Source organism: Sphingomonas lacusdianchii (assembly GCF_022664395.1).
Classification (GTDB): domain Bacteria; phylum Pseudomonadota; class Alphaproteobacteria; order Sphingomonadales; family Sphingomonadaceae; genus Sphingomonas; species Sphingomonas lacusdianchii.
Map to the genome: position 1 here is coordinate 1 of NZ_JAKRET010000016.1, position 57,671 is coordinate 57,671.

At 63.6% G+C, this 57,671-nt stretch carries 48 protein-coding genes and 1 other annotated feature (1 of these 49 running past the window's edge); of the genes, 23 read left to right on the forward strand and 25 right to left on the reverse strand.

Features of this window, described 5'->3' with window-relative positions:
* Positions 1-90 precede the first annotated feature (90 nt).
* From MF607_RS18055 to rfbC, 5 genes are all read right to left on the reverse strand, one after another.
* Complete coding sequence (locus MF607_RS18055) at positions 91-4,077, reverse strand: beta strand repeat-containing protein (protein WP_242121399.1); 3,987 nt, start codon at positions 4,075-4,077, stop codon at positions 91-93.
* Between the two features lie 422 nt (positions 4,078-4,499).
* On the reverse strand, positions 4,500-5,369 hold the full coding sequence (rfbA, locus tag MF607_RS18060) for a glucose-1-phosphate thymidylyltransferase RfbA (RefSeq protein WP_242121401.1): 870 nt from the start codon (positions 5,367-5,369) through the stop codon (positions 4,500-4,502).
* The gene (gene rfbD / locus MF607_RS18065) at positions 5,366-6,253 is read right to left on the reverse strand and encodes a dTDP-4-dehydrorhamnose reductase (RefSeq protein ID WP_242121403.1); all 888 of its coding nucleotides are present in this window, start codon (positions 6,251-6,253) and stop codon (positions 5,366-5,368) included. Before rfbD ends, rfbA begins: the two co-directional genes overlap by 4 nt.
* 34 nt (positions 6,254-6,287) lie before the next feature.
* Positions 6,288-7,337: a dTDP-glucose 4,6-dehydratase gene (rfbB, locus tag MF607_RS18070; protein ID WP_242121405.1), complete on the reverse strand. Its 1,050-nt coding sequence runs from the start codon at positions 7,335-7,337 to the stop codon at positions 6,288-6,290.
* 14 nt (positions 7,338-7,351) lie between these two features.
* Positions 7,352-7,915, reverse strand: a complete 564-nt coding sequence (gene rfbC / locus MF607_RS18075) for a dTDP-4-dehydrorhamnose 3,5-epimerase (protein WP_242121407.1) — start codon at positions 7,913-7,915, stop codon at positions 7,352-7,354.
* Positions 7,916-8,474: 559 nt separating this feature from the next.
* Here rfbC and MF607_RS23070 point away from each other — a divergent pair.
* The gene (locus tag MF607_RS23070) at positions 8,475-8,687 is read left to right on the forward strand and encodes an LbetaH domain-containing protein (RefSeq protein ID WP_431311977.1); all 213 of its coding nucleotides are present in this window, start codon (positions 8,475-8,477) and stop codon (positions 8,685-8,687) included.
* 15 nt (positions 8,688-8,702) lie between these two features.
* Positions 8,703-9,644 carry a glycosyltransferase gene (locus MF607_RS18080; RefSeq protein WP_242121409.1) on the forward strand — a complete coding sequence of 314 codons (942 nt, stop codon included), beginning with the start codon at positions 8,703-8,705 and terminating at the stop codon, positions 9,642-9,644.
* A gap of 9 nt (positions 9,645-9,653) precedes the next feature.
* Here the strand turns inward: MF607_RS18080 and MF607_RS18085 are convergent, their stop codons facing one another.
* The 9 genes from MF607_RS18085 to MF607_RS18125 all read right to left on the reverse strand — a co-directional run bounded on the left by MF607_RS18085 (position 9,654) and on the right by MF607_RS18125 (position 19,530).
* Positions 9,654-11,303 (reverse strand): glycosyl hydrolase family 28-related protein, encoded by a 1,650-nt coding sequence (locus MF607_RS18085; RefSeq protein WP_242121411.1) that lies wholly within the window; start codon positions 11,301-11,303, stop codon positions 9,654-9,656.
* 79 nt (positions 11,304-11,382) lie between these two features.
* The gene (locus tag MF607_RS18090; RefSeq protein ID WP_242121413.1) at positions 11,383-12,417 is read right to left on the reverse strand and encodes a glycosyltransferase family 2 protein; all 1,035 of its coding nucleotides are present in this window, start codon (positions 12,415-12,417) and stop codon (positions 11,383-11,385) included.
* Position 12,418: 1 nt separating this feature from the next.
* Positions 12,419-13,456, reverse strand: coding sequence for an EpsG family protein (locus MF607_RS18095; RefSeq protein WP_242121415.1), 1,038 nt, complete (start codon positions 13,454-13,456; stop codon positions 12,419-12,421).
* Positions 13,453-13,854, reverse strand: a complete 402-nt coding sequence (locus MF607_RS18100; protein ID WP_242121417.1) for a hypothetical protein — start codon at positions 13,852-13,854, stop codon at positions 13,453-13,455. The genes MF607_RS18095 and MF607_RS18100 overlap by 4 nt, the downstream gene beginning before the upstream one ends.
* A complete protein-coding gene (locus MF607_RS18105) occupies positions 13,854-14,867 on the reverse strand; it encodes a polysaccharide biosynthesis protein (RefSeq protein WP_242121419.1) in 1,014 nt (337 codons plus the stop codon). The genes MF607_RS18100 and MF607_RS18105 overlap by 1 nt, the downstream gene beginning before the upstream one ends.
* A gap of 17 nt (positions 14,868-14,884) precedes the next feature.
* Positions 14,885-15,763, reverse strand: a complete 879-nt coding sequence (locus MF607_RS18110; RefSeq protein ID WP_242121420.1) for a dTDP-4-dehydrorhamnose reductase family protein — start codon at positions 15,761-15,763, stop codon at positions 14,885-14,887.
* A 4-nt stretch (positions 15,764-15,767) separates the two neighbouring features.
* Complete coding sequence (locus MF607_RS18115) at positions 15,768-16,925, reverse strand: glycosyltransferase family 2 protein (RefSeq protein ID WP_242121422.1); 1,158 nt, start codon at positions 16,923-16,925, stop codon at positions 15,768-15,770.
* A complete protein-coding gene (locus MF607_RS18120; RefSeq protein ID WP_242121424.1) occupies positions 16,916-18,265 on the reverse strand; it encodes a flippase in 1,350 nt (449 codons plus the stop codon). Before MF607_RS18120 ends, MF607_RS18115 begins: the two co-directional genes overlap by 10 nt.
* Positions 18,262-19,530, reverse strand: coding sequence for a sugar transferase (locus MF607_RS18125; RefSeq protein ID WP_242121426.1), 1,269 nt, complete (start codon positions 19,528-19,530; stop codon positions 18,262-18,264). The genes MF607_RS18120 and MF607_RS18125 overlap by 4 nt, the downstream gene beginning before the upstream one ends.
* Positions 19,531-19,787: 257 nt before the next feature.
* Here MF607_RS18125 and MF607_RS18130 point away from each other — a divergent pair, with 257 nt between their 5' ends.
* The 8 genes from MF607_RS18130 to mqo all read left to right on the forward strand — a co-directional run bounded on the left by MF607_RS18130 (position 19,788) and on the right by mqo (position 30,010).
* Entirely contained in the window at positions 19,788-21,101 is a 1,314-nt protein-coding gene (locus tag MF607_RS18130; protein WP_242121428.1) for an O-antigen ligase family protein, read from the forward strand.
* A gap of 48 nt (positions 21,102-21,149) precedes the next feature.
* The gene (locus MF607_RS18135; RefSeq protein ID WP_242121430.1) at positions 21,150-21,863 is read left to right on the forward strand and encodes a polysaccharide biosynthesis/export family protein; all 714 of its coding nucleotides are present in this window, start codon (positions 21,150-21,152) and stop codon (positions 21,861-21,863) included.
* An 89-nt stretch (positions 21,864-21,952) separates the two neighbouring features.
* The gene (locus tag MF607_RS18140; protein ID WP_242121432.1) at positions 21,953-24,079 is read left to right on the forward strand and encodes a GumC family protein; all 2,127 of its coding nucleotides are present in this window, start codon (positions 21,953-21,955) and stop codon (positions 24,077-24,079) included.
* Positions 24,079-25,314 carry a hypothetical protein gene (locus MF607_RS18145; RefSeq protein ID WP_242121434.1) on the forward strand — a complete coding sequence of 412 codons (1,236 nt, stop codon included), beginning with the start codon at positions 24,079-24,081 and terminating at the stop codon, positions 25,312-25,314. Before MF607_RS18140 ends, MF607_RS18145 begins: the two co-directional genes overlap by 1 nt.
* A gap of 32 nt (positions 25,315-25,346) precedes the next feature.
* Positions 25,347-25,718, forward strand: coding sequence for a hypothetical protein (locus MF607_RS18150; protein ID WP_242121437.1), 372 nt, complete (start codon positions 25,347-25,349; stop codon positions 25,716-25,718).
* 135 nt (positions 25,719-25,853) lie between these two features.
* Positions 25,854-26,786 carry a replication initiator protein A gene (locus tag MF607_RS18155; protein WP_242121439.1) on the forward strand — a complete coding sequence of 311 codons (933 nt, stop codon included), beginning with the start codon at positions 25,854-25,856 and terminating at the stop codon, positions 26,784-26,786.
* 414 nt (positions 26,787-27,200) lie between these two features.
* The gene (locus MF607_RS18160) at positions 27,201-28,022 is read left to right on the forward strand and encodes a helix-turn-helix domain-containing protein (protein WP_242121442.1); all 822 of its coding nucleotides are present in this window, start codon (positions 27,201-27,203) and stop codon (positions 28,020-28,022) included.
* A 266-nt stretch (positions 28,023-28,288) separates the two neighbouring features.
* Positions 28,289-30,010, forward strand: a complete 1,722-nt coding sequence (gene mqo / locus MF607_RS18165; protein WP_242121444.1) for a malate dehydrogenase (quinone) — start codon at positions 28,289-28,291, stop codon at positions 30,008-30,010.
* Positions 30,011-30,161: 151 nt separating this feature from the next.
* On the opposite strand, the gene MF607_RS18170 is transcribed toward mqo, so the two are convergent.
* On the reverse strand, positions 30,162-31,649 hold the full coding sequence (locus MF607_RS18170; RefSeq protein WP_242121446.1) for a SulP family inorganic anion transporter: 1,488 nt from the start codon (positions 31,647-31,649) through the stop codon (positions 30,162-30,164).
* Positions 31,650-31,710: 61 nt separating this feature from the next.
* Positions 31,711-31,766 (reverse strand) — a sequence feature (sul1 is cis-regulatory element that is thought to sense ions involved in sulfur or methionine metabolism; They are found in Alphaproteobacteria).
* 663 nt (positions 31,767-32,429) lie between these two features.
* Here MF607_RS18170 and MF607_RS18175 point away from each other — a divergent pair.
* Positions 32,430-32,801, forward strand: a complete 372-nt coding sequence (locus MF607_RS18175; RefSeq protein ID WP_242121447.1) for a nuclear transport factor 2 family protein — start codon at positions 32,430-32,432, stop codon at positions 32,799-32,801.
* Positions 32,802-33,116: 315 nt separating this feature from the next.
* Here MF607_RS18175 and MF607_RS18180 read toward each other — a convergent pair whose 3' ends face one another.
* Entirely contained in the window at positions 33,117-33,539 is a 423-nt protein-coding gene (locus MF607_RS18180) for a hypothetical protein (protein WP_242121448.1), read from the reverse strand.
* A gap of 341 nt (positions 33,540-33,880) precedes the next feature.
* On the opposite strand from MF607_RS18180, the gene MF607_RS18185 reads away from it, so the two are divergent.
* The 5 genes from MF607_RS18185 to MF607_RS18205 all read left to right on the forward strand — a co-directional run bounded on the left by MF607_RS18185 (position 33,881) and on the right by MF607_RS18205 (position 39,009).
* Positions 33,881-35,674 carry an ABC transporter ATP-binding protein gene (locus MF607_RS18185; protein ID WP_242121449.1) on the forward strand — a complete coding sequence of 598 codons (1,794 nt, stop codon included), beginning with the start codon at positions 33,881-33,883 and terminating at the stop codon, positions 35,672-35,674.
* A 106-nt stretch (positions 35,675-35,780) separates the two neighbouring features.
* Positions 35,781-35,990: a hypothetical protein gene (locus tag MF607_RS18190; RefSeq protein WP_242121455.1), complete on the forward strand. Its 210-nt coding sequence runs from the start codon at positions 35,781-35,783 to the stop codon at positions 35,988-35,990.
* 125 nt (positions 35,991-36,115) lie between these two features.
* The gene (gene poxB, locus MF607_RS18195) at positions 36,116-37,834 is read left to right on the forward strand and encodes a ubiquinone-dependent pyruvate dehydrogenase (protein WP_242121476.1); all 1,719 of its coding nucleotides are present in this window, start codon (positions 36,116-36,118) and stop codon (positions 37,832-37,834) included.
* Entirely contained in the window at positions 37,834-38,346 is a 513-nt protein-coding gene (locus MF607_RS18200) for an FUSC family protein (RefSeq protein WP_242121478.1), read from the forward strand. Before poxB ends, MF607_RS18200 begins: the two co-directional genes overlap by 1 nt.
* Before the next feature lie 66 nt (positions 38,347-38,412).
* Positions 38,413-39,009, forward strand: coding sequence for a hypothetical protein (locus MF607_RS18205; protein WP_242121480.1), 597 nt, complete (start codon positions 38,413-38,415; stop codon positions 39,007-39,009).
* 33 nt (positions 39,010-39,042) lie between these two features.
* Here the strand turns inward: MF607_RS18205 and MF607_RS18210 are convergent, their stop codons facing one another.
* Together MF607_RS18210 and MF607_RS18215 are read right to left on the reverse strand one after the other, a co-directional pair.
* Positions 39,043-39,195 carry a hypothetical protein gene (locus MF607_RS18210; protein ID WP_242121482.1) on the reverse strand — a complete coding sequence of 51 codons (153 nt, stop codon included), beginning with the start codon at positions 39,193-39,195 and terminating at the stop codon, positions 39,043-39,045.
* A 119-nt stretch (positions 39,196-39,314) separates the two neighbouring features.
* Entirely contained in the window at positions 39,315-39,461 is a 147-nt protein-coding gene (locus MF607_RS18215; RefSeq protein WP_242121484.1) for a hypothetical protein, read from the reverse strand.
* A 98-nt stretch (positions 39,462-39,559) separates the two neighbouring features.
* Between MF607_RS18215 and parA the strand changes: the two genes are divergently transcribed.
* The 3 genes from parA to MF607_RS18230 all read left to right on the forward strand — a co-directional run bounded on the left by parA (position 39,560) and on the right by MF607_RS18230 (position 40,752).
* Positions 39,560-40,213, forward strand: coding sequence for a ParA family partition ATPase (gene parA / locus MF607_RS18220; protein ID WP_242121493.1), 654 nt, complete (start codon positions 39,560-39,562; stop codon positions 40,211-40,213).
* The gene (locus tag MF607_RS18225; RefSeq protein ID WP_242121495.1) at positions 40,210-40,488 is read left to right on the forward strand and encodes a ribbon-helix-helix domain-containing protein; all 279 of its coding nucleotides are present in this window, start codon (positions 40,210-40,212) and stop codon (positions 40,486-40,488) included. The genes parA and MF607_RS18225 overlap by 4 nt, the downstream gene beginning before the upstream one ends.
* 123 nt (positions 40,489-40,611) lie before the next feature.
* Positions 40,612-40,752: a hypothetical protein gene (locus MF607_RS18230; RefSeq protein ID WP_242121497.1), complete on the forward strand. Its 141-nt coding sequence runs from the start codon at positions 40,612-40,614 to the stop codon at positions 40,750-40,752.
* A 27-nt stretch (positions 40,753-40,779) separates the two neighbouring features.
* On the opposite strand, the gene MF607_RS18235 is transcribed toward MF607_RS18230, so the two are convergent.
* From MF607_RS18235 to MF607_RS18250, 4 genes are all read right to left on the reverse strand, one after another.
* Entirely contained in the window at positions 40,780-41,283 is a 504-nt protein-coding gene (locus MF607_RS18235; protein ID WP_242121499.1) for a GFA family protein, read from the reverse strand.
* A gap of 128 nt (positions 41,284-41,411) precedes the next feature.
* Positions 41,412-42,017 carry a class I SAM-dependent methyltransferase gene (locus tag MF607_RS18240; RefSeq protein WP_242121501.1) on the reverse strand — a complete coding sequence of 202 codons (606 nt, stop codon included), beginning with the start codon at positions 42,015-42,017 and terminating at the stop codon, positions 41,412-41,414.
* Positions 42,014-43,159: a sensor histidine kinase gene (locus MF607_RS22795; RefSeq protein ID WP_277925991.1), complete on the reverse strand. Its 1,146-nt coding sequence runs from the start codon at positions 43,157-43,159 to the stop codon at positions 42,014-42,016. Before MF607_RS22795 ends, MF607_RS18240 begins: the two co-directional genes overlap by 4 nt.
* A 180-nt stretch (positions 43,160-43,339) precedes the next feature.
* Complete coding sequence (locus MF607_RS18250) at positions 43,340-44,524, reverse strand: sigma-54-dependent transcriptional regulator (protein WP_242121503.1); 1,185 nt, start codon at positions 44,522-44,524, stop codon at positions 43,340-43,342.
* A gap of 144 nt (positions 44,525-44,668) precedes the next feature.
* On the opposite strand from MF607_RS18250, the gene MF607_RS18255 reads away from it, so the two are divergent.
* From MF607_RS18255 to MF607_RS18270, 4 genes are all read left to right on the forward strand, one after another.
* Positions 44,669-45,970 (forward strand): efflux RND transporter periplasmic adaptor subunit, encoded by a 1,302-nt coding sequence (locus MF607_RS18255; RefSeq protein WP_242121512.1) that lies wholly within the window; start codon positions 44,669-44,671, stop codon positions 45,968-45,970.
* Positions 45,971-45,980: 10 nt separating this feature from the next.
* Positions 45,981-46,658, forward strand: coding sequence for an ABC transporter ATP-binding protein (locus tag MF607_RS18260; RefSeq protein ID WP_242121515.1), 678 nt, complete (start codon positions 45,981-45,983; stop codon positions 46,656-46,658).
* Between the two features lie 167 nt (positions 46,659-46,825).
* Positions 46,826-47,575, forward strand: coding sequence for a GIN domain-containing protein (locus MF607_RS18265; RefSeq protein ID WP_242121518.1), 750 nt, complete (start codon positions 46,826-46,828; stop codon positions 47,573-47,575).
* Positions 47,576-47,592: 17 nt separating this feature from the next.
* The gene (locus MF607_RS18270) at positions 47,593-50,022 is read left to right on the forward strand and encodes an ABC transporter permease (RefSeq protein WP_242121528.1); all 2,430 of its coding nucleotides are present in this window, start codon (positions 47,593-47,595) and stop codon (positions 50,020-50,022) included.
* Positions 50,023-50,065: 43 nt separating this feature from the next.
* On the opposite strand, the gene MF607_RS18275 is transcribed toward MF607_RS18270, so the two are convergent.
* The 3 genes from MF607_RS18275 to MF607_RS18285 form a co-directional block, all read right to left on the reverse strand.
* A complete protein-coding gene (locus MF607_RS18275; RefSeq protein WP_242121530.1) occupies positions 50,066-56,239 on the reverse strand; it encodes an autotransporter outer membrane beta-barrel domain-containing protein in 6,174 nt (2,057 codons plus the stop codon).
* Between the two features lie 172 nt (positions 56,240-56,411).
* Positions 56,412-56,930, reverse strand: a complete 519-nt coding sequence (locus MF607_RS18280; protein ID WP_242121533.1) for a hypothetical protein — start codon at positions 56,928-56,930, stop codon at positions 56,412-56,414.
* Positions 56,931-57,201: 271 nt separating this feature from the next.
* Positions 57,202-57,671: the 3' portion of an anti-sigma factor gene (locus tag MF607_RS18285; protein ID WP_242121545.1), read on the reverse strand. 211 nt of this gene lie beyond the right edge of the window; only the last 470 of its 681 coding nucleotides appear in the window; its start codon lies off the right edge, out of view — the gene reads right to left on this strand; the stop codon is at positions 57,202-57,204.

Consider the following 57,671-nt stretch of genomic DNA (forward strand, 5'->3'; position numbering starts at 1 on the left):
CATGCTCATACATCACACGGCCTGTCAGGGCTGCATAGCCAGTTTCACGGGCGTCGCGAATGCCGCCTACCCCCAACCCAGTCAGTCCGCTTAGGGTGTCATTTCGCCCTCAGCCGGAACCGACCCCCTATAGTTGCCGACAAACAGGCCGACACTCGGCAGGATATAGGTGTAGCTCGGATCGAAAGTACCTTCCACGATCCGCTCGCCGGCATTGGCGCGGATCGTACCCGAATTGGTCGCCGTGATGGCAACGGTGCCCGGACCGGAGAAACCGCGCAGGGCGACGGCGTCACCGGACGAGCTGGTGATCTCGATCACGCCCTTGTTGTCGAAGGTGATCGTGGATCCGGCAGCGGTCGCATTGTCGGCGGAGAGCGCGAGCGTCTCGCCTTCATTGGTATCGGCCGAGGTCATGGTCCCGGTGTTGGTGAACGACAGCGACTGCGAACCTGAAATCGGTTCGTTCAGATAGTTGGTGCCGATGCGGACATCGGTGCCGCCGATGATCGTCCCGCTGTTGCTCGCGGTCAGCGTGCTGCCCTTTTCCACGGACAGGAACACCGCCCGCAAATCGACATTGCTGGTGGTGATGTTGCCACTGTTGGTGAAGTCGAGCGTGTCGTTCGATACCGCCTCTACGGTCCCGAAGCGGTTGGTGTCGATCGTTGCACCACCGATCGTGCCGGTGTTCGCAAACTGGCGCACCTTGCCCTCGACCGAAGCGCTGATCGTGCCCTGGTTCGAGAAGCTATTCAGCGGCGTTCCGTACACAAAGCCACGATTGGTATATTGATCGGGCGTGCCGAGCGTCGCGCTCTCGATCGTCGCGGTGTTCACGATCGCGCCGTCGCCGGTGAGCGCAACCGAACCGGTGATCGGTTCGATCGCGCGCAAGGTCACAACCGTGTCGGCGCCGATCGCGCTCACACCCTGCCGTTCGAAATTGGTAGCCGCGTTCAGGCTGAGCGTCACCGTATCGCTAGCGCGGCGGGCCTGGATCAGCGTGTCGATGCCGCCACCGCCGTCGATCGTGCCGTTGATGCTGAGCGGGGTGTAGGCGATCAGCGTATCGTTTGCGTTGCCGAAGAGCAGGTTGCCGTCGATCGTGCCGCCATCCTGAATATAGATACCAGTGCCCAATGCACGGCCGGACGCGGCATAGCCTAGATCGACGGTGCCGGTGATCGTACCGGCATTGGTCAGCCTGCCGCCCGTTGTGCGGATCGCCAGTCGTTCGGTCTGCCCTTCGACCAGACCGCCCGCGATCGTGCCGGTCGCGGCATTGTCGATCGTGCTAAAGCCACCTAGCGCGATGGCGAGACCGCCGAAGCTGCTGATGCGACCGCTATTGGCAATCGTCATCCCGCGGGTATCGGCCTGCACCGCGACCCCGCCGACGTTGATCGTACCCGAATTGGTCAGCGTCGTGGCATAGCTCGAGTTGCCGAGCACGCCGACCGACGTGCGGTTGCGCGTCAATTGCGAGATGGTGCCGGTGTTCACGATCGTACCGGTATCGCGGATGCCGATCGCGCCGCTCAGCGAAATCCGGCCGCTATTGGTGATCTGCGATGCCGAACCCGAACCGGTGTTGACGGCAGCACCCGAAATGGCGGCGACTTCGTTCGGGTTGAGATCCGCGCGATCGGTAACGCTGATCGTGCCGCTGTTGGTGAAGCGGTCGCCATTTTGCAGCATGACCGCCGCACCGGTGAAATTGCCTTCCTCGATCCGCAACAGGCTCAGGTCGCCGCTGCTGGTAATGTTCAGCGCGTTGGCGGCGGCGGTTTCGCCGGGGGCGAGCGTGGGCGCAATGCTCTGGATCGCCGCGCGCAACACGGTCGTGATGTTGCCGCTCAGGTCGACGCTGCCACGGCCGGCGACCAGCAGCGTCTGGTCCGATGTGCCGCTCACGGTCAGCTTCGCATCGTTCGACAGGTCATAGCCGAGGCTGGTGAAGCCGTCGCGTTCGGTCAGGGTGGTCGTGGCATCAGCGCGCACGCGCAGCCGCAGCGTCGAGCGGCTCGCGGAAACCTGTCCGTTGATCCCGGCGAACGCGCCGGTCCCGGTGTTGACGAAATCGGTCACCAGCACATCGCCGCGACCGAGCGTCAGATCGCCGTTCAGCACGCCGCCGGGCAGCGCGAAATAGCGGTTGCGGGTGCTGGTGGTGGTGACGGTATCGGTCAGATCGGCGAAGACGACGTTGCCGTTGATCGTGCCGGCATTGGTGACGATGTTGTTCGAGGTGTACACGCCACCAAGCCGCCCGGAGATTGCGGTCGGTCCCGACACGACACCGCCTGCCCGGTTGTCGAGCGTGGCGGTGCCGCCGAGCACCATGCCGGTCTGCGCGCCCTGGATCGTGCCGGTATTGACCAGCGAGGTGCTGGTCAGCCGGGCGCCGGTCTGCCCGTCGATCCGCCCGGCGTTGCTGCGTTCGGTACCGGTCGCCCCGCTGGTAAGCGCGAGGGCGATGCCGTTCGACGACTGAATGACGCCGGTCGCGCTGTTGGTGAAGCTGTCGCCGGTCACCCGCATGCCAGTGAAATAGGCATTGACGGTGCCATTGTTGACGATGACGCCGTTGTTGACGGCTCCGGTCGTCGCATCGCCGAGCGACACGGCGTTGCGCGCGCTGTCGATTGTGCCGTTATTCTCGAACCGGCTGAACCGGGTGAGGTCGATCGCATAGGGCGTGCCGCGCGTGGTCGTCAGCGCGATCGTGCCGTTATTGGTCAGGCCGGGGGCACCGGTCACCGACAGGTCGTTGGCGATGACCTGACCGAGCGTCGTCAGCACCGCATTGTTGACGATCGTCCCGCCACCACCGATCACCAGTGCTTCGGTTCCGGTAGCGCCGGCGGCTAGCGTCGTGGTGGTGCTCGCATCGGCGATCAACGAGAAGCGTTCGAATGCGGTGGGCAGCGTCAGCGGCGTCGCGATCGTCGTATCGGTCGTGAAGCGCAGCCGCACGGTGTCGGTGCCGACCCCGCCGTCGATCGCGCCGGTAACGCCGTAGCGCAGCTGCGTTCCGTCATAGGCGGCGATCAGGGTGTCGTTGCCGGCGCCGAAGAGCAGCGATCCGGTGATCTGTCCGGCGGTAGAATCTACCGTGCTTCCGGACGTCGTCGAGGTGCCGCCGGCCAGCACGTCGCCGACGATCGTGCCGGCATTGGTCAGGTTCAGCCTGTCGCGGACGGTGATCGCGGTCGTGCCCGCGCTGGTGATGCGTCCGGCGGCATTGTTGTTGATGGTAAGGATCAGAGCACTGATTGCGGCTTCCGCCCCCAGGTTCTCGATCGTGCCGTTATTGTTCAGCACGTTGAAAAAATCGATCGACACGGTCGTCGTGAAATCGTCGGTGGACCGGATCGTGCCGCTATTGTTGATGATGCCGGTCGACGGCGAATTACCGAACTGACTGATCGCATTGATGCCACGCTCGGCGCTGACGATCGTCCCGGCATTATCGAGCGTGCCGATCGGTGCTGAAATACTGTTAATGGTTCCGCCCGCACGATTGACGATCGACGTGAACGGCACATCGGAACTGTCGGAAGAGACGGCAACACCGAAAGCGGACGCGCCGATGACACCGCTATTATCGATGCTGGCACTAGCCGCGTTGGATTGCGCGGAGATCCGCTGAAGCGCGACGCCATCATTCAACTGCCCACCAGCACCGACGGTCAGTGCCAGAACATAGGCGTTGGTATCGCCGGCAATCGGATCGATGTTCAGGAACACGCCATCATTGATCAACCCGTTGACGGTCAGCGCGACCGGACCGCCATTGCTGGCCGACTGGATGCGGACGTCGATCCCCGGTCCACCGTTTGTGCCGCTGACCGTCGCATCCTGATTGACGACGACGGTCGTGCCGCGGGTCGAGACGATCAGGCCATCGGCATCGGTGCCGCTGCAGATGGTGGTCGTGCCGGAAACGGTCGGATCGGGCGTGCATTGGGCGAAGGCCGGGCCGGCCAGCATCAACGCCACCGTCATCGCACTCGACCCCAACGCACGAGCACGCACCTGCCGCGACTGCGACATATCGTTCCGACCGATCATGATGTTCCCCTGTTAACAGGAGAGCACTTACAATCTGATTGGAATGTTGTCGAGATTTCCGCGTGAAACCCTGTCCCTTATTCGATCAATTTCATCCAATTCGGGTATAATTTTTGTTTATTTAGAAAATGCGGGCGAGCTGTTATGTAAAGGGATGATAAAACTACAATTTATAAAGAGAATATGCGTCGCGATGACCAAACGTATTAACAAATCAGTTAAACGAAAATTATCGGATCGATTAACGAAGATGATTTGTTTGGTGGCCTGCCAACGACGATGCTGTCAAGCTGCGGCGCGTTGGAGTGGTTCACGATAACCGGTCATCGAACACACGCTGCTTGCCGACCAAATGGAAATCCGAACAGGCGTTCCGAGACGATACCATCTGGATAGGTATCAAACGGAGCGAGTGGCGCTCGCTACCGTCCGTCCACCGCGTTCAAGATCGCCCGACCATAGGCGGTCTTTTTGAACCGCTCACCCGCTTTGCGCGCCTGATCGGCCGAGATGAAACCCATCTCGAACGCGATTTCCTCCAGACAGGCGACCTGCACGCCCTGGCGATGCTGAAGGGTGCGTACGAACTCGCCCGCCTCCAGCAGGCTGTCATGGGTGCCGGTGTCGAGCCAAGCGTACCCACGCCCCATCTGTTCGACGTACAGGTCGCCGGCCTCCATATAGAGCCGGTTAAGGTCGGTAATCTCCAGCTCGCCGCGTGGGGACGGCTTCAGGTTGCCGGCATAGTCGACGACGCGGTTGTCGTAGAAATACAGCCCGGTGACCGCATGGTTCGACTTGGGCGCGGCGGGCTTTTCCTCGAGGCTGATTGCGCGGCCGCCTTCGCCAAATTCGACCACGCCGTAGCGTTCCGGGTCCTCGACGCGGTAGCTGAACACCGTTGCCCCGGTCGGCCGGGCGACGGCGCTAGCGAGCAGGTCGGTCAGGTGCGCGCCGAAGAAGATATTGTCGCCCAGCACCAGCGCGACGTTATCGTCGCCGATGAAGTCCGCGCCAATGGTGAACGCCTGCGCCAGCCCGTCGGGGCTAGGCTGTTCGGCATAGGACATGGTCAGGCCGAACGCTGATCCGTCACCGAACAGGCGCTGGTAATTGCCAAGGAATTCGGGCGACGAGATGATGAGGATGTCACGGATGCCCGCGAGCATTAGGACACTCAACGGATAATAGATCATCGGTTTGTCATAGACGGGCAGCAGCTGCTTGTTCACTGCCAGCGTCGCCGGGTGAAGCCGCGTGCCCGAGCCGCCGGCGAGGATGATGCCCTTCATGCTGTATGTCCGATCAATTCGTCGAGAATGTCGCTGAGTGCCGCCTGCCAGGGGCGCGGTTCGATGCCGTAAGCGGTACGGATGGCCTCGTGGCTCAGCAGTGAGTTGGCCGGGCGCTTCGTCGGGGTCGGATAGTCGCTGCTCGGGATCGGAGCGACTTCGGCCGATGCGCCTCCGCGCGCCGCCGATTGCGCGAAGATCTCGCGCGCGAAACCGGCCCAACTGACCGCGCCGGCGTTGCTGAAATGGAAGGTGCCGGTCGGGGCGTTGGCGTCCTCCGCCAGACGCACGGCAATGGTCAGCAGCGCGCTCGCCAGATCGGCGGCGCTGGTCGGGCTGCCGACTTGGTCGTTGACCACCGATAGCGTGGTCCGGGTGGCGGCGACGCGCAGCATCGTCTTCACGAAATTATGGCCGTGCGCCGACACGACCCAGGCGGTGCGGACGATCGCATGGCGCGCGCGACTGGTGCGGACCGCGAGTTCACCGCCGAGCTTCGACGCGCCATAGACACCGAGCGGCGCGACCGGATCGGTCACCTCCCATGCGCCTTGTCTGTCGCCGGCGAAGACGTAATCGGTCGATACCTGTATGATCGGAATGCCGGCGGCCGCACAGGCTTGCGCGAAGGCGGCGGGGGCCAGCGCATTGACTTGCCACGCGTTGACGACGTCGCTCTCGGCCTTGTCGACCGCGGTATAGGCGGCACCGTTGATGACCGCCGCCCATTCGCACTCGGCGACCACGCGCGCGATTGCCGCCGGATCGGTCAGGTCAAGCGCGGCACGGTCGGGCGCGACGACCTCATAGCCCGCGGGACAAGCGATGCGCGCCAGCTCGCGGCCCAATTGCCCATTGACACCGGTGACGAGGATCGACTTCATCGCCCACCCGACATGTCGACAGGTCGACGCGGCATCACGCAACCCCGCGCCGTTCGGCGGCCTTGGCGGCGACCAGCGGGCGCCACCACGCTTCGTTCGCCAGATACCATTCCACCGTCTTGCGGATGCCGGTCTCGAAGGTTTCGGCAGGGGTCCAGCCCAGTTCGGTGCCGACGCGCGAGGCGTCGATCGCATAGCGCTTGTCATGGCCGGGGCGGTCGGCCACCTCGGTCATCTGCTCGGCGTAAGCGCGGCCATCGGCACGCGGGCGCAGTTCGTCGAGGATCGCGCAGAGCGTCTTCACCACCTCGATATTCTGCCGCTCGTTATGGCCGCCGACATTGTACGTCCGGCCCGGCTCGCCGCGTTCGAACACCGCCTGCAACGCGCGGACATGATCCTCGACATACAACCAGTCGCGGACCTGATCGCCCTTGCCGTAGATAGGCAGCGGTTCGCCATCCAATGCCTTGGCGATCATCAGCGGGATCAGCTTTTCTGGGAAGTGATAGGGCCCGTAATTGTTCGAGCAGTTGGTGATCAGCACCGGCAGGCCGAAGGTATGGCCCCATGCGCTGACCAGATGGTCGCTGCCCGCCTTCGACGCCGAATAGGGCGAGCGCGGGTCATAGGGCGTGTCTTCGGTGAACAGGCCGGTGTCACCCAGCGTGCCATAGACCTCGTCGGTCGAGATATGGTGGAAACGGAACGCCTTGCGCGCTTCCTCGTCCAGGCTCAGCCAATAAGCGCGCGCCTCGGCCAGCATGGTGTAGGTGCCGACGACATTGGTCTGCACGAACGCGCCCGGGCCGTCGATCGAGCGGTCGACATGGCTTTCGGCGGCAAGGTGCGTGATGACGTCGGGTCGGAACGCGGAGATCGCAGCGCGGACAGCGTCGGCGTCGCAGATATCGCCCTGTACGAAGCTGTACCGGTCGCTGTACGCGACCCGCTCGACCGTCGATAGCGTGCCGGCATAGGTCAGCTTGTCGAAATTAAGGACGTCGTAGGCGGTGTTCTCGATCAGGTGGCGGACCAGCGCCGAGCCGATGAAGCCGGCCCCGCCGGTGACGAAGATGCGCATGGGATCGGTCCTTATCAGGAAAGTGGGGCCAGCGGACGCCCGTCATAGGCGAACGGGCTGTCGAAATCGGCCAGCGCCGGTTGGCGGCCGTCCTTGGGGCTCAGTTCGGGCATGACGCCGGCGGGGATCGGCCAGTCGATGCCAACACTGTCCCATGCAATTCCTCCGTCATGGTCAGGGGCATACGTATCCGAGCATTTGTAGGTGACTTCGCAATCTGGCTCGAGCGTGACGAAGCCGTGTGCGAAGCCGATGGGCACGAACAGCTGGTGGCCGTTTTTGGCGGATAGTTCCGCCCCGACCCACTGGCCGTAAGTGGGCGAACCCTTGCGGACATCAACCGCAACATCGAAAATCCGGCCACGGATACAGCGCACCAGCTTGTCCTGCCCGCGCGGCAGCGTCTGAAAATGCAGCCCACGCAGGGTGAAGGCGGGAGCCGAATAGGAGTGGTTGTCCTGCACGAAGGTGCAATCGATGCCGAGCGCGGCGAAGGTCGGTTCCGAATAATATTCAGTGAACCACCCACGGTCGTCGCCATGGCGCCTAGGGCGGATAAGCCGGATGGGAGAGGTCATAGCCGGCTGCCTATCGCTAAACTAAATTACCCGCAAACAAATGGTGGATCGAGAATGCTAAATTTATTCGTGGCAAGGCAGTTGTCGTACTCGGGCTATATCCTTGTCCGCTGCTGCAAGTCCGCTATGACGATCTTAAGTCGTAACGATGGCAAGCCCATGCGTTGCAGGATCCGATACGATAGTCAGCGGCACATTGATTGGTCGATTGCTGCGTATTCAGCCAGTTAAGCGAGGAGAAACATCGTGGCAGGCGCATATACGCCATCGGAGTTGGTCCAGCTGCATGGAAGTCGGTCTGACCCACGTGTTCCAGCTTGGTACCCGCTTGATCCGTTGGCCGCTCTATCAGCGCGGTACCCGTAACATCTTGCTCAGCACTCATGCCGAGATCAAGGGCTTTGTTCATATTGGGAGCATGCGCTAGGTCATCATTGACAGCTAGGATGATTGCGAGCCGGGTCTCTATAACCGATCACAGCCTCAGCACATACAGCGACCGGAATGTTGAAATGCGGTATCTGCATCCAACGAGAGGAGCGGCGATACGGATGATCGGTTGGCATCGTCATTTCCTTACGTCAAACGTCCTTTATCGATCGCGCCCGTTGCTATCGGCGATGACGTATGGCTGGGCGAAGGCGTGGCGGTACCGCCCAGTATCACGATTGATACCCGCAGCACCATTGGCGCAAACGCAGTGGTTACGCGGGACGTCCCCCCTTCGATATCGATCGCCGTCGACATCCCGGGACGGGTAGTTTGTTGCTAGAATCTGTAGTGTGGCTTGATCACCGTTGACTTTCCGCGATCGCTTCCACCCACCCGCTTTGTCGCGATGTCCGACCGAAATCAGAAAGATAGCGTTATGTCCTCAAAATACACCGGTATCACTCCTTCGCTTCCGCAGGAGGTAGATGTCTGCGTCTCGTTCGTGCTGTTCGGGACGTCGCGCGACGAAATCGAGCGAGCGATTGCACAGGTGCGCAGCGATACGGTCAAGGTGCATGTAGTTCTGGTCGATAACAGCCAGCCCCCACTTGATCTGGCATTCGCGCAGGCTCCCGGCGTCACCATCGTCACGACCAACGCCAATCTGGGTTATGGACGGGGACACAATATCGCGCTGGCGGCAAGCAAGGGGCGGTGTCGCTACAATCTGGTGATGAATACAGATCTGCAAATGGGACCGGAGGTCATCCCCGGCATGGTTGCGTTCATGGATACCAATGGCGATGTCGGCTTGACTATGCCCAAGGTCCGCTACCCCGACGGATCGTTGCAACGGCTATGCCGATTGCTACCCGACCCTGCCGACCTTATGGGCCGCCGTTTCTTCAGCAAAACGCAATGGGCTAAGGAGCGCAACACACGCTACGAATTCCATAACTGGAATTACGACACGGTTGCGGAATTCCCGTTCCTGTCGGGCTGCTTCATGCTGATCCGGCGGTCGGTGCTGGATGCTGTCGGCTATTTCGACGAACGCTATTTCCTCTATGCCGAAGATCTCGACCTGTCGCGCCGGCTGCATGCGGCGGCGCGGACGTTGTATGTCCCCGATTACAGCGTGGTACACGAATATCGCAGCCAGACACGACCGTCGTTCCGTCGACTACGCTATGCGATGGTGAGCCTTGCGCAATATTTCACCAAATGGGGCTGGATACGCGACGCCGACCGCGACCGAATCAACCGCAAGACATGCGCGCAGTTCGAAGCAGGCTGACCCCGGTCGTCAGGTGCAGATCTGGAGCGACCCGGTGATCGATGCCCCGCCCGATCGGTTGTCGATATCCCCCACGCGCAACCGGACCCGGCCCTGATATTGTTCCAGCAGGACCCGCTTGTCGCTGCGGTCCTGCCGAACCAGCTGGTCGCCGTAGATGTCACCGAACAACTTATGCGCACCGGCGTTATCCATAACCGCAAGGATGAATGTAGCGCGCAGTGAATTGGGCCGCCAGCTGATGGCGCTATCCACGGTCGCGACGGCGCCACCGCCGGTCGCTATGGTTATGCCCGAGCGGTCGATGGTCCCGGGGTAGGGATCGCCGACATCGCCTTCGCGCGACAGGGGGATCGGCGCGCCATAGTGAAGGCGCGACCGGGACCGCACGTCGGATAGCGACCGGCCGGTGAATGCCGTATCGCGCGCGGCCTGGATGCTGGGGCCGATCGTCCAGTTCGCCGGAGCCCCTGTCGGGGCATCGTTGGCAAAGGGAATTTCGTAGCGAATGAAATTGCGCGGACAGGACAGCAGCATCCGACCGCGATAGGTCCGGTCGTCGTGGGTAATGCCGATATTGGCGAGATAGTTGCTGGCGTCGAAGCTTCCGAACAAGGTGGCGGGTGATTGCGGGCCGCCATCATCGAGGATGGTATCGGCATAATTGACGTAATTGCCGCGGAACGAGACCGAACAGACACCGGCTGCCCGGAAGTCGAACACGGTTCCCGGTATGGCCTCCCAATAGCCTGAATCGATGAAAATGCCGAGGCAGTCGCCGCGAAAGGCGACGGCACTCCCGCCGCCGCCTTCGCACGAACAACCGATGAGGCTGACCGAGGCCGTGCCGCCCTCGAAAAGAAAACCGCTTTCCATCGTGGCACTGACACGCAACAATGTGATCAGGTTATTATGTCCGGTAAAGGCAAAGGCAGCCTTGCTTCGATCACTGGGTCCTCGTGCCGAGCAGTTGGTAAGTGACATGTAGAAGCATTGAAAGAACACGCCAAACTGTAATACGTCAAGCGTGGCTACGTCCGTGATGTGACAGCTAACGTTGAAGTTACGAAATTCGAACGCTATCGCACAGCGCTTGATTACGCCATTGCGAACGGAAGAATATAGAACTGCATCATTCTGTTGGAATGATTGATTGTTGCGGACCAGAATATCGTTGCGTACCGTGGCGGTTGCGAACATCACCCCTTCGTTGAAGCTGCGCCCGACAAGCGTCTGGCCGTTCAGATTGATGGCAACATTGGAGGGAAGCAGTATCGGGCCGACGACATGGTAGGGCGACGGGGAAGTTCCGAAGATGACCTCACCGCCGCCGGCGCGATGAACCTCGAGGATCGCGGCGTTGATGGCTGCGGTATCGTCCGTCCGTCCGTCGCCCAGCGCGCCCTTGTCGTTGACCGAATAGATGTCGAGCGCCTTCGCCTGCAGCGTCCGTGCCCGGCCGCCGGGGCGAGCGACCATGGTACCCGGGGCTATACCGGCGGCCACGGGATCACGCTGTCCCGCTATCGCCAAGGGGACCAGCGGTATCGTTCCCCCCACCGAAAGCATCAGGGCATCGCGGCGCGACAGTGACGTGGCGGCATCGCTACCCGGCTTCGCGCGACGCAGGAAGGCGAGCAACCGGCGGATAATCGACACGCTTCTTTCTCCTCGGACCGTGTGTTCCCTGCTGTCAAAGCACCTTGTCGGTTCGTGGCGTCGTTAGACAATCGGCAGGTTAGTACGGCACACGGTTGAACTGCCGCGCGGTCACCGCGAGCAGACGCTGGATCGCGGGAAGCCGCGCCAGCCAGATTTGGATGCGAGCCCGTGCCGGCAACAGCGCCATTGCCTTGGGATCGGTGGCGCAAGCGACAAATCCAGCCCTGTCTACGATGCAACGACACTCTCCACGTTCGGCCGGATCGTCGATCCGAAACGCCGCCAGCAGGAGTAGATGAGCGAAGAAACGGGCGACATGCGCATGGAAAGCGGCGATCCGTACGGGATCGGTTTCGTTTGCACGGAACATCTGTCGCTCGAGCTCGATCATCGTTGCGGCATGGCCGAAACTGGCCACGCTCAGGCCGCGCGAAGTGCTTCCTTGGCGGGTCAGCGCGACATACAGCCGGTCGGGGATGTAGCGTACCGAGCGAGTATACTGGGCGACATTACGGGAAAACACCGAATCCTCAAATGCCCGCAATTCAGGAAAGGTGATTGCGTTATCGTTCAGCAGCGTGCGTCGATAGACCTTGTTGCAGGCACTGGTGAGGAAATTACGGTCCAGCATTGCGTCGATGAATATTGTTTCGCCGGTTGAGGTGAACTCGCGATCCGGACCACGCGCAGCGACAAGCTTCCCCCGATCGTCGCGGAATTCGAGGCCGAAGGAGACGATGTCCAGTGCCGGATCGGCGGTAAAAAACGGTAGGACGCGGGCCAGCAGGTCGGAAGCGATCGTGTCATCGCTGTCGACGAAGGAAACATATCGGCCTCGCGCTTCGGCTAACCCAAAGTTGCGTGCCGACCCCTGTCCACCGTTGGCTTTCGTGAAAACACGCAACCGACCATCTTCCTGTGCAATAGTCCGCAGGATATCCAGACTGTTATCGGACGAACCATCATCGACCGCCACGACCTCAAGATTAGCAACACTTTGGCCAAGAATGCTGCGGATGCAGCCTTCGAGATGGGCGGCCATGTTGTAGACCGGCACGATGACGCTGAACGTCGGCGTCCCGGCGGAAGTCTGTACCAGTGGCAGGCCCATGTTAGCCTTTCAGTTCACGTTGAAAATAAAAAGGATTAAACGGCGAAAAGCCGTTAGTGTCGTCGCGGAAGTTGGTCAGGCGCGATACGGAACACAAAATCAGCGTTGCCAGCAAGGATCCGGTAAGCAGGCGTTCGCCGCACAGTTGTACCGTCGATCGCCGGACGGACATGGCGACGAACAGATATAGAAGAAACAGGAACAGGGTTTGGAAGCGTAATCCGGCATAGTAGAAGCGAGCGAGACCGAACGAGGCAAGCTGCATGCCCAGGATTGCGAACACAGGGAATCTGCTGGCAACGATCGGACGATCGGAGTAGCGGATCGCAACCACGACCACTACCGTGGCGAGCAGCGGAATGATACCGGATAGGCCGCCCAAACCCACGAGCTCGGTGTTCTGCGATACCTTGTCGCCAAGATAGCTGCCAAACACGACGAGGACCACGACCATTCCTAAAGCCGCGCCGATGAAGGTCTTGATCCGGGCTTCAAACAACGCCCACAGACCGACAGCGAGCAGCACCGACGATACCTGTATGCTTGCGGCGATGATCCCGCACAGGACGAATGCCCGCAGGCTGCCACGTGCGAAGGCGGCCGCGCCCAAGGCTATGATCGCGAAAGCCAGCCCGTAGCGTAGGCCGTTAATTGTCATGTCGATCAGGAAGAATGGCATGACGATCGTCAGGAACAGGAGCGGCGATCGTTCGAGCAGGAGGCCGGCGCACAGCATGATGAGCGCCGTGGTGCTGCCCAAGACGATCAGCACGTCGAACGAGTCTCGGAAGAACCAGTTTAGAACCTCGATCAGCAGGGTGAACCCCGGCTCGAAGCTGGATGCCAAAATTCCCTGATAGCGGATGATGTCGAAGCTCTGGACATAGACCGCGCTATCGGTCCCGACCATGCCCCGCCCCGCGATCAGCACGAACATCGGAATGAAGGCAAGAATCGTCGCGATCCGCAACTTGTCGAGTAGCAATCCTGCTGCCACCGACAGGATCAGAATGGCGTAGCAGACGTAATAGGGGGTCATGCTCTGGACAAATCCGGATTTGGCCTAGCTTTGATGCCATCGAAGGTGTCTGACGCCGTTGCGACGGTATCAACGCCGCCAATGCGTTTGTCCTTCGTGACCGTAAAGCGAACCGTTAGCCATCGCCATACGCGTCCCGGTGCTCTCCCAGCTTTGGCGACGGAACCTGCGAACAGTGCATGGGACAGTGCAACGCCGAAATTAACGATGACACTGATCCCGAGCGTCGGGCGCACCATATTTAGCTTGGTAGGCACGATCAGATCCCAGCCATTCTTCGGGTTCGTGTCGAACATGGTGAGTTTGATGTAGTCGCCCATCGCGAGGATCGTCTCGACAGTTCCCTCGGCGTAGCGGGATCGCTTTTGCGTGGGGATGATGAGCGAGAGTGAAAGCATCAGCGGTTGGCCAGCGCGTTCTGCACGTAGGGCAGCGTCAGCAGCGTCTGCTTCACTTCTGCTACCGTGAGGCGCTGGGTGTTGTGTGAGGTATAGTCGTCGACCAGATTGGCTTGCGGCGATCCTTCAGAAATGAAAACTTCATAGTTCAGGTCGCGGTTGTCCGCCGGCACCCGCCAGTAACGGCCCATATCGTCGGCCTTGGCCATTTCCTCGCGCGAGACGAGGGATTCATACAGCTTCTCGCCGTGACGGGTTCCGATGATGCGGATATTCTCGGGAACCTCGAAAAGTTCGCACAGCGCGGTCGCGAGGTCGGCAATGGTGCAGGCCGGTGCCTTCTGGACGAAGATGTCACCCTGCGCGCCATGGGTGAAGGCGTGCAGCACCAGATCGACCGATTCCTCGAGCGACATCAGGAAGCGGGTCATCGATGGATCAGTGATCCCCAGTTCCTGGCCGGCCTTGATCCGTTCAATGAACAGCGGGATCACCGAACCGCGCGACGCCATGACATTGCCATAGCGCGTCGCGCAGAGGACCGGATCGTTCCTGCCCATTGTGCGCGAGCGCGCGACCAGGACCTTTTCGGCCATGGCCTTGGAGATGCCCATCGCGTTGATGGGATAGACCGCCTTGTCGGTGCTCAGCAGCACCAACCGCTGCACGCCGTTGAGCAAGGTAGCGTTGATGACGTTCTCGGTGCCGATCACGTTGGTGCGCACTGCTTCCATCGGATGGAACTCGCAGGACGGAACCTGTTTGAGTGCTGCGGCGTGAAATGCGTAATCGACTCCGCGCATGGCAAGGTTGATGGAGTCGGCGTTCCTGGTATCGCCGATGATAAAGCGAACCTTATCGTTGCGCAGCTTGATGCGCATGTCCTCTTGCTTCTTCTCATCCCGAGAGAAAACAATGATCTGCTTGACATCCGTTTCCAAAAAGCGACGCAGAACAGTGTTCCCGAAGGAGCCGGTGCCGCCAGTTATAAGCAATGTCTTTCCATCAAGCATTACAAGTCACCTGTATTTCACAATGCCCGTTCGCCGAGCTTCGCGTAGAAATCATACATGTCGTCGATCAGCGCTGGCCAATCGGCGACGTCGTGCGGAACTACCTGCTTGAGCGAGGTGGGATCTAGGCTGCGATCGATCTTGAAACCCTCGTCCGGTACGATCTGGATATCGTCACGCCCCCAGCGAGCAGCCGCCAGCGACAAAAGACGAGCCTTGTCAACTGGCGCTGCTGCAAGATGGTAGAGGCCGTGCAGATCGGGCCGGCACGGAAGAAGGTTCTGGCCGATAAATTGCGCGATAGCATTCACTGGCAGACCGGAGAAGAAGGCATTGGGAAAGCCGCGAACTTGCCCAGTCTGGGATAGAAACCAGTCGATCAGCGATCCGTTCGGCTGCATGCCCATGCCAATGATGGAAGTGCGTAGCGTAAGAGCCGATCGTGTCACCTCGCCGATCAGCTTCGAAGCGCCATAGGCGTCTTCGGCATCGGGAATATCGATCTCGCGCCTGTTCCCCGAACGGCCGGAAAAGACGCAGTCGGTGCTGAAGTGGATCAGCTTAAAGCCGTCGCGCTCCGCCGCGATTTCCAGTCGCTTGGGGAAGACGCTGTTCAGCCGGAACAACGTGGCTTCATCCTTGACGGCATCGACCTGCTTGATGACGCCGGCGGCGTTTATCACGATCTGCGCTTCCATCGACTGTGCGGCACGACGGACGGATCCGATGTCATCGGCGTCGACCGACAATTGGTAGCGCAAGCCATGCGACCATCCGAAATGCGGCATGGCCGCACGCCTGACCGTTCCCTGCACGTCATAGCCTTGATCATGCAGCGAGCGGTGCAGGGCAAATCCGAGCATTCCGGACGCGCCGACTACGAGAATTTTCTTCATCGCTTCACCTATGCTGTTGGGCAAGGGCCTGAGCAACCAGATCGCTGGCGATCTCGATGCTGTCGGCACTCAGCGTCTTGATCTTGCGATCCGGCCATGCACGTTGGAGCACCTTCTTAGCGGCATAGACTCCATGTTCCCAGACGACCGGGGCGACCTTGCCGATCGCCTTCGCCCTGGCGACCCTTCCGTGATGTCCCAGCGCCTTCATGATTTCACTTTGCCGGTCGGGATGGCGCACAAGCAGCAAGGCGTAGAAGCGTGAGAAATTGAATCTGTCGCGCCTATCGCGGCCGGCCCGATCGATCGCGGCCAGGGTGGCTTGCCCCCAGACGGTTTCGACGCTGAAGAACTCCGGGACGTCCGCCGGCCAAGGCTCGCCGATATAGGATCGCATATGGGGATCGGACCAGAGGTCGCCCTTGTGCTGGCGCATCGCGCTCCGGCCGGCGTTACTGGAAACCGATGCGCCACCGATCGTAAGCGGAAGATCGATGATCGCATGCCGCGGCGAGAAATAGGCAGCAAAATATGAGAACGACACATCCGGGCTTACGCCGTCGAAACAGTGACCGATCTCGGCGTGCAGCTCGGTCAGGGTCGACCGTGCCACGATGCCGTGGTAGACACGTGGCATCGAACTGCATCCTTGACCGGCATTGTCCAGAAACGCGTCGATCTGCGACCGAGCGTCGACCACCGTGTCCGACACGGTCGGATCCAGCCTGAGGAACAACTTTCCCGAAACCGCTTCGCCGAAATATTTCGACCGGATACCGGGCCAGTTGTAGGCGGCATAGACACGCGGGTCGCTGGTTACGCTGGTCAGGCCTTCGCGTTGCGCGCGGCGCGTCCATGAGAATAGCTGCGGCGTAACCCCGTCGTCATCGCCTATCATACAGATAAAGTCGCCATGCGCATATTTGACGGCTTCTTCGAAGCACTGCGTCATATTCTTCAGTGCAGGCACGTGATGATGCTTGATGCGCTGATCGCCCAGAGCCGCAAATTCGCGGGCGAGCAGATCGCCGTCGTCGCTGCTGTCGAAAACGACTAGCTCGAAATCGTCCTGGAACGATAGGACCGAACGTATCGTCTGGATACATTGCTCCTGACGGTTCTTCGTCGGGATCACGATGGATAAAAGAGGGGTCAACGCCACGCCGCACGCTTTCCAGATACGAGAAGGATCAGCAGGTCGATCAGGTTGCGCAGGGTCCAGGCGGCCGCGCATCCGATTGGCCCAAAATGAAGTGACGCCAGATAGGCCGTTGGGATGAAGATGAGAAGCTCACCGGTATGGATCATGGCGATGAGTTCCGGGCGCCCCTTCGCATACAACTGGGTGAACGGTACCTGGGCAAACGCCGAGAAGAGGAAGCCAAACGCCAGCACGCGGACCACGCCGGTCGAATTTGCCGCATAGACCGGGCCCAGCCAAAAATGAAGGATAAAGGGTGCCAACAAGGCTAGTCCGGCCGCGACGGGAACACAGGTCGCTGCGATCAGGAGATAGGCATGTCGCGTATCAGACCCTTCTTCGCCAATGGCGTGTGAGGCCACCAGTCGAGGGTATAAACCTCGCGTCACCGCCACGGGGAGAACCAGCAGCTTCATCACCAGCTCCGACGGTGCGGCATAGAAAGCGACGATTGTGGAGCCGCGGGCATAGGCAAGGACGTAGCGATCCAGATATCCCATCAGCGGGCTGATGGCGCCGGACACTGTGACCCAACTACCGAACCCCATGAGCATTCGCAGTTGCTGACGCCGGATGCTTCCCAAGCGGATCTCGCGCCAGATTGCGTTCTGGTACAGGCCGAGTGCTAGTGCCAGCGCCCGCCCCGCCAGCAGTCCCGCCGCAGCTGCCGTGAAGCTGGATTGCACCATGACCACCATGGCGGTCGCCCCCACGATCGGCAGGGCGCCGCCGGCGACACGCTGAATGTTCGATTCCAGGAAACGCTCGCGCCCGTCCCAGAAACCTTGGACCACAAGATGCGGCAGTAGCAGGGGAATCGAACAAGCGATCAGCGTGAAACCGGTGACCGCATCTCTGGTGACGTTAGGCGATGTTTTAAGGATGTCGGAGACAAGCCAGTCGATGCCGAACAGTAGCGCCGCTCCTCCGACTAGGCCGCTTGCGATTGAAACGAACAGCGCGGTGCTCAGTATTTCCTGAAGCGCAGCGGTGTTTGCGCCTTGCTGGCGGGAAACCAAGAGCGTGACGGCACGCGACAGCCCCAAGTCGAGAATACCAGCGTAACCGACAAGCGCCCAGGCCAGCAGCAGTAGCGAGAACAATTCGGTCGGCAGATATCTTGGAAGCGCTGCCAGGCAGGGGATCGCGACGACGATAGGCACGATCGATCCGGCAATGTTGATCGTCGAGGATCGGGTGACCCGGGAATTCAGAATCTGACGAACGCGCACGGATTGGCGCAAATACGCGCCGATGCGGCGCCAGGACGAACCGTCACGTAACGGGACGTCGTGTGTCACCGCGCACCGAAGCCGGTCAGCATCGTCTTGATCGTACGCGCGACGATCAGCAGGTCGATCCACGGCGAGAAATGCTTGATGTAGTAGAAGTCGTAGTGAAGCTTGCTCTTCACTTCCTCGACCTCGGCGACATGCCCCTGGTTCACCTGCGCCCATCCGGTGATGCCGGGGCGCACGATGTGGCGATAGGGATAGAAAGGAATTTCCTTCTCGTACCAGCGCGAGAGGACTTCAGCTTCCGGGCGCGGCCCGATCCAACTCATCTCGCCCTTGATGACGTTGAGCAACTGCGGCAACTCGTCGAGCCGGCTTTGACGCAAGAACCCGCCGGGGCGGGTAACGCGCATGTCGCCGTCCTTGGTCTTGGCAGCATCTAGCAGGTCGCCGGTTCCTGCCGGCACATGAGTCATCGTGCGGAACTTGAACACACGGAATGGTCGTCCCTGATACCCAATCCGGACTTGACGGAAAAGAATGGGACCTGGCGACGTAAACCGTACCACCAGTGCAATTACGATCAGTAACGGCATCAGCACGATGATGGCAGTAAACGCGCACACTACGTCCACGAAATGCTTCGCCCGCATATAGGATCGTAACGGGGATAGGGTGCCAAAGCTGTTTTCGGACAAATGCTCGAGTTCGACCTTGCCGCTTAATGATTCGAGCAAGTGTTTGAAGTGGTAGACAGGTAGATCGCTCAACGCACATGCTGCTAGGCGACGATCCCATGCGTCGGAAATGTCGGCTCGTAGGTCAACGGCAATGGCATCTAGATGAGATACGTCATCAAGGGGATCGTTCAGTAAAGACCACTGTATATTGTCCGCGTTGGCCGGAATCGTATATTGGCCTTCAGGAATTATTCCAATACACATGCGCCGCCGCCGCCCCATAAGGGCAACTAGAAAAAAAAGTACAATATTAGATACAAAGCTAGTTGTTAACAATATACGACTATATTCGAATCTGCCAAGTATAAATATTGCTAGAAGCGCCGCATGTGCGATTGTGAAACTTGGTACAATATAAGCGCTTGCTTCAACGCCGGGGTATTTGCTTACGCCACGAAATAGAAATATGCCTGCAATGCTTGCGATCGCACATCCTATCAAGGTGTCCAAAAGAAGTTTATCGCTGTGTGGGCCGTCAGGCACAAGGCGTACGACACAAAAATATTGCACCAGAAGAGCGATTGCTCCTAATACAATTTGCGCGCTTTTGCTATCCAGCAGCGAAATCTTGACGACGGTCTTTTCTTGCATGGTAACCGTCTTTAGAGCCTAGGGTGATGTCCAGGTTTGGACGGCCTGTCGAACGTGACATTGCCTTCTCGATGCGGCCTATAGAAACGAAGCGTTGGATCGTAAATAGTCGGCGAAAATGGCTTCGCCCGTACGGAATCAGGGTCGAAGTGCGGCGCAAAAGGTTCCGTTCGGGCGGCGTTTGCCCTAGACAAAGCGGCGATATGAAATCACGTCCATCAAGCGCCTTAATGGCAAGGCCTTCTTTCCCGTTCTTGATGCTTTTGCTGCTGATTGCCGCTCTGTGGCTGGCGGGCGGTGCGTCGCGGGCTGATGCTTTCGGTCAGATAATCGTCCGCGTCGCTGCATGGACGGCCATGTGCGCCGCCGCCTTGTTCGGTGCCCGACCTCGACTGGCTGAACAGCGGCCAATCGTTCTGCTTTTGGGTGCGGCGGTCCTGCTGGCGTTTATACAGTTGGTACCGCTGCCGCCTGTGCTGTGGCAAGCATTGCCCGGTCGCACACTTGTAAGCGAAGCGGCGACCATCAGCAACCAATCTCAACCTTGGCGATCATGGGCAGTGGTTCCTGGGGCGGCCTGGAACGCCCTTTCGTCGCTAGCCATACCAGTGGCAATTTTGTTGCTGACGACCGGCAGTCGACCTGAAGAGCGTCAGTTACTCACGAGCATCATGTTGTCCCTGATTTGTGCATCTGCCTTTCTGGGGTTGCTGCAGTTTTCTGGAAAGGTTTTCACGAACCCGTTTGTCAACGACACGATGGGTCAGGTCAGTGCGACCTTCGCTAATCGCAATCACTTTGCTCTCTTCGTTGCCTTTGGGTGCGCAATCGCGCCGGCCTGGGCGTTTCTTGGAGGCAAAAGGCCGGGATGGCGCGGGCCAGTGACGCTAGGGTTGCTGCCAATTTTCATACTGATTATCTTGGCTAGCGGATCGCGTGCCGGCATGCTCGCTGGCCTGGTTGGATTAGCAGCAGGGCTGGCAATGGTTTGGCGGCCGCTTCGACTGGAACTGGGGCGTCGCCCGCCATGGGTTGGCTGGACGTTGATCGGCGGGTTCTTCATGGCGATCATCCTGTTGACGGCATTGAGCATTGCCGCGGACCGCGCCGTATCAATTAGCCGTGCGCTGACGCTCGACAACGGGCATGATATGCGCCAGCGAGGCTTGCCTACCGTCATCGAGATGCTTTGGTCATATTTTCCGGTCGGGTCGGGGGTGGGCGGGTTTGATCCGATGTTTAGAATAAACGAGCCTTTTGATCTTCTGAAGATTACCTACTTCAACCATGCGCATAACGACTATCTCGAAATTGTACTGGATGGAGGAATAGCAGGCTTGCTTGTCCTAACATCTGCGATTGGATGGTGGCTATGGAAAAGCTTTTACGCATGGCGTCAGGTGGAATTGTTGCCCCGGCTCGGATCAATCCTGCTTATGCTAGTGTTGCTTGCCAGCATGTTCGACTATCCTGCGCGTACCCCACTCGTCATGGCGACGATGGTGATTTCGGGCCTCTGGCTGAATGGAACACGCGATCTGGTACGTCCAGCTTTACCCGTCCGAGGGTAGCACCTATAGGCTGCGATCATCCTTCATCGTTCAGGAAATCTCGGGTAGATGCGTTATCTTATTCTCGCCCTGCTCACGGCAGCGACTGGCCTTACGGGCTGTGCCGGTCGCTCGGAGCTGGTATCGACCGAGCGCCTAGCAGTCGTCAAGGATACGAGCGCATTCCCTGCCCCCAATCGTAATGATTTGACTGTCGCCGATCGGCCCTCGTTGATTGGGCCGCTCGATACGATCCAAGTGGATGTGTTCAATGTCCCCGATCTAAGTCGCGAAGTGCAGGTCGATGCAAGTGGACGTATTTCAATACCACTAGCCGGAACCATTCCGGCTAGTGGAAAGACGGCAACCGAATTGGCAGCCGCCATTGAGGCGGCGTTGCGCACGCGGTATGTACGCCAGCCCGAGGTGACGGTAAACATCAAGAATTCTGTAAGCCAGGTCGTGACGATCGACGGCCAAGTCGTCGAGCCCGGCCTGTACCCGGTAACCAATCAGATGACACTGATGCGCGCTATAGCGTCGGCCAAGGGAATGTCAGAATTCGCACGTGCCGACGACGTAGTGATCCTGCGGACGGTTGACGGACGTAAGATGGCAGGACTGTACAACATGGCGGCGATCCGCCGCGGTGCGTACGACGATCCTGCGATCTTTGCCAATGACGTGATCGTCGTGGGTGACTCACCACAGCGTCGCATCTTCCGCGATTTCATTTCGCTTGCTCCGCTTCTGGCTGCGCCGCTCGTAGCCGTTCTGCAATAGAGTTCTCATTCGCCATGAACGATATCGTACCCTCCTTGCCCGACCGCGCGGCAGTGCGCGGCATAACGTCCGTGAACGAGCAAGGGCGAATGCCGCTGATCCGACAATATATGCGGATTGTGGTGCGCTGGCGCTATGTCATCATCGCCTCGATCGTAGCCTCCGTCTTGTTGGGTCTCATCGCAACTTTGCTGATGACGCCAAAATATACCGCTATCGCTACGATTGAGATTTCGCGCGAAGCCAGCAAAGTTACTGATTTTCAGGGAGTCGAGCGCGAAACCAGCGTCGCCGATCAGGAATTTTACCAGACGCAATACGGTTTGTTACGATCGCGTACACTATCAGAGCGGGTTGCAATACAATTGCGCCTAGTTGACGATCCGAAATTTTACGAAATGTTCGGTTTTGCGAGCGATCATCCCGGTTTTCAGATCACTAATAGTCGTTTTTCGGCATCAGGACGTGATGTTCGGCAGCGTGTGGCAGGCGAAATATTGCTAAAAAACTTTTCGTTGTCGCCGACCCGACTGTCCCGTCTCGTTGATATCGGATTCACCAGCCCCGATCCCGCTCTGTCTACACGGATCGCCAACGCGTGGGCAGAGAATTTTATCCAACTTAATCTCGAACGCAAAGTGCAAGCTACATCTTACGGTCGCAATTTGCTTCAACGACAGTTGGCGCAGTTGAAGGAACGACTTGACACGTCGCAACGTCAACTCGTCGCCTACGCATCGGCGCAGCAGATTATCAACCTCCCGTCGCAAGGCAGTGATGGGCGTGGTGCCACTGAACGGTCGATCGTTGTCGACGACCTTGCAGCGCTGAACGCCGCTTTGTCGCAAGCGACTGCGGACCGCATTCAGATGGAAGCGCGCTATGCACAGGCAGGTAGCGGTGGTGGTTCGACAGAAGCGTTGCGCAACCAAGCAATCAACAACCTTCGTCAACGGCGTGCCGAACTGGCAGCCGAATATCAGCGATTGATGATACAGTTCGAACCAGAATATCCGGCCGCGCGAGCTATACAGTCGCAACTGACGCAGCTTGACCGATCGATTACTCGCGAAGAAAGCCGCGTTTCTGGATCTTTGCGGGCTGATTATCTTGAGTCACAGCAGCGCGAATCGGCATTGCAGGCTAAAGTTAACCAGTTGAAGGAAAGTTATCTAGACCTGCGTCGGCGTAGCATCCAGTATAATATCTATCAGCAAGAAGTTGATACCAACCGTGCGTTGTATGATGGGCTACTGCAGCGCTTCAAAGAAATAGGTGTGGCTGGTGGCGTGGGTGTGAATAATATCTCTGTCGTTGATCCTGCTGATATTCCGAACGTTCCTTCGAGCCCGAAGTTGCTAATTAATCTCGCGATAGCTCTACTCGTTGGTCTGCTTCTCGGGGCGGGAATCGCCATTGCGCTCGAACAGATTGACGAAGCGATCGCTGATCCGACAGAGGTCGAACGTCGTCTCGGACTCCCAATGCTTGGCCCGGTGCCCAAGGTAAACAGCACGACACCCAAAGAGGCACTGCTCGACCGCAAGTCCGATTTGGTCGATGCCTATCTAGCGATTCAGACAAACCTAGCCTTCACCACCGAACATGGTGTGCCGCGCTCGCTGTCGGTTACCTCGACCCGCCCAGCCGAGGGCAAGTCGACGACCGCGCTGGCGCTGGCCACCATGCTGGCACGCAGCGGCAAGCGGGTGATCCTAATTGATGGCGACATGCGCTCGCCTTCGGTCCATCATCTGGGTGGGGTGAGTCACGACCACGGACTTAGCAACTTTCTGGCCGGGCAAGATGATATCGCGCCGCTGACCTTCGACATGACCGATCTGGGCTTCACCGCAATGTCGTCCGGGCCAATCCCGCCGAACGCCGCCGAACTGTTAACTGGTAACCGCCTGTCGCTGTTGATGGAACGGCTATACGAGCATTTCGATCATGTCGTGATTGACAGCCCGCCGGTGATGGGCCTGGCTGACGCACCGCTGATCGCAAGCCGGGTCGAGGGCGTCGTCTATGCAGTGGAATCGCATGGTATCCGCTCGACGCTGGTCAAGACCGCGCTGGCGCGGCTTGCTGCGGCCAATGCACATATCCTCGGTGGCGTGCTGACCAAGTTCGAGTCTCGCAAGGCGCATTACGGCTATGGCTATGAGTACGGCTATGGCTATGGCCGCGACAAAGCCGCTGGGGCCAAGGGCTGATGTCAAAGCGTCGTGTTACCCGTCCCACATGGTCGGCGACCGAATGGGCGGTGCGCGGTGTGCTGGCGGTCGCAACGGCGGGGCTGGGCTATGTCTCGGTCGCCCATTCGCTGGCCTATATGATGCGCGGCAGCGCGCCGACGCGGGCACATGCGCTGGCGCCGTGGGACGGGCGGATCACGGCGCTGCTGTCCGAACAACTGTCCGGTCCTGACGCTACGCCGGCCGATCGCAAGCGCGCCGACGAGTTGGCGCGGCTTGCGCTGCGACAGGACCCAACGGCGGTGCCGGCGGTCGCGACACTGGGGATCAATGCGCAGGTGCGCGGTGATACCGCGGCAGCACGGCGTATTTTCGCTTATTCCGAAAAGCTGTCTCGGCGCGACCTGCGTACCCGGTTATGGGCGATCGAGGATGCGGTCGGGCGCGGCGATATCCCCGGTGCGTTGCACAACTATGATATCGCGCTGCGCACGTCGCGCATCGCGCCCGACCTGCTGTTCCCGGTGCTGGCGTCGGCGATCAGCGATAACGACATCCGGCGGGCGCTGATCGCGACGCTGGTGCAGCGGCCGGTATGGAGCGAACAGTTTCTGGGCTTCGTCGCCGGAACGGGGCCCGATGCACGGGCGACCGCCAACCTGTTTGAAGCACTGCAACGCCGTGGCGTCGCGCTACCGGCCGGAGCGGCGCCGGCACTGGTCGGTCGGCTGCTGGCCGAGAATTATGTCGACGACGCATGGCGTTTCTATGCGGCGCTGACCCCCGGTGCCGACCGACGGGTCGCGCGCGATCCGGACTTTACCGCCAATCCGCAATTGCCTACGCCGTTCGACTGGCTTCCGATCACAGATAGCGGAGTATCAGCAACGCTCCAGCGCGGCGAGCGGGGCGGGATTTTTGATTTCGCGGTGCCGTCCAATCTTGGTGGTCCGATCCTGCGCCAGACACAGCTGCTGCCGCCAGGCGACTATGCGGTCGAAGGGCGCAGTATTGGAATCGAACAAGCCGGCAATGCTCTGCCCTATTGGACGCTGACCTGTCCCGACGGACGCGAGCTGGGCCGGGTGGTGGTACCCAATTCGGGGCAGGCGAATGGCCGCTTTGCCGGGCGCCTGACCGTGCCGGCGGGGTGCCCGGTCCAGCAGCTGGTGCTGGTCGCGCGGCCGTCCGAACAATTGTCGGGCCTGACCGGTCAGATCGACGGCATCCGGCTGAGGCCGGCGGCGCGCTGAACCGGCCTATGCGACGCAGGGCGGATCGGGCTATGAATGACATGATGCGGATCGCTTCCCTCCTGCTGGCCCTGTGCTTGTCCGCACCCGTCATGGCGCAGGACCGCTATCTGGACGGCGCGCAGGACCAGGTCGCGCCGGTCCAGCAGCCTCTGCCCGAAACCCGCCAGGGCGAGACTGCGCGGTCGGTGGCCGGTCAGACCGGGCAGCGCCAGACGCGCGAGGAAGTTGCCGCCGAGGTCGGGATCGAGCCGATGGGGCGCATCAACGGCCGGATCCAGAACCGAGTCCAGTCGCGTATCCGCAACCGGATCGACCGGTATTACGACCCGAACGCCAATGCGACCTCGCCCTTTGCGGTTGCAGGCGATCAGGCGCGTACTGCTGGGCGTCCGCGTCGGTAATGTCGGCGGGCGGGCTGGTGTCACGTCCGGCCATTTCCTACTCAAAAGCACGAATGGCCACCGTTCAATCCGTCGCGTGCTCAAGGGCAGGCCACTTTCCCATCGCATCTTCGTGCTTTCGAGTATTAAAGCGCCATGACCCGTAAGCCCCCGGCCCCCCGCCCCCCCGCCCGCTCGCAGGGCGATCTGTTCCGGCTCGACAGTCCGCTGACCGCCGAAATTCGGGGCGAGCGGTCGTTGATGGCGTTTCCGTTCTTCGCGCTCGCCAAGAATGCCTGGATGAAGCCGCTGACCTACCAGGCAAATGCGGTGTCGATCGAAGTACGTCCGTCGGCAAGTGGCGTCGCGACGATCTATGACAAAGAAATAGTCTTGTATATCGCTAGCCTGATGCTAGCGAAGATCGAGATCGGCGAGACGGTGACGCAGGATTTCGTCTTTACCGCGCACGATCTGTTCACGGTGACTGGCGCCAATCACTCAGCACGGTCGTACGGACGACTGTCGGAGGCGCTCGAACGACTGCAAGGTACGCAGATCAAGACCAATATCGAGGCGGGCGGCGAAGGCGAAGAGGGCTTCTTCTCGTGGCTGTCCGAGGCCAAGCTGCATTATTCGCGCACGCGGGGCGGCGAGCGGCGGCTGAAGGCGGTCAAGGTTCGTCTGTGCGACTGGCTGTTCCGCGCGATCCTGCTCGACCGGCATGTGCTCGACTATGCCGCCGCCTATTTCCAATTGGGGCCAATCGAGCGGCGTATCTACGAGGTGGCACGCTCGAGCGGCGAGGAGCGGTTGGAAACCGACCTCGCGACCTTTCGCCTGCAGATCGGTTATCAGAACCCGCTCGCCAATTTTCGCAATGCTTTGAAACAGATAGCGGCAGCAGACAGCATCCCCGACTATCGGTTGGAGCTGATCGAGCAGGAAGCGCCCGAGGGTGAAGCGCCCCGGCGCGGGCGGCGTGCAACCCCGGTGCAGGTGGTGCTGACCCGCCGCCCCCGCGCGCTCGGCAGTGACGAAGCGGGTGATTCGGGCGAAACCGAATCGGCGGACGCCAACGCCGCCTAATTCCTATCCGAAAGCACGAATGCGGCGGGGTATTTGCTACCCGAAAGCACGAACGTACCGGCATATTGCTATCCGAAAGCACGAATCGCGCGCGGCAATTTGCGCCGAATCGAACGTAATTCCCGCTTTCCTACTCGAAAGCACGAACCGGGAACGCTTCCGATGTTGGATTTGATCTGCAAAGGTCGCGGAAACCGGCAGCGGGGCCGGCAGCAAGGGAATTAGCCGTGACCACATAAAGGAAAGCCCGGCACGAAGGCCGGGCGTCCCAGGGTTTTGGAGCGACGTCGCCAAACGTCGAACCGGCTTTGACAGGCTCTCCAAATACTCCTGATCGCTTGTCGGTTCAAGGACGCGCGTTTCGCGCCACGCCCCTTTTTTGCATGTTTGTCGCGGCCCCGGACAAAGGGGACGATGATGGCGCTCATCCTGGCGCAGGCGATCGCGCGCATGGCCGATCCGGGCCATGGCACACGACCACGCAGCGGCGGCGTGCACCGCACCGGTGCGCCGGTCCGGCGCGGCAGCGTCGAGGCGGGGACGGTCGAGGACAGCTTCTTCGCGGTGCCGGCCAAGGGCGAGACCGACCGGCTGCTGCGCATGGCGCGCGCCGCGCTCGATGCCGGCCGCGCCCGGCGCCGCGCGGCACGGGCCGAGGGGCGCGCGCTGACCGCAGCCGAGGCGGCGCTGTGCCGCCTGACCGCGGGCGCGGTGCGGGTGTTCGAGGAGATCTGTACCCTCGCCCGGCTGAACGGCGGGCGGGTGTTCCCGACCTATGACCATCTGGCCAAGGCGACCGCGCTCGGCCGGGCGACGGTCGCGCGGGCGCTGGCGGCGCTGGAGGCGGCGGGGTTCCTCGTCCGCCAGCGGCGCTTCTGCCGCAACCAGGGCGCGGGGCCGCGCTATCGCCAGACCTCGAACATCTATCGCGCGCTGCTGCCGGGCGCCTTGCTGCGCTTCCTGCCGCGCCGCTTCCGCCCCGCGCCGCTGTCCGACGATATGGCGGCGCATCAGGTGCAGGCGGCGGCCGAACTGGCGGCGATGCGCGCGACGCTGAGCTGCAAGGAACTAGCCGAGGTGACGCTGGGCGGTGCGCTCGGCCGGGTACTCGCCTCGCTCGGTGCGGCGATCGATCGCGCCGCATGCGAGTCTCATTGTGATCCGCAACCGCTCCTAGAGTCATTTAACCAGACGACAGATGTCGTCGGCCTCGCCGGCCGACGGCGTCCGGCCTGACGGCCTACCAGCACGGAAATGTCGAAAACCCAATCAAACACGACCAAATATGGAAACCAAAGGACGCACCGGCTGCGCCGGCGCGATGCTCTCCGACGAGAGCAGGCGGGACCGTGGGTGGCCCAATGTTACATACTATTGCGTGGGACCGGCGGATTTGCGTCGCACCGAGCGATCGTATAACGCGTTCAACAAGAGGATTTTCCGGCGCGGTTCGAACCGAACACGGGCGTTTCCGCGCGCTCATCTTCCAACGGATCCGTTCCATGCAAGCATCCTCCGCCCCGGCGCCGCGCCGGCCCCGCTGGCGCAAGACCAAGGTCGCGCTCGGCATTATTGCCGTGCTGCTGCTCGCCGCGATCGCCTTCCTGTTCCGGCCGATGGCCTCGCCCGCCGGCCCCGCGTCGGACGATAACCGTCCGCTCGACATGGTGGTGATTGGCGGCGGGGTGATGAGCGTGACGCTCGCCACCTATCTCCAGGAGCTGGAGCCGAATTGGCGGGTGGCGATGTTCGAACGGCTCGGCAATGTCGCCGAGGAAAGCTCGAACGGGTGGAATAATGCCGGCACCGGCCATTCGGGCTTTGCCGAGTTGAACTATACGCCGGAAAACCCCGATGGCAGCATCGACACGACCAAGGCGGTCCAGATCGCCGAACAGTTCGAGGTCGCCCGCCAATTCTGGGCGCATGAGGTGAAGACCGGGCGTCTCGGCGCGCCGAACGGCTTCATCAACCCGACCCCGCATATGAGTTTCGTATGGGGCGACGCCAATATCGACTATCTGCGCAAGCGGCAGGCGGCACTGGTCAAGAACCCGCTGTTCTACGGCATGGAATATACCCAGGACCCGGCAAAGATCCGCGCCTGGGCGCCGCTGGTGATGGAAGGCCGCGACCCGAACCAGAAGGTCGCTGCGACCTATATGCCGATCGGCACCGACGTGAACTGGGGCGTCATCACCCGCCAACTGGCCGCGGCACTGACCAAAAACCCCAATTTCGACCTTGAACTGCGTCATGAGGTTCGTGGCCTCAACCGCGGGGCCGACGGCATCTGGAACGTGACGGTGCGCGATCTCGCCACCAATAAGGACCGCACCGTCCGCGCGCGCTTCGTGTTCATCGGCGCGGGCGGCGCGTCGCTGAAGCTGCTCCAGATGTCGGGCATCCCCGAGGCGAAGGATTATGGCGGCTTCCCCGTCGGCGGCCAGTTCCTCGCCTTCGAAACGCCGGCGCTGACTGCGCGCCATGACGTGAAGGTCTATGGCAAGGCGGAGGCCGGATCGCCGCCGATGTCGGTGCCGCATCTCGACGCGCGCAAGCTCGACGGGAAATCGGTGATCCTGTTCGGCCCCTTCGCACTGCAAAGCACCAAGTTCCTGAAGAACGGATCGAGGCGCGACCTGTTCAACAGCGTCTACAAGGACAATGTCGGACCGATGATGGCGGTCGGCGCCGAAAATGCCGAGCTGGTCGAATATCTGGTCAAACAGGCGATGCTGACCGACAACGATCGCCAGGCCGAGCTGGTCAAATATTTCCCGAACGCCAAGCAGGGCGACTGGAAGCTCATCACCGCCGGACAGCGGGTGCAGGTCATCAAGCGCGACCCGAAAAAGGGCCCGGTGCTGCAGTTCGGGACCGAGATCGTGACCGACCAGCAGGGCACCATCGCCGCGCTGCTCGGCGCGTCGCCCGGTGCCTCGACTTCGCCGGCGATCATGCTGGAGGTGCTGAAAAAGGCGTTCCCGCAGCGTCTGGCGAGCATCTGGACGCCCAAGATCGAGGTGATGATCCCGTCCTATGGCCGCACGCTCAACGACGATCCGGCCTTCACCAACCAGATCCGACGGATGACCAGCGCGACGCTGAACCTGCCCTTCGTCGAGGTGCCGGCCGATGTCCGTCCGGGTGCCGCCACCGCCCCGGCGCCGGTCGCGACCCCGCCCGCGCGCAGCCTGAACCGCGAGCAGCAGGCGATGTGAGGGCGGGGCGTGGGGGTATCCCCTTGCGCCCCGCATTCCTGCCAAGCACGTCATCCCAGCGCAGGCTGGGATATCCCCGTTGGTTGGCGTTGCGCATCGCTGCGGGGAGGCCCCAGCCTGCGCTGGGGCGACGCCCTTCGGGCAACCAACCTCAATGCGGCACGACGCCCAGCTCGACCCCGGTCTTGTCGTGCAGCGCGAAGCGGTCGACCAGGTCGGCGCTCGCCCGGTTATAGCCGATGACCATCACCTCGGCCCCGTTCTGGCGCAGCCGGGCGACGATCTTGTCGAGCGCGTCGACGCCCGAAATGTCCCAGAAATGCGCCGCGGCGACATCGATCGTCACCGGCACCGCCCCCTCCACGGCAAAGGCGCGGCGGAAACGGTCGACCGAGGCGAAGAAGATCTGACCGCGCACGCGGTAGGTGACGCCACCATCCCCCACGACCCGCTCGACCGCGAACATCCGCTGGACCTTGCCGGCGAAGAATACCCCCGACAGCAACACCCCGGCCAGCACGCCCAGCGACAGGTCGCGGGTCGCGACGACGACCGCGACCGTGACCAGCATCACGATCGACGAGGTCGGCGGATGGCGCCGCAGATTGGCGAGCGAGTTCCAGCTGAACGTGCCGATCGACACCATGATCATCACCGCGACCAGCGCCGGCATCGGTACCCGCCCGACCCATGGCCCCAGAACGGCGAGCAGGAACAACAGGAACGCCCCGGCGACGAAGGTCGACAGCCGCCCGCGCCCCCCTGAGGTCACGTTGATGACCGACTGCCCGATCATCGCGCAGCCGCCCATCCCGCCGAACAAAGCGGCGACGATGTTGGCACCGCCCTGGCCCGCACATTCCTGCCGCTTGTCGCTGTCGCTATCGGTCATGTCGTCGACGATTTGCGCGGTCAGCAATGATTCGAGCAGCCCGACCGCCGCCATGGTGAGGGCATAGGGCAAGATGATCCGCAGCGTGTCGAGCGTCAGCGGCACCTGCGGCCATGCGAAGCTCGGCAAGCCTTCAGGCAGTTTCCCCATGTCGCCGACGGTGTTGACCGGCAGGTTCAGCGCGATGCTGACGACGCTCAGCACCAATATCGCGACCAGCGGCGACGGCACCGCCCGCGTGACCCGCGGCAGCAGGTAGATGATGGCAAGGCCGCCGGCGATCAGCGCATAGCTGTGCCACGTCACCCCGATCAGCTGCGGCAGCTGCGCCATAAAAATCAGGATGGCGAGCGCGTTGACGAAGCCGGTGATGACCGACCGCGACACGAACTGCATCACCCGGTCGAGCCGGAGCAATCCCGCGGCGATCTGGATCAGCCCCATCAGGATGGTGGCGGCGAACAGATATTCGACGCCATGGTCGCGGACCAGCGGCCCGACCAGCACCGCGACCGCCGCCGTCGCCGCCGAGATCATGCCCGGCCGCCCGCCGATACAGGCGATGGTGATCGCAATCGCGACCGAGGCATAGAGGCCGATGCGCGGGTCGACCCCGGCGATGATCGAAAAGCCGATCGCCTCGGGGATCAGCGCCAGCGCAACGACGATGCCGGCCAATATGTCGCGGCGGATCTGCGCCGCTCCGCCAAACCATTGGCGGTGATAGGAAATGGAATCGAAGGTCATGGAAAATCCACATCAAGCCACATGGCGCCGGCAGCGGCGCGAACATTCAGGTCATGTGCGATGTTGTCCGGCGGATCGGCGGCCGGAATAGCCACCCGGAATTGCACCGGGTCCTTGCGAATGTGGCGCCCATAGCGGGCACGAGGGCACACAGGCAAGGGGGCGCTGCCCGCATCGACCGACGATCATCGCTGGTCGGGCTGTGGTGCGAGGATGGTCGGAATCATATGTCAGGCGCGTACCGCCGGCATGTCGCTCCGCCCCGAGCCGGGAGCGCTCGGCCACATGCATCACATGTTGGGTCAGATAACGCCGCCGGATGCCGATCGATCTGGACAGGCGTTCCGTCATACCTGACCACGTTTGAGCGTCCCGTTTCTCCATCGTCAGCGGCCGTCTCGGGCAACCCCATTTGGAAACGGATATTGGGCCGGCTCGGCGGCCGCGACGCAAATGATTGGCGCATATGCCTTGGCCGGCCCGCTACGCGTTCGATTCTGGGAACGGTTCGGTCGTCTGACGAGCGGTTCCCAATCGGGAAGCTCTGACGGTTACGTTGCCGGCTCGACAATTTCACAAAGACAGCCATACTGCTCGCATGACCTTCGTTGTTCACATCGCGGTAGCGACCAGCGGACGATTTAATAACCCGGCCTGATACGTCAGGTCGGGTCCGTCCGAGTGAACCAATGCCGACAGGCATTGTCAGTTTGAAGCGCGGTCTGCCTTGCCAGAAGGAATGGCGACAGGCTTCGCGCTTCCGGAAGAGGGGCGATAGCTGTGAGGCTACCTGCAATCATTCAAAGCTACATCGATGCGTACAATCGTAAGGACGCAGCCGCGCTGGTGGCATGTGTCGGCGACGATGTTGTGTTCGAGAACGTATCAAACTCGGGGCAGAGCATGAAGATCGAAGGTCGGGCCGCCTTCGCCGACCTTGCGGAACAAGCGGCCACGATGTTCACGACCCGACATCAGGCCATCACCAACGCAGTCGTTGATGGCGATCGTGTCGCAATGGAGGTTGATTGGACCGGCACCCCGGCTGTCGATCTTGGGCCTATGAAGGCTGGTGAACCGATCGCCATGCGAGGCGCATCGTTCATGACGATCAGGGATGGCTTGCTGACGCGGATCGTGGATTTGAGCTGATTTATGCGACAGGCGCCGGTGTGAGAGGGGCCTTCGGCCCTTCCCATCTCCCGATTCCAATCGGGACGGTCGCTTGGCGTACGATTTTGACCATCTCGTCGGACCCACGGTCGTCACGGTTGCTTGGAAAGCAGGTCATCGGCAGGTGCGCCGATGGCGGCGCCGCACGCGACGGAGGCGAGCAAGGTGGACAAGGACGCCGTCGACGCTCCCGTTCGTGCCGGACCGGGGCTATCCGGCGCGAGTGGATCGGGCGTGGCTGCCTTTGCGGCGATCAGCAGGAAGGCCGCAGGGCCATGTTCGGCCGACGTCCCCTCACCCTTGCTCCAGCCATGAGCGGGCGTCCTCGACCTTTTCGAAAACCCCTGTCTCGGCGGGCAGCGTCAGGCGTTTCTTCTGCATCCGCAGCAGCGCGCCCCCGCCGGCAAAGGCGATCCGGTCGGCAGGGGCGAGGATGCCGGCCAGGTCGGACTGGACATAGGAAAACGCCTCCTGCGGCTGAACGAGTGTCCCCGACAGGTCGACCAGCACGCGTCCCTTGCCGTGGATCCGGCGACTTTTCGTCAACCGTTGCCCGAGATCGGAAAAATGACGCCGGCATGCGTCGCGGTTCCACAGTCCTTCCGGTCGATCGACAAGGATCTTTTCGATATCCGCCGCCAAAAATACCTCCCGGAAACGCCAGAATTTACAATATGATGGTTGGATAATCGGGTTTGTCCGCAACAGTTCCTCCAACTATCGGCGGATATTCGGCCAACATCATGGATTTACGGGATAAGACAATGATATAGTTACATAAATAGTATCTTGCAGGGGTGCATGGCGGGAACGAAAAGCATCGATACGTGCAACCTTCGTCACCTTTCGAAGCGTTGCCCGCCGCCTACCAATTCCCCGTCCGATCGGTTATGGGATCGGCGTCCAGCACGCACGACAGGGAGGGCGACATGACCAATTGCACCATGCCCGCCCCCGGCGATCTTTGGGTCGGTGGCATCCACCACTGACGCCCACGGTCTCCGACCGACCTGCCCCCTGCTGATTACAAGGACCGCGCATCTGCCGCGGAAACTGCCATGACCGACGACGATACCGAGGATCTGTTTCCGCGCGCCTCCGTGCTGCGCGCGGTGCTCGCCTTTACCTTTCGCCACTGGGCGCGCACGCCGTGGCTGGCGGTCGCGTGCGGGGCGGCGATGCTGCTGGCGACGCTGACCGAGGTGTTCGTGCCGCTCTATGCCGGTCGGATGATCGACGCGGTCGGCAGCGGTGCGACGCAGGCGGCATGGTGCGCCTTCGCGGTCATCACCCTGCTCGGCGGGGCGATGGTCGTGCTGCGCCATCTGGGCTGGTGGACGATCACCCCGCTGACGCTGGGCATGATGCGCGACGTGACGCAGGAGGCGTTCGCCCGCGTCCAGCGGCTGTCAACCGACTGGCACGCCAATGCCTTTTCGGGGTCGACGGTCAGGCGGATCACGCGCGGCATGTGGGCGCTCGATACGCTCAACGACGTGCTGCTGCTGTCGCTGCTCCCCTCGCTGACGGTGCTGGTCGGCACGGTCGCGCTGCTGGCGCTGCACTGGCCGTTGCTGGGGCTGGTGATGGGGGTCGGCGCGGTCGGCTACATCACGCTGACCGTGTGGCTGGCGACGCGGGTACTGGCGCCGATCGCGCGGCTGTCGAACCAGTGGGATACCCGGATGGGCGGGGTGCTGGCCGATGCGATCGGCACCAATGCGGTGGTGAAAGCCTTTGGCGGCGAGACGCGCGAGGAGGCGTTGCTGGCGAAGACCGTCGCCAAATGGCGGCGGCGGACGCTGCGCACCTGGCTGGCCTTTACCTGGGCCGGGTCGGGGCAGTTAGCGCTGTTGTGGCTGATCCGCATCGCCGCGACCGGCGCGGCCTTGTGGTTATGGGCGCAGGGGCAGGCGAGTGCCGGTGACATGGCCTATGTCGTCACCAGCTATCTGGTGCTCAACGGATATCTGCGCGACATTGGCCAATATGTGCACCAGTTGCAGCGCGCGGTGAACGAGATGGAGGAGCTGGTCGCGCTCCACGACGAACCGCTGGGCGTTGCCGACCGTGCCGATGCGCGGCCGATCGCGATCGGCGGCGGCGAGATCGTGTTCGATGACGTGACGTTCCGCTATGCCGGGCAGGACCGGCCGCTGTACGAGCGGCTGTCGGTGACGATCGCGGCGGGGCAGCGCGTCGGGCTGGTCGGGCCGTCGGGGTCGGGCAAGACCAGCTTCGTGAAGCTGATCCAGCGGCTCTACGACGTCGATGCCGGGCAGGTGACGATCGACGGGCAGGACGTGGCGCAGGCGACCCAGGCGTCGCTCCGCCGACAAGTCGCGATCGTGCCGCAGGAACCGGTGCTGTTCCACCGGACGCTGGCCGAGAATATCGGCTATGGCCGGCCCGACGCGACCCAGGCGCAGATCGAACAGGCGGCGCGGCTCGCCAACGCCCACGACTTCATCATGGCGCTGCCCAAGGGCTATCGCACGCTGGTCGGCGAACGCGGCGTTAAGCTGTCGGGTGGCGAGCGCCAGCGGGTGGCGATCGCGCGGGCGTTCCTGGCCGATGCGCCGATCCTGATCCTCGACGAGGCGACCTCCAGCCTCGATTCCGAAAGCGAGGCGGCGATCCAGCAGGCGATGGAGCGGTTAATGATCGGCCGCACCGCGATCGTCATCGCCCACCGCCTGTCGACCGTCCGCGCGCTCGACCGCATCCTGGTGTTCGCCGGCGGGCGCATCGTCGAGGACGGCACCCACGATGCGCTGCTCGCGGCGCCGGACGGGCAGTATCGGCGGCTGTTCGAGCGACAGGCGGGGACCGCGGTGGCGGAGATCGCCTGATCGCCCAGGATCGAAAGGTACGCTTCAGACCGAACGGGATGGCGGGGACCCAAAGCCGGCAATGCCTGTTTTCCGGGGGATTTTCGCTAGTATCGGGATGAACCCTATGACGAAGCGCAACGGATATCTGACCGCCGGTGCCCTTGGTGCTGCCATACTCGGGACCATGATGGCCCTTGGCTATGCCGAGGACAGGATCGATACGCGATCGACGGACAGGGCGGCGATCGGCAATTCGCTGTCCGAACGCCAGATGCTGGAGCGGCGTCGCGGGCGGGTGGCCGAGGTAGCGATCGCCGGCACGACCGTGCAATAGGATGATGGCGGCATCGCAGGGCTGCCGTCCTCGAGAAATCCGGCTTGCCGTCATTGCAACCATGCCCACGAAGCCAAACCGCCCGCCCCTCGTTTCGCCCTCGACCATTATTCGAGGGAAACACCATGAAGATCGCCGATCTCATCACCGACACGCTGATCGCGGCGGGTGTCGAGCGGATTTGGGGCGTGACGGGCGATAGCCTGAACGCGATCAATGACAGCCTGCGCCGTTCGGGCGAAATCGAATGGATGCATGTCCGCCATGAGGAGGTCGCGGCCTTTTCGGCGGGCGCGGAGGCGGCGGCTACGGGCAAACTGGCGGTGTGTGCGGGCAGCTGCGGGCCGGGCAATCTCCACCTCATCAACGGGCTGTTCGATTGCCAGCGCAACCGTGCGCCCGTCCTCGCCATCGCCGCGCATATCCCGTCGAGCGAGATCGGCCTGAACTATTTCCAAGAGACGCACCCGACCGAGCTGTTCCGCGAATGCAGCCATTTCTGCGAGATGGTGCAGACCCCCGAACAGATGCCCGAACTGCTCCACCGCGCGCTGCGCACCGCGATCGGCAAGCAGGGGGTGGCGGTGCTGGTGATCCCCGGCGACGTGGCGCTGAAGGATGCGCCGGACAATGCCCGCGCCGATTTCGCGGCCCCCCTGCCCCCGCGCGTCGTGCCACAGGTGCAGGAAATCGCCCGGCTTGCCAAACTGCTCAACAGATCGCAGGCGGTGACGCTGCTCTGTGGGGCTGGCGTGGCGGGTGCGCATAACGAAGTCGTGGCGCTGGCGGCGGCGCTGAACGCCCCGATCGTCCATGCCTATCGCGGCAAGGAATGGATCGAATGGGACAACCCCTATGATGTCGGCATGACCGGGCTGATCGGCTTTTCGTCGGGCTATCATGCGATGATGGAGTGCGACACGCTGCTGATGCTCGGCACCGATTTCCCCTATCGCAACTTCTATCCCGAAAAGGCGAAGATCGCGCAGATCGACCGCGATCCGTCGGCGCTCGGGCGGCGGGCGCAGATCGACGTCGGCATCGTCGGCGATGTGCGCGAGGCGGCGGCGCTGCTCACCCCGCAGATCGCGCCCGATCGCTCCGACGCTTTCCTGACGAAAGCGCGGGCGCATTATGCCAAGGCGCGCGAGGGGCTGGACGACCTCGCCACGGCGCGCGACGGCGACAAGCCGCTGCATCCGCAGTTCGTGGCGAAGGTGGTCGACCGGCTTGCGAGCGAGGATGCGGTGTTCACCGCCGATGTCGGCACGCCGGCGGTGTGGGCGGCGCGCTATCTGACGATGAACGGCCGGCGGCGGCTGATCGGGTCGTTCAATCACGGGTCGATGGCGAATGCGATGCCGCAGGCGCTGGGCGTGCAGGCGGCCTATCCGGGGCGGCAAATCGTGTCGCTGTCGGGTGATGGTGGTCTCACCATGTTGATGGGTGACATGCTGACCGCGGTGCAGATGAACCTGCCGATCAAGATCATCGTCTTCAACAATTCGACACTGGGCTTCGTCGAAATGGAACAGAAGGCGGCGGGTTATGTCGACACCAATGTCGCGCTGAAGAACCCCGATTTCGGCGCGGTCGCGGCGCAGATGGGCTTTTTCGGCGCGCGGGTGACGCGGTCGGACGAGCTGGAGAGCGTGCTGCGTGCCGCCTTCGCCCATGACGGCCCGGCGCTGGTCGATGTGGTGACCGAGACGCTCGAACTCGCTATGCCGCCCAAGATCCAGGCCGAGCAGGTCAAGGGGTTCAGCCTCTACACGCTGCGCGCGATCATGAGCGGGCGCGGCGACGAGGTGCTGGAACTGGCCAAGGCCAATCTGCTGCGGTGATGCCGGGGCGGTTGGCGGCGGCGGCGTTCGTGCTGCGCTGTGCCGGTGCAGCGGTGCTGGCGCTGCCGATCGCGTCGTGGGCGGGGCTCGATCATCCGGTCTGGGCGACGGTATCGGCGCTGGTCGTGTCGCAGGACCGGTTGGGCGATACCCGGCGGACGCTGGGCTGGCGGCTCGTGGCGACGGCGGTCGGGATCGGGGTGGCGATCGCGGTCGGCAGCCTATTGGCCGGGGCCGGGCCGGGCGTGACTCTGGGCGTGGCCGTCGCGATCTGCGCCGCGCTGGTCCGCTGGCGGAGCGACCTGCGGCTGTCGATGTGGACCGCGGCGATCGTGCTGCTGACGGTGGCACCGGGCCAGGGCGTCGCCCAAGCCGGCTTCGCACGCGGGGTCGAGGTGCTGATCGGCTGCCTGGTCGGTGCAGCGCTGATCAATTGGCGGAGATGGCGGTGTTCCGCCCGCACCGATCCGACGGTTGACATGTCGGGGTGTCGACATGTCGATTCATCGTAAGCGTTCGAAACCGTTTGGCTTCCAATAGCGTGCATTGTCGTTCGTGGAGGTTCCGGTAAGATTGGCTTGGCCGCATTCTTTCTGATCGCGTCGGTCGAGCAGACCCCGACCGAGACCGCATTCCAGCGCGGTATCGCCGAGAACGCAGCGTTTCGCCGCCAACAGTTCATCGCCGCCGGCCGGATGCCAATCGAGGATGCCGCGAGAAGCGGCCGGAATGTTCGCCGTTTGCAGGTCTCGGTCTGGCTTCCGGGCCGTCCGCCGACCATGGAGATTGAGCGCCATCGCGACGATCAGGTGACGCTGCTTCTGACGTGGAACGACAAACCCGCCGAGCGTCATGTCATCGCCGCTTCGATCTGGCAGGAACTCACTGCTCTGGACGCGGCGGTCTACGCGCCCGAAACCTATGATCCGAAACGCATCGGAAAGGTCCCGAACGGTTCCGTCGGCTGCCACGGTGACCGGGCCAGCTTTGAGGCGAATGTCGACGGGCAGGTGCGCACGGCGGGCGCCGCGCAATGTTTTCCACGGCTCGAATCCTTCAATCCGGCAAAGCTCGCCGTCATCAGGCTGTTCACGCAAGCGGCGGTGAAGACGCGGAATGATTGTGTCTTCGACGAAACCAAGCCGGCAGACTCGTTCGTGCAGTGCTTCCAATAACGAAGCGGGGAAACGACCGGTAACCGGGCTACGCTAGCCGCAGCCGTGATCGCAGAAGCGGAAGGCGATGTAGAAGGCAGCGGCCAACGGCAGGGCGAGCAGCAACAGGCACCCCCAGCCCAGCAGCTTATATTCGAGTTCGGGCTCGTCGCTCCACCGGAATGGCTCTGGATCCTCGTCGTCCACGGCGACATCCTATCCAGATGGCGGACGCTGCCAAGGTTCGCAGGGGCTTTTGCAGGGAAGCGATGGGGCCGGCCCACCAACGCCCTCCCGCGCCGCAACACGCCTCATACCCCATGGTATCAGCCAATCGGCTTCGGCCGCATCAGCAACCACATCGGGGGCAAGCCGAGCGGAAACGGGAAGGCGGCGATCGTCATCAGTAGGACGAGGAACGGCCCTGCCTTATCCAGCGTCCCGATTGCTATCGCTTCGACGAACGCCTTCATCGCCGCAGCATAAAACATGGGATGAATCGACCGGCAATACCCGTTCCGACACCTCGACAGCTTGACCTGTCGGCATGTCGACACGTAGAAGCAACGACATGCCGACAATAGCCATCATCAGCCAGAAGGGCGGCGCGGGAAAGACGACGCTGGCGCTGCACCTTGCTGCCGCCGCACAGGCGTCGGGCCGGGTCGCGCTGGTCGTCGATACCGATCCGCAGGCGACCGCCAGCCAATGGGCATCGTGGCGCGGCGAGGCGCCTCCCGAAGTCATCGACAGCCCCCCGCCCCGTTTGGCCGCCAAGATCGCCGCTGCGACCGCGCAAGGCGCCGAGGTCATCGTGATCGACACGCCGCCGCATGCCGACAGCGCGGCGCGCGCCGCAGTTGAGGCGGCGGACCTGGTGCTGATCCCGTGCCGGCCGAGCGCGTTCGACCTGTCGGCGATCCAGACCACCGCCAAGTTGGTGCAGCTGCTGCGCCGTCCGGCGTTCGTTGTGTTCACCGCCGGCCCGCCCAATGCGCCGCGCGTGTATCAGGAGGCTGGCGAGCTGGTCGACAGCTTCGGCACACCGCCCTGCCCCGTGCTGCTGCCTGATCGTGCCGCATACCGCCATGCCAGTGCCGAGGGGCGCACAGTCATGGAAAGCGAACCCGCCGGCAAGGCGGCCGAAGAGGTTCGCGAACTCTACAAGTGGACATGTCGACAGCTCGACATGCCGGCCCCCCGTTTCCGGAAAGTCATGGCATGAGCCGCAAACCGTCCTTCGCCAATCTTCGCGACCGCGCGACCCCGCCGCCCCCTGCGCCGGCGGCCCCCGCCGCACCGGCCGATGCCGCCGTTGCTGACGCCAAGGGCCCGGCGAGCCGACAGGGCCGCAAGCAGATCGCCGGCTTCTTCACGCCCGACATGTCGCTGGCGATGCACATGCTGGCGAGGCGGCAGGACCGCAGCCTGCAGGCGCTGATGGCCGAGGCGTTCAACGACGTGCTGCGCAAATATGGCGAGAGCCCGATCGGGGAATAGGCTGTCGACGGCTCTACCTGTCGACACGTCGATCGGTTATGGTCGGCGACTGGACCCAAATTTTCTGCTCTATGTCCGATCAGGATCATGGACAGGGCGCGTTCCAGATTGCAAGAAACCCCGATGGACCTGTCCCGCGAATTCATGGCCTATGCGATCATCGGTGTCGTCGCGCTGATCGTCATACCCTGGGCGATCGTCGCCTATCGCCGCCGCCAGCGCCGCCGCCTGCGCCAACGCGGGATCAAACGCTACGGCCACTGACGTCGACCTGTCGACAGGTCGACGGCATCAGTCGCGATGTTCGACCGTGTCGCCAGTGATCGCGGCCCATGGGTGGCGGGTTTGTTCCCAGTCCGACACCGTGGGCGGCGGAAATTGCGGGTCGGCAAAGGCGCCGACGGGAATCGCGACCTCGCCCGGCCGGGCATCGTTGGTATAGGCGAGCGTCGATCCGCAGGTCGCGCAGAAGCGATAGGTCGTGCGGGTGCCGTCGCCCTCCAGCGCCGACCAGCGACTGGTCGGCCCGTCCAGCGATACGCGGTCCTGGGCGAAGCGGGCGTCGACCGCGAACGCGCTGCCGCTGCGGCGCTGACTGTCGGGGGAATGGTTGACCAGCACGCGCAGCGGTGCGCCGGTGCAGATGGCACGGACCGAGCCGCAGCGACAGGTGGCGAGCCGTCGGGTGGTGTCGACCGGGGGCGCGACCGGCGCGGCGAGCGGTTTCGCGATCAGCGTGCGGCGCAGCGGCTTGCCGCGCATCGCATCGATATCGCCGGGGGGCAGCGCGCTCATCGACGGTCACCGCGCGACGGCCCGGGTGACGGGATGCGCCGGTGCGTGGCGGAAAGATCGCGACGGTGCTGCGATGGTTGCCGGCCGTCCACGGACAATCACGATCCTCGTTACCAATTCGTCCGACCTTAGGCCCGATCCGTCGACCCGGCAACTGCCGTAAACCAGTCATTTCCGCCAGTATCGGCAATTATCCGAGGGGGATGGAAGCCGGCACCGGCCAACAGCGCACGATAGGCGCCCTCGCCCAGCGACCGCGACACCCGCCCGGTCAGCATGTCGCGCCACGTCGCGGCGATCCGCGGGGCGGTGAACAGGAAGCCGCCGCCGGGGTGGAGCGCCCGTCCGACACGCGCGATCAGCGCCGCCTGTGCCGCCTGTGCCGCCTGTGCCGCCTCGGGCAGCAGGAACAACAGCCCGACCGCGACCGCGCCGTCGAAGCGGCGGCCGAAGAAGCGACTGTCCTCGGCGGCTTCGAAGGCGGTATCGGCATCGGGCACGGCGCGGCGGAAGGCGGCAAGCAGGGTCGGGGAGGGATCGATCCCAGCGAGGCGGTGGCCCGCTTCGGCTAGTGTCGTCGCGACCGGCCAGCCACTGCCGCAACCGATGTCGAGGATCGAGCTACCCAAGGGCAGGGCGCGGGCCCAGTCGCGCACGACCTCGACGCCGATGTCCGAGCGTGTGGCAAGGAAGCGGTCGGCGATCAAATCATAGCCGTTCGACCTGTCGGTCATTCGACAATTCGACCTGTCGACATGTCGGACAGGGTCAGGCGGAAGCAGGTCGCGTGTGTGTCGCTGAGCGTCAGCTCGCCGCCATGGGCGCGGGCGATGCGGCGTGCGAGCGTCAGGCCGATGCCCGAGCCACCCGCCTTGTCGGTGTGGAACGGGCGGAAGATGCGCACGCGATCGGCGGCGGCGATGCCGGGGCCGCTGTCCTGCACCTCCGCCACGAAACCATGGTCGGCGCGTAGGGTCAGCGCGACCCGTGCCGGCGCGTCCGCAGCGAGCGCGGCTTCGGCGCCGTTCTGGAGCAATGCCCAGAGTGCCTGCACCATCTGGTCATGGTCGATCTGGGCGGTCCCTTCGGCTTGGACGGTCAGCGTCACCGCTTCGCCGAACCGCCCGCGGAACAGTCGCGCTAGATCGTCGGCCAGTTCGCCGAGCGCGACCGGGCCGGGCACCGGATCGGGCAGGCGGGCGAGTTCGCGATAGGCGCGGGTGAACCCCTCCAGCCCCTCGACACGGCGGGCAAGGGTGGAAAGGATATCGCCGAGCATCGCGTCGCCGCGGGCGGCGGCGGTCATTGCGCTGTCGGCCAGCGACACGATCGGCGACAAGCCGTTGAGCAGTTCGTGGCCGAGAATGTCGATCATCTCGTCGCTGGCGCGTTCCTGCGCGGCATGTTCCTCCGCCGCGATGTCGATCAGCGCGGCGAGGCGGGTGTCGGGGCCGAGCGTCACGGCATCGATCCGCCAGCGCCGCCCGGCATGGCGCAGATGCCGTGCGGCGGGATCGGTGAGCGCGGGTGGTGGCGCGGTCAGCCGGTCGTCGGCGACGAACAGCGCGCGTGCGGCGCGGTTGATCGCGCGGACCTGCGCCGCGTCGATGCGCAGCAATGGGACGGGCACCTGATCGAGCAGCGCCGCGATCGGCAGCGTGTCGTGCGCCGTCGCGGGCGGGGCGGGGCTGGCCGCGGCGCGGCGCAGTGCGATCCAGCAGCCGAGCGCCAGCGCCCAGGCGATGATGCCGAGCGTGCCGAGCAGCGACCCCCACACGCCCGCCTGCCACGCCAGTACCAGCCCCGCGCCGCCAAGGGTGAGGGTGATGCCCGATCCGAGCGCGGCGAGGGTGCGGCGGTGTTCGGGGGTCAGCATGGGCGGTATATCGCGATGCGCCGGCGGTCGCCGACCTTTGCCCGGATACGGGGGTGGGGGTGCAAGCGGTCCGTACCCCCGCGCAGGCGGGGGCCCAGGGTGATGAAGCGCGACCGTGGTTCCGCGTGGCTCTGGACCGCCGCCTGCGCGGGGGTACGACAGAAGGTAGAAGGGCAGGGCCTACAACCCATGGCGCGCCATCCGCCGGTACAGTGCGCCGCGGCTCAGCCCGAGTGCTGCCGCGGCATGGCTGACATTGTGGCGATGTTCGCGCAGTGCCGCTTCGATCACCGCGCGTTCGTTTTCGTCGAGGTCGAAGCGCACCGGCGCATCCGCCGCGACGACCGCCACCGGCTCGGGTGCGAGCAGCGCGGTGTCGATCGTGCCGTCGCCGAGCAGGACCGCGCGCTCGATCGCCACCGCCAGTCCGCGCACCTCGTCGGGCCAGGGGCCGCGCAGGATCCGCGCCTCGGCAGCGGGGGTGAAGGCGGGGACCGCCCGCCCATGCAGCGCCGCCGCCATCCGCAGGAAATGGCGCGCGAGCAGCAGCGCATCGTCGCCACGTGTGGTGAGTGGCGGCACCGCGATCTCGACCGTGGCGATGCGGCGGGCGAGTGCTGGCAGGATGCCGCTCGCGCTGTCGGCGATGGCGATGCAGCGCGTGTCGGCGGGCAGCCGCGCCAGCAGCCGCGCCTGCCCGACCTCGCCCAGACGGTCGGGATGGCGGAGTAGGATCGTCGACGTGTCGACAATCTGACTCCATGCTGTATCGTCGCGCAGGTCGATGACCGGCATCGCCACCCCGGCATCGGCGGAGGCAGCGTGAAGCGCGGCGGCGGTCAGGCCGCGTCCCGATCCGGCGGGACCGGTCACCACCACCCCGGCGCGGGTCGGGCCAATGCGCCGGATCAGATCGCGCAAAGTCGCCATCGCCGCACTGTCGCCCAGCAGCCGCGCCGGTTCGGTCGTCATCGGCTGCGGTGTTGCCGCGACCGGCACCTGCGCGCGTGCGGCGGTGGCGATGCGGGCGAGCAGGTCGGCATTGCCCCACGGCTTCATGATGAAATCGCGTGCCCCCGCGCGCATCGCCTCCACCGCGATACGCACGCCGCTATGCGCGGTGATGACGACGATGGCTGCTGCCGGATCGTCGGACAGGATGCGCGCCAGCAGCTTCAGCCCCTCCGCGCCATCGGTGCGCCCGGCGGCATAGTTCATGTCGAGCAGGATCACGTCGTAGCGGGCGGCGGCGAGCCGGGAGAGTGCCTCCTCGGGCGTTGCGGCGGCATCGATGCGGTGTCCGCCGAGGCGCACCGCGAGTGCGATCGATTCGGCGATGCTGGCATTGTCGTCGATCAGCAGCACGTTCAGCCCGCTTGACGGGCCCGGCTCCTGTCCATTTTCGGACAGTGCGTCCGGACATGGACGGTCACTTGTCCGCCCATCGGATGAATATCGTTCGGTTATAGGCACTTAGGATTTTCCGCCCGGATCGGTGACACTGTGTCCATGATGACCGAACCGACACAGGGCGCAAGCAGCACGACGACCGGGCAGGGGACGGCCCCCGGTGCCGCCATGGACCGCCGCGTGGAGCGCTCCCGCGCCCGCTGGTGGCGGCGGCGTCCGCTGTGGATCGCGGTGACGCTGGTGTTGGCGGCGGTCGCGCTGTGGCGCTTCCTGCCCGCCGCCGGATCGACCGATATCGATGCCGACCGGATCGAGACCGGCGAAGTGACCCGCGCCGCGTTCGACGATTACCTGCCGGTGCGTGGGGTCGTAGCACCCCGGCTGACCACGCTGGTCGGGGTGCTGTCAGGCGGGCAGGTCGAGACCTTGCTGGTGCAGGACGGGGCGATGGTCGCCGCCGGACAGCCGCTGGCGAGGCTCGCCAATCCCGAACTGCGCCTCGAGGTGCTGACCCGCGAGGCGGCGATCGCCAGCCAGTTGGGCGCGGTCGCGGGTGAGGGGCTGGGGATCGAGCGCAGCCGGCTCGACCGGTCGGCGCAGGTGGCACAGGCCGAATACGACCTCATCAAGGCGCGCCGCGACCTCGCCATCCGCCAGCAGCTGTTCGACAAGGGCATCGTGTCCGAAGCGGGCGTCGCCGGCTATCGCGCCGAGGCCGACTATCAGGCCCGCCGCCTCGCGCAGCTGCGCGCTGGCAGCAGCACCGAGGCGCGGATCACCGCGACGCAAGGGGCGCGGCTTGCCGATACGCAGGCGCGGCTCGCCGGCAATCTCGCGGCGGTGCGCGGCGGCCTGTCGGCGCTGACCATCCGCGCCCCCGCCGCCGGGCGGCTGACCAACTTCACGCTGCAGCCCGGCCAGACGCTGAAGCCCGGCGATCCCGCAGGACAGGTCGACAGCGAGGGATCGTGGAAGCTGGAGGCCGATGTCGACGAATTCTATCTCGGCCGCGTTGCGGTGGGGCAGAAGGCACGGGCCGATGGCGCGACGCTGACCGTGTCGAAAGTCCTGCCGGCGGTGAAGGACGGGCGGTTTCGGGTCGAGCTTACCTTCGACAACGCGCCGGCCAAGCTTAACCGCGGCCAGACCATCGATATCCGCATCACGCTGGGCGCCGCGTCCAAGGCGGTGGTCGCTCCGGTCGGTGGATGGCTGGCGGCGGAAAATGGCGCCTTTGCCTTCGTCCTCGATAGCGACGGCACCCATGCCACGCGCCGCGCGGTCCGGATCGGCCGCCGCAATCCGGAAGTGGTCGAGATCCTATCGGGACTGAATCCCGGCGACCGCATCGTCACCAGCAATCTGTCGACCGTGAAGGGCGACACCATCAACATACACTAAGGGGGGACCGATGATCCGTCTCGAGAATATCCAGCGCCGCTATGTCTCCGACGAGGTCGAGACGACCGCGCTGGCCGACATCAACCTTCATGTCGAAGCGGGCGAGTTCGTCGCGATCATGGGCCCGTCGGGCTGCGGCAAGTCGACCTTGCTCAATACGCTCGGCACCGTTGATCGCCCGACCGGCGGCAAATATCTGTTCGGTGAGCGCGATCTTGCCGCGCTCGATGAAAAGGACCTCGCGAAATTTCGGGGATGGACGCTCGGCTTCGTGTTCCAGAGCTTCAACCTGATCGACGAACTGACGATCGAGGAAAATGTCGCGCTCGGCCTCGCCTATCGCAGCGATGCGGGTGACCGGAAGGGGCGGGTGGCCGCCGCCATGGACAAGGTCGGCATCGCGCATCGCGCCCGCCATTTCCCGCACCAGCTCTCGGGCGGGCAGCAGCAGCGCGCGGCCATCGCCCGCGCGATCGTCGGCGATCCGAAACTGATCCTGGCGGATGAACCGACCGGCAATCTCGACACCGCCAATGGCGAGCAGGTGATGAACATCCTGGGCGCACTCAACGATGACGGCGCGACCATCGTGATGGTCACCCACTCGCCCGCCCATGCCGATATGGCCAGGCGCCGCATCGACATGCTCGACGGGCGCATCGTCGCCAGCGCGATGCGGGCGATGTGATGCGGCCAGGCCGACCCCTGTTCCTGCGGACCCCCGCGCAGGCGGGGGTCCAGGGCCACACCAACCAACCTTCACGTTTGCTGCTCTGGATCCCCGCCTGTGCGGGGATACGGCCCCGGGCCGGTGGCGGCGCATTACCCCTTTCCTCCCGACCGGAGACCTGCCCCATGAAACCGCTCCTCACCCTCGCGCTGCTTGCCTCCGCCGTGCCGACCCCGGCGCTGGCACAGGAGACGCGCAGCTTCGCCGCCGCCGGGTTCGACCGCATCGACGTGCGCGGCTGCGACCATGTCGCCATCACCTTCGGCGCAGGCTTCGCCGTCCGAGCGCAGGGCCAGGCGGGGTCGCTGGCGGCGATCGGCGTCGCGGTGCGTGGCCGGGTGCTGACGCTGCTGCGTGCCAAGAGCAGCTGTGACAGCCGCCAGAACAAGCCCGCCGCGAACATCACCATCACCCTGCCGCGCCTTGCGGCGGTGCAAGCCAGCGGCACCGGATCGGTCCGCATCGCCGCGTTCGATACGCCGTCGTTCGAGGCGCGGATGAGTGGTACCGGCGCCCTCGCCATCGACGGCCTGCGCGCCACCCGCGCGACGATCGATGTATCGGGCACCAGCACCGCAACGCTGCGCGGGGTGCGGGCGTCGCGGCTGTCGCTGGACCTTAGCGGCACCGGTCGCATCGTCGCCGATGGCCGCACCGACGCGCTGGCGATCGACGCCAGTGGGACTGGACATGTCGACACCTCGACACTTACCACCGCCGCATTGTCGGTCGATGCCAGCGGCACCGGATCGGTCCGCGCGCAGGTGAACGGCCCGGCGGGGATCGACGCCAGCGGCATCACCCGCGTGACCGTCACCGGTCGCCCGCAATGCGCGGTGTCGAAGAGCGGCATGGCCCGCGTCACCTGCGGCTGATCGGAGAGGGGGGAGCCATGAACCGTTTCACGCTGCTGTCGCTTTATCGCTCGCTTGTGCGCCACAAGCTGTATGCCGCGCTCAACATCGGTGGGTTGGCGGTCGGGATCGCGGTGTTCCTGATCCTCGGCCTCTATGTCCGGTTCGAGACCAGCTACGAGAAAGGGCTGCCCGATCACGACAAGACCTATGTCGTGCAGACGACCTGGACGCTGGCCAACAGCCCGATCAACGGTACCTTCGCATGGACGATGGGCGGGCTGCTCGACCAGATGCGCGAAGATTTTCCGGGCGTCGTCGGCACGCGGATCAATGGCGGCGGCAATGCCGGATCGATCCTGGCGGGTGGACGCGCGACGCCAGTGGATGCGGCGCAGGTTGACGCCAATTTCTTTCAAATATTCCGGTTACCGCTGGTTGCCGGCGACGCTGCGACCGCACTGGCGCAGCCGGGCAATGCCGCGATCGACGAACAGACCGCGCACGCCTATTTCGGCAACCGCGATCCGATCGGGCAGACGCTGGTCCTGTCGATGGATAAGGTGCGGACGTATCGTGTGGCGGCGGTATTCCGCGACCTGCCCAAGAATACCGATTTGAAGCTGTCGGTACTGGTGCCGCTCACCCGCGAGATGGGAACCGAAAACTGGTATCATTGGGGCAGCACGAACCTGCAGACCTACCTACGCTTCGATACGCCCGCCGCCGCGCGCGCGTTCGAAGGCAAGCTGACCGCGTTCGTCGACCGGCGCGGCAAGGAACTGGCCGATGTCGGTGAAAAACCGTCGTCGGTGCAGCAACTGAGCCTGTTGCCGCTTGCCGACCTGCATCTCGAACCGCAGGGGAACGACAGCAGCAGCGCCAAGACGACCGTTGTCACGTTGGGGCTGGTCGGCGTGCTGACGCTGCTGATCGCGGTAGTCAATTACATTAACCTCGCCACCGCCCGCGCAGGGCTTCGCGCGCGCGAAGTGGCGATGCGCAAGGTGTTGGGCGCCGATCGCGGTACGCTGGTCCGCCAGTTTCTGGGCGAAGCGGTGCTAACTGTCGCCATTGCCGCGCTGGGCGGACTGATCCTTGCTGAGCTGGGACTGCCGCTAGTCAATGCCGCAGGCGGACTGTCGCTGACCCTGCCATATGAGGTCGTGGTACCGGCGCTGGTAATGCTGACGGCAGTCGTCGGCGTACTGGCGGGGGTCTATCCTGCCATCCTGCTGTCGCGCTTTCCGGCTGCGTCGGTGCTGGCATCGGCGCGGTCGCCGGGCGGCGGGCGGGCGGGTACGCGCATTCGCGAACTGCTGGTGATCGGGCAGTTCGGCCTCGCCATCGCCTTCATGATCGGCACCGCTGTGCTGGTCGCGCAGACCCGCCATGTCCGCGCGACCGATGTCGGTTTTCAGCGTGAAGCGCTGATCGTGCTGCAATCGACCGCGGATTCGGCGGTGCCGAAGGATCGCCTGCCCTCGATCCTGACCTCGCTCCGCGCATTGCCGCAGGTCAAGGACGTGACGGTGTCAAATGCGGCCGCCGGGGGCAGCGGCGATTACAACAGCGACAATGTGCCGCTGCCCGGTGTCGCCGGACCGGGACCGTCACTCAAATGGGAACTGGTCAGCCCGCGCTTCTTCGAAACCCATGGTACGCGGCTGTTGGCCGGGCGCTGGTTCGGTGATGCCTATGGCAAGGACGATGTGTATTCGCTGGATCAGTCGAAGGGGTTCAATATCGTCATCAATCGCCGCGCGCTCTCGACGCTGGGCTTCGCTAGTCCCGAGGCCGCGATCGGCAAGACGGTCGGCGGCGATCGCCCGCGGACCATTGTCGGCGTGGTTGAAAACATGCGTTTCGACACCCCGCGCAAGGCGCTGCCGCCAACCTATTACCTCTATTACCGCCTGCCCGAGAAGATCGGCACCTCGGTCACGACGATCCGGACGACCGGCGATCCGCGCAGCGCAATGCGGGCGGTGCAGGCGCTGTGGCAGCGGATGATGCCGCAGGTGCCGTTCAACGCCAAGACCGCCGATGAACGCCTCGCCGACTTCTACGAAGCCGACGACCGTGCCACGCGGCTGTTCGGGATTGGGGCGGGGCTTGCCGTGCTGATCGGCTGCGTCGGGCTATGGGGCCTTGCCTCGTTCAACACGCAGCGCCGGGTGAAGGAGATCGGCATCCGCAAGACGCTGGGCGCGTCGTCGCTCGATATCGTCAAGCTGCTGGTCGGGCAGTTCCTGCGCCCCGTCCTGATCGCGAACCTCGTCGCATGGCCGCTCGCCTTCTTCGCGATGCGGACGTGGCTGGCAGGGTTCGAGGACGCGATCCCGCTGTCGCCACTGTTCTTCGCCGGCGCGACTGCGGTGGCGCTGCTGGTCGCGGTGCTGACCGTGCTCGGCCAGTCGCTCCGCGCAAGCCGCGCCGCCCCGGCCTGGGCCTTGCGGCACGATTGAGGAAGTGGGCTCCGACCTTGCGCGAGGTCGGAGCCGGTCCGGTTCAGAAGCGCAGCCGTACGCCGGTGCTGATCGTCTCCTGATGATCGTCTCGCCCGGTCTGTGCCGAGGCGGAGGCGAAGATGTCGAGGCCGCTAGGCAGGCGATAGGCGACACCGCCGGCTGCGGTGCCGACCAGTTCGGTACGGCCTGCGCCGACTGCGACCAGCCCCAGGTCGTTGCCGGCATAGCCCGCCAATGCCGTCGCCCGCTGCCCTTCGAGTTGATAGCGGGCGCCGAGCGACACGAACGGCCGGAACGGCGCGTCCGAGGCATCGCTGCGTGCCAGCGTCAGCCCGGCATCGGCAAAGCCCGATACGTGCCGGTCCGCCGCAACGGTCAGGGCGAACGGGCTGGCCCCGGTTTCGCGCAACCCCTCACGCGAGGTACGGATGTACGTCACGCCGAACCGCGGGCGGAGCGACCAGCCATCCCCGACGTCGATGCCATAGGATGCGGCGACGTCGCTGGCCCAGCTATGCAGGTCGTAGCTGCCGGTCCCATTACGCCCGGTCGGCAGTGCCCGCACCGTATCCGCCGTGCCGCCATCGTACAGCAGCGAGGCGCTGAAGCCCCACCCGCTGTCGGTGCCGTAGCGACCATGGACACCGGCGACGACGCCATCGGCCCGCGTGCGCGCACCCAGCGCGCTGATCTGCTGCCGACCGTTCAGATACCCCGCGAACGCGCCGATCATCCAGCTGCGGTCGCCATAGCCGACGCCACCGAGGAAGCCGTAGCTTTGCGCGTGTGCAGCGTTGCTACCCTCTGCGGCATCGCCCTGCAGCGTGTGCCATTGGCCGATCGTCTGCGCGAAGGTGAACGCACCGGCATCCTGCCGGTCGGTTGCAAAGGCGTTGCCGCGTGCGACTTGGGTCAGCGACAGCGCATGGTCGACACCCAGCTGCGTTGCCGAGGCATAGGCCTCCGGCGTCAGCTGTGCGAAGCCACGCGCATTCGATGCTCCCGACGTTTCGACCAGTGCCGGCAGGCTGTCGAACAGCGTGCTGGTCGCTGGCTGCACCGCCAGCGTGGCGTTCGCATAGGTGATGCTGCGCGCCACCTGCGGCGAGAAGCGCGCGTCGGTCAGGAACTGGCCGAGCAGCTGGATGCGGTCGCTGCGCTGGACGATCACGCCGAACAGGCTCGACGGCTTGTTGACGGTCGTGAACCCGCCGGTGATCCCGCCGCTGGCGGTGATGAGATCGTAGCTGGTGCCAGCGCGGAGCGTGCCCACCGGCACGATCTGCAACGTCGCACCGCTGGCGATCGAGAGCGCACCATTGACAACCAGCTTGTCGGAGACGGTCGGGGTCAGTTCGAACACCGACAGCGAACCGCTAGCCAGCGCGACATTGCCGTTGACGGTCATCGCGCCCGGTGACGCACCGGGACTGAGCGTGCCTGCGACATTGACGTTGCCGTTGACGGTGCCGGCCGAACCGAAGGTCGCACCCGTGCCGACGTCGATACGGTTTGCGGCGATCGTCGAATTGGCAAGTCCAACCAGACGCCCGCCGGTCAGCGCTGCGTTGCCGAGTGCCGCATTGCCCGAGACGGTCGCATAGCCGCCGGTCATCCCGAACGTCTCGACATTGCTGACGTTCGTGAACGCGACCGGCGCACTGGCGCTGCCGCCCGATACCGTGATCGTGTCGCTGCCCGCGCCGCCATCGACCGTGCCGGCAAAGCCGCCGGCGATCGTCAGCCGTTCGTTGCCACCGGCGAAGCGTATGGTGCCGGTGGTCAGCGACGCGCCGCTGGCGATCGTCAGGTCGGTACCTGCGGTCACCTGTCCATAGCTTTGCGCGCCGGTCAGGGTCAGCATGCCGGTGCCAGTGCTCGCCAGCGTCTCGAAGCCGGTCAGCGCGGCGGCGTCGAGCGTGCGTGTTCCGGCCAGCGTGATGGTGGCGACGTCATCCCCTGCGCCCCCTGCGACGGTGCCGTTGAGCATGCCGCCGGGAGCAAGGCTGAAGCTGTCATTGCCAGCGCCCAGATCGAGCGTGCCGTTGATCGTGCCGCCACTGGTGAGCGCCACCGTCTGCGCGCTATCGCCCAACGTCGTCAGATCGCCGGCCATGCCGAGCGTCCCGCCGATGTTCAGCGTGGTACCGGTGAGCGCAATCGTTTCGAACCCGCTGGCGCTTCCCGCCAGCGTGATCGGTGCGTTGGTCGAGAAGCGCAGCGTGTCATTACCCGCCCCGCCGGTATAGGTGCCGTTGGCGATCACGGTACCCAGCATCAGCATGTCGTCGCCACCGCCCAGTGCAGCGCGGCCGATATCGCCATCGACCCGCAGCATTTCGGCCGCGTCGCTGCCGGTGATGGTGCCGACGGCGTTGCCGTTCAGCGCGAGCGTGAGGCCTGTGCCGGACAGGGCGATGCTGTCGAAGCTCTGGTCGAGGGTCAGCGCCAGCGTGCCGTTGCCGGCGACCGCGAGTTGCTCGAAGCCGCTGCGCATGCCGATCCCGCTGCGGTCGCCCGACAGGGCGACGCGGTACAGGTCGACCCCCGTACCGCCATCGACGCCACCGACGACGCTGCTGCCCGCGCGATCGACGAAGATATCGTTGCCAGCACCCAGTGCCACCGCACCGTTGATCGTCCCCGCATTGTCGACGGTTTCCGCCGCATCGCTGCCGGTGATCGTGACCGGACCGGTGCTGCTGAGCGTTTGGCCCGCACCGACCGCCAAGGTGCCGCCGCTGACGTCGAGCGTCGTGGTCTGGAACGCGCCGACATAATCGACCGTGCCGCTGCCGATCTGGCTGAAGCGTTCGAAATTGACGAACTGGCTGGCGCGGACGGTACCGCCCCCGGCCGCATCGACGATCAGGCTGTCGGTGCCGATCCCGCCATCGACGGTAACGGTCAGCACGGCCGAGGCACGATGGAGGAAGGTGTCGTCACCCTCGCCGAGGAAGACGTCGCCCTGAAGCGTGCCGTAATTCTCGACACGGTCGTCGCCCGCACCGGTGTCGATCGATCCGATGATCGTGCCGGTGTTGATGATCCGGTCGTTGGCATCGTACGACTGGATCGCACCGGCATAGGTTTCGCCGTTCGCGGTGAAGCTGGCACCGCCCCGGATCGTACCGGCATTGGTGAGATCCAGCGTACCGACCGCAGCCACGGCGGTCGACAAGGCACCCGTCGCCTCGATCGTGCCGGTCGCGCTGTTGTTCAGCGTTATGGAATGCGCTGCGCTGGTCGGCAGGGCCAGCATCGTCAATGCCGTTGCAACGCTGGTGTAGGTATCGGTCCGCTGCTCGATCTGACCGGTCGACGGATTGTAGCTCCAATAGGAGTAGGTGACATCCTCGCCGCCGGCATTGGCCCGGATCGTGCCGCTGTTGGTCACGGTGACCTGTCGCGTACCGCCCGTGGAGCTGCCGGACCAGAACGAGCCCCGCGTCTCCAGATAGGCGGCAGTTGTGCCCCTGCCCGTCGTCTCGATCGTGCCGCGATTGTCGAGCGTCATCGACGATACGCCGTCAGCCGCATCGATCATCGTCATCTCGATCGCGTTGCGATCACCGGTGATCGTGCCACGGTTGACCAGCGATGCCGTCAGCGGCGCAGCAGCGATCACGTCGGTAAAGTTCTGCACCGACATGCCGAGCTTGCCATTGATCGATCCGTCATTCGCCGCGGTCACCGCGCTGTTCGAAGAGAGCGAAACGGCGAGGCTGCCTGCACCGATGTCGATCGTGCCAGCGTTCGCAAAATCGATCGCGCCGGTCTGGCGGATCTGTACCCCCGACCGATCCGGGTTCCCGGTCGTCACGATGCCCGTGGCGGCATTGACGAAGCGGCCGACGCCGCCGTCGAAGCCACCGTTCATCCGCCCCTGATTGGTGAACGACGCGAGCAGTGGCTCCGCCACCATCATCCCGTTTTCCCAACGATAGGTATCGGTGTATACCAGACCGTCGATCGTCGCGGTGTTGACGATATTGCCGTTGCCCGACAGCTTCAGGTCGTTCGTGCCGGGTGCCGCAGCCGCGATGGTTACTTGCGTATCCGGTCCGGCGGCACGTACGCCTTCGACGCTGAAACCGGTCGGCAGGTCCCGGCCCAGGGTTACCGTGCCGTTGGTGGAACGGGCATGGATATAGGTGTTGGTACCACCGCCGGCATCGATCATGCCGCTGACGCCGGTCACGTCGTCATAGACGATCAGCGTGTCGTCGCCGTTGCCGAACCGCAGGTCACCGGTGATCGTACCACCCAACCCGTCATAGGTCGCGTTGCCATAGGATCGGTTGTTGTAGTTATAGCTGCTGTAGCCGAGATCGACGGTGCCGATGATGGTACCGGCATTGATCAGCGTCCCGCCGCTGACCCGGATCGCGGTGCCGTTGCCAGCGATCGTGGCACCGGTGCGATTGGTGATGAACGCTTGCGGATTATACTGGCCTCCCCCGATCGCGGCGTCGTTCGTGCTGGCGATGCGGCCGGCATTGTCGACAGTCACCGACGACGAACTGCCGACAGTGTTTCCGGCGACCTCGATCGAACCGTAATTGGTGAGGTTGACGCCGCTCCAGGAAAAGATGCCGTTCGATACACGACCGCCAGCGACCTGGCTGATCGTGCCGTTGTTAGTGACCTTCAAGGCTTCCGAGATGCCGGTTGCGCCATCGAGCGAAATCGTCCCGTCGTTCACGACGGTTCCCTGGCTGGAGGCGTAGATACCGATTGCAGCCTGCGACCTGTCTCCACCGCGCACAATGATCGTGCCAGCGTTGGTAAAGCTATGTTCGCGTCCGGTCTGCACCGCGGCGAAGGCAAGACCGTCGCTGCCACTGGATCTGTCGAGGGTAATGGTTCCGCGGCTGATGATGGCGAGACCGGCCTGATCGCTCCGGGTCTCGCCAGGCGCCATCAGGACCTCCGACACCGAAATAGCCGAGCGGGTGGTGGCGACGATATCGCCGGTGACGTCGACGCTGCCCTTGCCCGCTACGATCAGCGGGGTGCCGACGCTGGTCAGCGTCAGTTTGGCGCCATCGTACAGGTCATAGCCGATCTCGGCGAAGCCCGGACGCGCCATTGCCGCCGTGGTCGTGTCGGCGTTGACGCGATAGCGCAGCAACGCATCCGTCGCGATGACCGTCCCGTTGATGCCGGCAAAGCCGCTGCTGCCCGCATCGCCCAGATAGGTGACGAGCGTCTCGTTGCGGCCCAGCGTCAGGTTTCCGTTCAGCACGCCGCCCGACAGTGCGAAATAGCGGTTGGCGCCATAGCTGTATTCTTGGCCGATACCACCGAACGAGACGTTGCCGTCGATCGTCCCGGCATTGGCGACGGCCGCGTTGGACAAGCGGCTACCGGCGGTCTGCGGACGAATGTCGCCGACGATCCGGCCTCCCGCACGATTGTCCAGGATACCGTAATAGCCGAGATCGACCGCCAGCACCGGCGAGGTGATCAGGCCGGTGTTGGTCAGATTGCTGGTGAGCCGAACCCCGGTCACGGCCCCTTCGATGGTGCCGCTGTTGCTCCAGTTCATGCCCGACGAACCGCGCATGATGGCGCCGATGCCGGCGGTCGAGCGGATCGTCCCGCTATTGGCGAAGCCGGTACCCGACAGCTCCAGCGCCGTTCCGTTCGCCTGCAGCGTCCCGTTGTTGACGAACATGCCCTGCGACAGGATCGAAACGCCGTTGCCGGCAGCATCGATGACGCCATCATTCTGAAAACGTTTTGCTGCGTAGACGTACGCCAGATAGCCGTTGCCGGCGCTGGCCGTATTTCGCATCGTGCCAGCATTGACGACCGTGGCCGCACCATCGGACGATCCTACGCCCAGAAGCTGACCAGTCCCACTCAGCGTTCCATTGATCGTAACGTTACCGTTGCCGCCCAGCATCAGCAGCCCGGTGACGACACTGTCCGCCGCTCCGATCGTAACGGTCGGTGTATTTTCCATCCGCAGGTTCAGCACTTCGAATCCGGATAGCAGCGGCAGCGAGGTGAAACTGGCGTCGCCTGACAGGCGCAAGTCGAGCGTATCGAGACCCGCGCCACCATCGATCGTTCCGGTGACGCCGGTAACGATCTGTCCGGCAACATAGCGTGCGGCCAGCGTGTCGTTGCTGGCACCCAGCATCAGGTCGCCACGGATCGTACCGGCAAGGGTGTTGATGTTGCTGCCATTTTCGTTGCCAAGCACCGCACGCGAAATGACCGATCCATCGATCGTCCCGGCATTGGTCAGCAGCAGAGCGCCATCGGTATCGATCGCGTAGCCGATGCCGCGGATCGTTGCGCCGGCGTTGTTGTCGACGCTGAGAAGCCTGCTCGCATCCTGGATTGCAGTGCCGCTGGTACCTTCAATCAGGCCTTCATTGGTAACGCTGACGGAGATTCGGCCAACATTGTTGTTGGGCGAACGGCGGCTGACTAGTGCCTGTGCACCGGATATGGTTCCTTCCGCCGATCCTGATGGTAGCGGTTGCCCATGGATAATAGGTTTGCAGCCCCGGCGGGCAGACGATGGGCGTTACACCTGCATAGGGATCGCACGGACCCAAATACGGTTCGCCGTTGGTGACAAGGAAGCCAATCCGGTTTTCGCCATCAACTCGGCCATTGATCGTGAATGTGGTGGTGGACGATTGGGTACTAATGGCTGCGTCGGAGCTGCCACGTACGGTTGCGCCTTCGGCCACGAGCACGCGTCCGTTGAAGACATCGGCGATTAAACCATCATTATCCGTGCCGGTGCAGGTGGTAAGGGTCGAGGAGATCATCGGATCGGGCGAGCATTGCGCATGTGCCGCCGACGATGCCGCCATCGCAACGATGCTCGTACCGATCGCGAACGACCACCGGCGCAGACGCGCCGAACCCTGACCTGCCATCTAAACATTCCCCCCATGCGGCCCCCGGGCCGGACATCCTGCTTATGGGATGCCAGGGAAAGCGTCCAGTGAGGTCATGCGTACCGGTACGGTCAGGACCCGACGGATCGAAAGCCGTTTCTATCCGCTGCGCGGTAACGTTAATAGGAACGGAGCGACCGCTTATCGCGATCCGGACGCGTCAAAGATTTATTCGCAACTATCGAGCGTTTCTTGATAATCCTTCACTGCTTGGCGGCAACTCCAGTGACGGCGGCAACCGTTGGCAACTTTACGTCCGCGCCAGCGCCCCGCTGGCGACGACAGGACCGGTCGGGGTCGGCTCGGGCGAACCGCCCAGCGGTTCGATCGATACCGCCAGCACCGCATCAGCGTTCAGCAAGGCGCGCTCGGCTGTCGGCAGCGGCAGGCGCGTCGCGCCGGTACGGGCGAGCAGGCCGATCGCATGCGGCACGCTGTCGCGGAGGATCCAAAGTTGCGCGTCCTTGCCCGCCGGGGCCAGGCCGGGGGCGACGACGCGCACCTCGTTCCGGGCGAGGTCGATCGAGGCGGCGATCGGCGTGCCGCGCTGGTCGGTGGGTGCCAGCGCCGCCAACAGCGTAGGTTGCGGCTGCGCGACCGGCGGCGGCGGGACCACCGGTGCGGGTCGGGGCAGCAGCAGTGCGACCGAAGCGGCGATCGCAGCGGCCAACGGCACGAACGCCCATCGGAACCTCGATCGTGCAGCGGGGGCAGCGACCG

Excerpts from the sequence above, each read along its gene's own strand:
- MF607_RS18055 (WP_242121399.1), bottom strand. The coding sequence starts at position 4,077 with ATGATCGGTCGGAACGATATGTCGCAGTCGCGGCAGGTGCGTGCTCGT.
- rfbA (WP_242121401.1), bottom strand. The coding sequence starts at position 5,369 with ATGAAGGGCATCATCCTCGCCGGCGGCTCGGGCACGCGGCTTCACCCG.
- rfbD (WP_242121403.1), bottom strand. The coding sequence starts at position 6,253 with ATGAAGTCGATCCTCGTCACCGGTGTCAATGGGCAATTGGGCCGCGAG.
- rfbB (WP_242121405.1), bottom strand. The coding sequence starts at position 7,337 with ATGCGCATCTTCGTCACCGGCGGGGCCGGCTTCATCGGCTCGGCGCTG.
- rfbC (WP_242121407.1), bottom strand. The coding sequence starts at position 7,915 with ATGACCTCTCCCATCCGGCTTATCCGCCCTAGGCGCCATGGCGACGAC.
- MF607_RS18090 (WP_242121413.1), bottom strand. The coding sequence starts at position 12,417 with ATGGGCCTGCCACTGGTACAGACTTCCGCCGGGACGCCGACGTTCAGC.
- MF607_RS18095 (WP_242121415.1), bottom strand. The coding sequence starts at position 13,456 with ATGACCCCCTATTACGTCTGCTACGCCATTCTGATCCTGTCGGTGGCA.
- MF607_RS18100 (WP_242121417.1), bottom strand. The coding sequence starts at position 13,854 with ATGCTTTCACTCTCGCTCATCATCCCCACGCAAAAGCGATCCCGCTAC.
- MF607_RS18105 (WP_242121419.1), bottom strand. The coding sequence starts at position 14,867 with ATGCTTGATGGAAAGACATTGCTTATAACTGGCGGCACCGGCTCCTTC.
- MF607_RS18110 (WP_242121420.1), bottom strand. The coding sequence starts at position 15,763 with ATGAAGAAAATTCTCGTAGTCGGCGCGTCCGGAATGCTCGGATTTGCC.
- MF607_RS18125 (WP_242121426.1), bottom strand. The coding sequence starts at position 19,530 with ATGCAAGAAAAGACCGTCGTCAAGATTTCGCTGCTGGATAGCAAAAGC.
- MF607_RS18130 (WP_242121428.1), top strand. The coding sequence starts at position 19,788 with ATGCTTTTGCTGCTGATTGCCGCTCTGTGGCTGGCGGGCGGTGCGTCG.
- MF607_RS18135 (WP_242121430.1), top strand. The coding sequence starts at position 21,150 with ATGCGTTATCTTATTCTCGCCCTGCTCACGGCAGCGACTGGCCTTACG.
- MF607_RS18140 (WP_242121432.1), top strand. The coding sequence starts at position 21,953 with ATGCCGCTGATCCGACAATATATGCGGATTGTGGTGCGCTGGCGCTAT.
- MF607_RS18145 (WP_242121434.1), top strand. The coding sequence starts at position 24,079 with ATGTCAAAGCGTCGTGTTACCCGTCCCACATGGTCGGCGACCGAATGG.
- MF607_RS18150 (WP_242121437.1), top strand. The coding sequence starts at position 25,347 with ATGAATGACATGATGCGGATCGCTTCCCTCCTGCTGGCCCTGTGCTTG.
- MF607_RS18155 (WP_242121439.1), top strand. The coding sequence starts at position 25,854 with ATGACCCGTAAGCCCCCGGCCCCCCGCCCCCCCGCCCGCTCGCAGGGC.
- MF607_RS18160 (WP_242121442.1), top strand. The coding sequence starts at position 27,201 with ATGATGGCGCTCATCCTGGCGCAGGCGATCGCGCGCATGGCCGATCCG.
- mqo (WP_242121444.1), top strand. The coding sequence starts at position 28,289 with ATGCAAGCATCCTCCGCCCCGGCGCCGCGCCGGCCCCGCTGGCGCAAG.
- MF607_RS18170 (WP_242121446.1), bottom strand. The coding sequence starts at position 31,649 with ATGACCTTCGATTCCATTTCCTATCACCGCCAATGGTTTGGCGGAGCG.
- MF607_RS18185 (WP_242121449.1), top strand. The coding sequence starts at position 33,881 with ATGACCGACGACGATACCGAGGATCTGTTTCCGCGCGCCTCCGTGCTG.
- MF607_RS18190 (WP_242121455.1), top strand. The coding sequence starts at position 35,781 with ATGACGAAGCGCAACGGATATCTGACCGCCGGTGCCCTTGGTGCTGCC.
- poxB (WP_242121476.1), top strand. The coding sequence starts at position 36,116 with ATGAAGATCGCCGATCTCATCACCGACACGCTGATCGCGGCGGGTGTC.
- MF607_RS18200 (WP_242121478.1), top strand. The coding sequence starts at position 37,834 with ATGCCGGGGCGGTTGGCGGCGGCGGCGTTCGTGCTGCGCTGTGCCGGT.
- MF607_RS18215 (WP_242121484.1), bottom strand. The coding sequence starts at position 39,461 with ATGAAGGCGTTCGTCGAAGCGATAGCAATCGGGACGCTGGATAAGGCA.
- parA (WP_242121493.1), top strand. The coding sequence starts at position 39,560 with ATGCCGACAATAGCCATCATCAGCCAGAAGGGCGGCGCGGGAAAGACG.
- MF607_RS18225 (WP_242121495.1), top strand. The coding sequence starts at position 40,210 with ATGAGCCGCAAACCGTCCTTCGCCAATCTTCGCGACCGCGCGACCCCG.
- MF607_RS18230 (WP_242121497.1), top strand. The coding sequence starts at position 40,612 with ATGGACCTGTCCCGCGAATTCATGGCCTATGCGATCATCGGTGTCGTC.
- MF607_RS18235 (WP_242121499.1), bottom strand. The coding sequence starts at position 41,283 with ATGAGCGCGCTGCCCCCCGGCGATATCGATGCGATGCGCGGCAAGCCG.
- MF607_RS18240 (WP_242121501.1), bottom strand. The coding sequence starts at position 42,017 with ATGACCGACAGGTCGAACGGCTATGATTTGATCGCCGACCGCTTCCTT.
- MF607_RS22795 (WP_277925991.1), bottom strand. The coding sequence starts at position 43,159 with ATGCTGACCCCCGAACACCGCCGCACCCTCGCCGCGCTCGGATCGGGC.
- MF607_RS18255 (WP_242121512.1), top strand. The coding sequence starts at position 44,669 with ATGATGACCGAACCGACACAGGGCGCAAGCAGCACGACGACCGGGCAG.
- MF607_RS18260 (WP_242121515.1), top strand. The coding sequence starts at position 45,981 with ATGATCCGTCTCGAGAATATCCAGCGCCGCTATGTCTCCGACGAGGTC.
- MF607_RS18265 (WP_242121518.1), top strand. The coding sequence starts at position 46,826 with ATGAAACCGCTCCTCACCCTCGCGCTGCTTGCCTCCGCCGTGCCGACC.
- MF607_RS18270 (WP_242121528.1), top strand. The coding sequence starts at position 47,593 with ATGAACCGTTTCACGCTGCTGTCGCTTTATCGCTCGCTTGTGCGCCAC.
- MF607_RS18280 (WP_242121533.1), bottom strand. The coding sequence starts at position 56,930 with ATGGCAGGTCAGGGTTCGGCGCGTCTGCGCCGGTGGTCGTTCGCGATC.